General features: G+C 65.3%; 52 protein-coding genes and 2 tRNA genes (2 of these 54 cut by a window edge). 36 read left to right on the top strand and 18 right to left on the bottom strand.

The features are described 5' to 3' along the window. Nucleotides 1–1211, top strand: partial view of an excinuclease ABC subunit UvrB gene (uvrB, locus tag GFY24_RS21235; RefSeq protein ID WP_153806815.1) — the 3' portion only. Its footprint begins 955 nt before the window's first position; the window shows 1211 of its 2166 coding nt (coding positions 956–2166); the start codon falls outside the window, past its left edge; the stop codon is at nt 1209–1211. A gap of 68 nt (nt 1212–1279) precedes the next feature. On the opposite strand, the gene GFY24_RS21230 is transcribed toward uvrB, so the two are convergent. Further along, a complete protein-coding gene (locus GFY24_RS21230) occupies nt 1280–1750 on the bottom strand; it encodes a VOC family protein (protein WP_153806814.1) in 471 nt (156 codons plus the stop codon). A 55-nt stretch (nt 1751–1805) separates the two neighbouring features. Between GFY24_RS21230 and GFY24_RS21225 the strand changes: the two genes are divergently transcribed. The 3 genes from GFY24_RS21225 (at nt 1806) to GFY24_RS21215 (ending at nt 3957) form a co-directional block, all read left to right on the top strand. Beyond that, the gene (locus GFY24_RS21225; protein WP_153806813.1) at nt 1806–2669 is read left to right on the top strand and encodes an AraC family transcriptional regulator; all 864 of its coding nucleotides are present in this window, start codon (nt 1806–1808) and stop codon (nt 2667–2669) included. 93 nt (nt 2670–2762) lie between these two features. Then, nucleotides 2763–3179, top strand: coding sequence for a DoxX family protein (locus GFY24_RS21220; RefSeq protein WP_153806812.1), 417 nt, complete (start codon nt 2763–2765; stop codon nt 3177–3179). Nucleotides 3180–3504: 325 nt separating this feature from the next. Continuing rightward, nucleotides 3505–3957: a universal stress protein gene (locus GFY24_RS21215; RefSeq protein ID WP_153806811.1), complete on the top strand. Its 453-nt coding sequence runs from the start codon at nt 3505–3507 to the stop codon at nt 3955–3957. Between the two features lie 163 nt (nt 3958–4120). On the opposite strand, the gene GFY24_RS21210 is transcribed toward GFY24_RS21215, so the two are convergent. Both GFY24_RS21210 and GFY24_RS21205 read right to left on the bottom strand, forming a co-directional pair. Next, entirely contained in the window at nt 4121–6406 is a 2286-nt protein-coding gene (locus tag GFY24_RS21210) for an ATP-binding domain-containing protein (protein WP_153806953.1), read from the bottom strand. 269 nt (nt 6407–6675) lie between these two features. Beyond that, a complete protein-coding gene (locus GFY24_RS21205; protein ID WP_153806810.1) occupies nt 6676–8010 on the bottom strand; it encodes a diguanylate cyclase domain-containing protein in 1335 nt (444 codons plus the stop codon). A 174-nt stretch (nt 8011–8184) separates the two neighbouring features. On the opposite strand from GFY24_RS21205, the gene GFY24_RS21200 reads away from it, so the two are divergent. Continuing rightward, nucleotides 8185–9381, top strand: a complete 1197-nt coding sequence (locus GFY24_RS21200; protein WP_228566517.1) for a beta-ketoacyl synthase N-terminal-like domain-containing protein — start codon at nt 8185–8187, stop codon at nt 9379–9381. Nucleotides 9382–9385: 4 nt separating this feature from the next. Here the strand turns inward: GFY24_RS21200 and GFY24_RS21195 are convergent, their stop codons facing one another. Further along, the gene (locus tag GFY24_RS21195; protein WP_153806809.1) at nt 9386–11116 is read right to left on the bottom strand and encodes a GAF domain-containing sensor histidine kinase; all 1731 of its coding nucleotides are present in this window, start codon (nt 11114–11116) and stop codon (nt 9386–9388) included. Between the two features lie 302 nt (nt 11117–11418). Between GFY24_RS21195 and GFY24_RS21190 the strand changes: the two genes are divergently transcribed. The 3 genes from GFY24_RS21190 to GFY24_RS21180 all read left to right on the top strand — a co-directional run bounded on the left by GFY24_RS21190 (nt 11419) and on the right by GFY24_RS21180 (nt 16678). Beyond that, nucleotides 11419–12201: a sigma 54 modulation/S30EA ribosomal C-terminal domain-containing protein gene (locus GFY24_RS21190; protein ID WP_194852957.1), complete on the top strand. Its 783-nt coding sequence runs from the start codon at nt 11419–11421 to the stop codon at nt 12199–12201. Between the two features lie 123 nt (nt 12202–12324). Then, complete coding sequence (uvrA, locus tag GFY24_RS21185) at nt 12325–15360, top strand: excinuclease ABC subunit UvrA (RefSeq protein ID WP_309231132.1); 3036 nt, start codon at nt 12325–12327, stop codon at nt 15358–15360. Between the two features lie 244 nt (nt 15361–15604). Then, nucleotides 15605–16678, top strand: a complete 1074-nt coding sequence (locus tag GFY24_RS21180; protein WP_153806807.1) for a metallophosphoesterase — start codon at nt 15605–15607, stop codon at nt 16676–16678. A gap of 114 nt (nt 16679–16792) precedes the next feature. On the opposite strand, the gene GFY24_RS21175 is transcribed toward GFY24_RS21180, so the two are convergent. The 6 genes from GFY24_RS21175 to GFY24_RS21150 all read right to left on the bottom strand — a co-directional run bounded on the left by GFY24_RS21175 (nt 16793) and on the right by GFY24_RS21150 (nt 24038). Continuing rightward, nucleotides 16793–17266 (bottom strand): SDR family NAD(P)-dependent oxidoreductase, encoded by a 474-nt coding sequence (locus GFY24_RS21175; protein WP_153806806.1) that lies wholly within the window; start codon nt 17264–17266, stop codon nt 16793–16795. A gap of 78 nt (nt 17267–17344) precedes the next feature. Next, nucleotides 17345–18199, bottom strand: coding sequence for a helix-turn-helix transcriptional regulator (locus GFY24_RS21170; protein WP_153806805.1), 855 nt, complete (start codon nt 18197–18199; stop codon nt 17345–17347). 29 nt (nt 18200–18228) lie between these two features. Then, on the bottom strand, nt 18229–20169 hold the full coding sequence (locus GFY24_RS21165) for an ATP-binding cassette domain-containing protein (RefSeq protein WP_153806804.1): 1941 nt from the start codon (nt 20167–20169) through the stop codon (nt 18229–18231). A gap of 36 nt (nt 20170–20205) precedes the next feature. Beyond that, a complete protein-coding gene (locus GFY24_RS21160) occupies nt 20206–21408 on the bottom strand; it encodes a type III polyketide synthase (protein ID WP_375336075.1) in 1203 nt (400 codons plus the stop codon). 55 nt (nt 21409–21463) lie between these two features. After that, nucleotides 21464–22927, bottom strand: a complete 1464-nt coding sequence (locus tag GFY24_RS21155; protein ID WP_153806803.1) for a fatty acid desaturase — start codon at nt 22925–22927, stop codon at nt 21464–21466. A 283-nt stretch (nt 22928–23210) separates the two neighbouring features. Further along, a complete protein-coding gene (locus GFY24_RS21150) occupies nt 23211–24038 on the bottom strand; it encodes an LppX_LprAFG lipoprotein (RefSeq protein WP_153806802.1) in 828 nt (275 codons plus the stop codon). A 609-nt stretch (nt 24039–24647) separates the two neighbouring features. Here GFY24_RS21150 and GFY24_RS21145 point away from each other — a divergent pair. Beyond that, a complete protein-coding gene (locus GFY24_RS21145; RefSeq protein WP_309231131.1) occupies nt 24648–25343 on the top strand; it encodes an SGNH/GDSL hydrolase family protein in 696 nt (231 codons plus the stop codon). Nucleotides 25344–25435: 92 nt separating this feature from the next. Here the strand turns inward: GFY24_RS21145 and GFY24_RS21140 are convergent, their stop codons facing one another. After that, nucleotides 25436–25807, bottom strand: coding sequence for a DUF1844 domain-containing protein (locus tag GFY24_RS21140; RefSeq protein ID WP_153806801.1), 372 nt, complete (start codon nt 25805–25807; stop codon nt 25436–25438). Nucleotides 25808–26134: 327 nt separating this feature from the next. Between GFY24_RS21140 and infC the strand changes: the two genes are divergently transcribed. From infC to GFY24_RS21110, 6 genes are all read left to right on the top strand, one after another. Next, complete coding sequence (gene infC / locus GFY24_RS21135; RefSeq protein ID WP_153806950.1) at nt 26135–26842, top strand: translation initiation factor IF-3; 708 nt, start codon at nt 26135–26137, stop codon at nt 26840–26842. A gap of 64 nt (nt 26843–26906) precedes the next feature. After that, complete coding sequence (gene rpmI / locus GFY24_RS21130; protein ID WP_153806800.1) at nt 26907–27101, top strand: 50S ribosomal protein L35; 195 nt, start codon at nt 26907–26909, stop codon at nt 27099–27101. 90 nt (nt 27102–27191) lie between these two features. Next, nucleotides 27192–27572 (top strand): 50S ribosomal protein L20, encoded by a 381-nt coding sequence (gene rplT, locus GFY24_RS21125; RefSeq protein WP_309231130.1) that lies wholly within the window; start codon nt 27192–27194, stop codon nt 27570–27572. 41 nt (nt 27573–27613) lie between these two features. Then, the gene (locus tag GFY24_RS21120; protein ID WP_309231129.1) at nt 27614–28417 is read left to right on the top strand and encodes an RNA methyltransferase; all 804 of its coding nucleotides are present in this window, start codon (nt 27614–27616) and stop codon (nt 28415–28417) included. Nucleotides 28418–28704: 287 nt separating this feature from the next. Further along, nucleotides 28705–30420, top strand: a complete 1716-nt coding sequence (locus GFY24_RS21115) for an amidohydrolase (protein WP_153806799.1) — start codon at nt 28705–28707, stop codon at nt 30418–30420. Between the two features lie 113 nt (nt 30421–30533). Then, nucleotides 30534–30797 carry a hypothetical protein gene (locus GFY24_RS21110; protein ID WP_153806798.1) on the top strand — a complete coding sequence of 88 codons (264 nt, stop codon included), beginning with the start codon at nt 30534–30536 and terminating at the stop codon, nt 30795–30797. A gap of 10 nt (nt 30798–30807) precedes the next feature. On the opposite strand, the gene GFY24_RS21105 is transcribed toward GFY24_RS21110, so the two are convergent. Continuing rightward, the gene (locus tag GFY24_RS21105) at nt 30808–31377 is read right to left on the bottom strand and encodes a TetR/AcrR family transcriptional regulator (protein ID WP_153806797.1); all 570 of its coding nucleotides are present in this window, start codon (nt 31375–31377) and stop codon (nt 30808–30810) included. Between the two features lie 95 nt (nt 31378–31472). On the opposite strand from GFY24_RS21105, the gene GFY24_RS21100 reads away from it, so the two are divergent. Both GFY24_RS21100 and GFY24_RS21095 read left to right on the top strand, forming a co-directional pair. Then, the gene (locus GFY24_RS21100; RefSeq protein ID WP_153806796.1) at nt 31473–32924 is read left to right on the top strand and encodes an MFS transporter; all 1452 of its coding nucleotides are present in this window, start codon (nt 31473–31475) and stop codon (nt 32922–32924) included. Nucleotides 32925–32957: 33 nt separating this feature from the next. Further along, a complete protein-coding gene (locus tag GFY24_RS21095) occupies nt 32958–33488 on the top strand; it encodes a hypothetical protein (RefSeq protein ID WP_153806795.1) in 531 nt (176 codons plus the stop codon). On the opposite strand, the gene GFY24_RS21090 is transcribed toward GFY24_RS21095, so the two are convergent. Beyond that, on the bottom strand, nt 33448–33822 hold the full coding sequence (locus GFY24_RS21090; protein ID WP_153806948.1) for a helix-turn-helix domain-containing protein: 375 nt from the start codon (nt 33820–33822) through the stop codon (nt 33448–33450). The genes GFY24_RS21095 and GFY24_RS21090 overlap by 41 nt on opposite strands. Before the next feature lie 75 nt (nt 33823–33897). Here GFY24_RS21090 and GFY24_RS21085 point away from each other — a divergent pair, with 75 nt between their 5' ends. The 4 genes from GFY24_RS21085 to GFY24_RS21070 all read left to right on the top strand — a co-directional run bounded on the left by GFY24_RS21085 (nt 33898) and on the right by GFY24_RS21070 (nt 39427). Continuing rightward, complete coding sequence (locus tag GFY24_RS21085; RefSeq protein ID WP_153806794.1) at nt 33898–34542, top strand: nitroreductase family protein; 645 nt, start codon at nt 33898–33900, stop codon at nt 34540–34542. 154 nt (nt 34543–34696) lie between these two features. Further along, a complete protein-coding gene (gene pheS, locus GFY24_RS21080) occupies nt 34697–35758 on the top strand; it encodes a phenylalanine--tRNA ligase subunit alpha (protein ID WP_309231128.1) in 1062 nt (353 codons plus the stop codon). Between the two features lie 49 nt (nt 35759–35807). Continuing rightward, on the top strand, nt 35808–38309 hold the full coding sequence (gene pheT / locus GFY24_RS21075) for a phenylalanine--tRNA ligase subunit beta (RefSeq protein ID WP_309231127.1): 2502 nt from the start codon (nt 35808–35810) through the stop codon (nt 38307–38309). A gap of 344 nt (nt 38310–38653) precedes the next feature. Beyond that, on the top strand, nt 38654–39427 hold the full coding sequence (locus GFY24_RS21070) for an alpha/beta hydrolase (protein WP_153806793.1): 774 nt from the start codon (nt 38654–38656) through the stop codon (nt 39425–39427). 3 nt (nt 39428–39430) lie between these two features. Here the strand turns inward: GFY24_RS21070 and rho are convergent, their stop codons facing one another. Then, nucleotides 39431–40576, bottom strand: a complete 1146-nt coding sequence (gene rho, locus GFY24_RS21065; RefSeq protein WP_153806792.1) for a transcription termination factor Rho — start codon at nt 40574–40576, stop codon at nt 39431–39433. Between the two features lie 225 nt (nt 40577–40801). Further along, complete coding sequence (locus GFY24_RS21060) at nt 40802–41419, bottom strand: helix-turn-helix domain-containing protein (protein WP_309231126.1); 618 nt, start codon at nt 41417–41419, stop codon at nt 40802–40804. 98 nt (nt 41420–41517) lie between these two features. On the opposite strand from GFY24_RS21060, the gene GFY24_RS21055 reads away from it, so the two are divergent. The 10 genes from GFY24_RS21055 (at nt 41518) to GFY24_RS21010 (ending at nt 49207) form a co-directional block, all read left to right on the top strand. Continuing rightward, entirely contained in the window at nt 41518–42411 is an 894-nt protein-coding gene (locus GFY24_RS21055; protein WP_153806791.1) for a metal-dependent hydrolase, read from the top strand. 5 nt (nt 42412–42416) lie between these two features. After that, the gene (locus tag GFY24_RS21050) at nt 42417–43451 is read left to right on the top strand and encodes a PDR/VanB family oxidoreductase (protein ID WP_153806790.1); all 1035 of its coding nucleotides are present in this window, start codon (nt 42417–42419) and stop codon (nt 43449–43451) included. A gap of 22 nt (nt 43452–43473) precedes the next feature. Beyond that, complete coding sequence (locus GFY24_RS21045) at nt 43474–44937, top strand: NAD(P)/FAD-dependent oxidoreductase (RefSeq protein WP_153806789.1); 1464 nt, start codon at nt 43474–43476, stop codon at nt 44935–44937. Next, nucleotides 44934–45812, top strand: coding sequence for a short-chain dehydrogenase/reductase (locus GFY24_RS21040; protein WP_153806788.1), 879 nt, complete (start codon nt 44934–44936; stop codon nt 45810–45812). Before GFY24_RS21045 ends, GFY24_RS21040 begins: the two co-directional genes overlap by 4 nt. A gap of 40 nt (nt 45813–45852) precedes the next feature. Then, the gene (locus tag GFY24_RS21035; protein ID WP_153806787.1) at nt 45853–46362 is read left to right on the top strand and encodes a PspA/IM30 family protein; all 510 of its coding nucleotides are present in this window, start codon (nt 45853–45855) and stop codon (nt 46360–46362) included. Nucleotides 46363–46398: 36 nt separating this feature from the next. Continuing rightward, on the top strand, nt 46399–47442 hold the full coding sequence (locus GFY24_RS21030) for a hypothetical protein (protein ID WP_153806786.1): 1044 nt from the start codon (nt 46399–46401) through the stop codon (nt 47440–47442). Nucleotides 47443–47490: 48 nt separating this feature from the next. Further along, nucleotides 47491–47859 (top strand): DUF6188 family protein, encoded by a 369-nt coding sequence (locus tag GFY24_RS21025; RefSeq protein WP_153806785.1) that lies wholly within the window; start codon nt 47491–47493, stop codon nt 47857–47859. Between the two features lie 284 nt (nt 47860–48143). Continuing rightward, a complete protein-coding gene (locus GFY24_RS21020) occupies nt 48144–48863 on the top strand; it encodes a helix-turn-helix domain-containing protein (RefSeq protein ID WP_194852956.1) in 720 nt (239 codons plus the stop codon). 189 nt (nt 48864–49052) lie between these two features. Continuing rightward, nucleotides 49053–49129, top strand: a tRNA-Glu gene (locus GFY24_RS21015). 1 nt (nt 49130) lies between these two features. Further along, a tRNA-Glu gene (locus GFY24_RS21010) sits at nt 49131–49207 on the top strand. A gap of 85 nt (nt 49208–49292) precedes the next feature. Here the strand turns inward: GFY24_RS21010 and GFY24_RS21005 are convergent. After that, nucleotides 49293–49799, bottom strand: coding sequence for a TetR/AcrR family transcriptional regulator (locus tag GFY24_RS21005; protein ID WP_375336074.1), 507 nt, complete (start codon nt 49797–49799; stop codon nt 49293–49295). A 219-nt stretch (nt 49800–50018) separates the two neighbouring features. Between GFY24_RS21005 and GFY24_RS21000 the strand changes: the two genes are divergently transcribed. Beyond that, the gene (locus GFY24_RS21000) at nt 50019–51488 is read left to right on the top strand and encodes a DHA2 family efflux MFS transporter permease subunit (protein WP_153806782.1); all 1470 of its coding nucleotides are present in this window, start codon (nt 50019–50021) and stop codon (nt 51486–51488) included. 19 nt (nt 51489–51507) lie between these two features. Here GFY24_RS21000 and GFY24_RS20995 read toward each other — a convergent pair whose 3' ends face one another. Continuing rightward, nucleotides 51508–52008 carry a nitroreductase/quinone reductase family protein gene (locus GFY24_RS20995; RefSeq protein WP_194852955.1) on the bottom strand — a complete coding sequence of 167 codons (501 nt, stop codon included), beginning with the start codon at nt 52006–52008 and terminating at the stop codon, nt 51508–51510. A 68-nt stretch (nt 52009–52076) separates the two neighbouring features. Beyond that, complete coding sequence (locus GFY24_RS20990; RefSeq protein ID WP_228566535.1) at nt 52077–53534, bottom strand: LCP family protein; 1458 nt, start codon at nt 53532–53534, stop codon at nt 52077–52079. 478 nt (nt 53535–54012) lie between these two features. On the opposite strand from GFY24_RS20990, the gene argC reads away from it, so the two are divergent. The 4 genes in view from argC to GFY24_RS20970 are tightly spaced (each overlapping or abutting the next) and all read left to right on the top strand, a layout consistent with a single transcriptional unit that may run on beyond the window. After that, on the top strand, nt 54013–55071 hold the full coding sequence (gene argC, locus GFY24_RS20985; RefSeq protein ID WP_153806780.1) for an N-acetyl-gamma-glutamyl-phosphate reductase: 1059 nt from the start codon (nt 54013–54015) through the stop codon (nt 55069–55071). Beyond that, nucleotides 55026–56279: a bifunctional glutamate N-acetyltransferase/amino-acid acetyltransferase ArgJ gene (argJ, locus tag GFY24_RS20980; RefSeq protein ID WP_375336078.1), complete on the top strand. Its 1254-nt coding sequence runs from the start codon at nt 55026–55028 to the stop codon at nt 56277–56279. Before argC ends, argJ begins: the two co-directional genes overlap by 46 nt. Continuing rightward, a complete protein-coding gene (argB, locus tag GFY24_RS20975) occupies nt 56276–57196 on the top strand; it encodes an acetylglutamate kinase (protein ID WP_153806779.1) in 921 nt (306 codons plus the stop codon). Before argJ ends, argB begins: the two co-directional genes overlap by 4 nt. After that, nucleotides 57193–57244, top strand: the 5' end (the start) of a protein-coding gene (locus GFY24_RS20970) for an acetylornithine transaminase (protein WP_153806778.1). The gene runs 1151 nt beyond the window's last position; 52 of the gene's 1203 nt are visible here — the first part of the coding sequence; it begins with the start codon at nt 57193–57195; its stop codon lies beyond the right edge, outside the window. The genes argB and GFY24_RS20970 overlap by 4 nt, the downstream gene beginning before the upstream one ends.

Here is a 57244-nt window from a genome sequence, read left to right as displayed (position 1 = left end):
TGGAAATGATTCGGCAGGTCGGCTTCTGCTCGGGTATCGAGAACTATTCGCGTCATATCGACGGCCGTGGCGCGGGCACCGCGCCCGCCACCCTCATCGATTACTTCCCGGATGATTTCCTGCTCGTCATCGACGAATCGCATGTGACCGTGCCGCAGATCGGCAGCATGTACGAGGGCGATATGTCGCGCAAGCGGAATCTGGTGGAGTTCGGCTTCCGGCTGCCGTCCGCCGTGGACAATCGCCCGCTCACCTGGGAGGAGTTCGCCGACCGCATCGGCCAGACGGTGTACCTGTCCGCCACCCCCGGTAAGTATGAATTGGGCCGGACCGGTGGCGAATTCGTCGAACAGGTCATCCGCCCGACCGGCCTGGTGGATCCGCACATAGTGGTGAAGCCGACCAAGGGGCAGATCGACGATCTGGTCGGCGAGATCCGCAAGCGCGCCGAGCGTGATGAGCGCGTACTGGTCACCACGCTCACCAAGAAGATGTCCGAGGATCTCACCGATTATCTTCTGGGCCTTGGTATTCGGGTGCGCTACCTGCACTCGGAGATCGACACCTTGCGCCGCGTGGAGTTGCTGCGCCAGCTGCGCCTGGGCGAGTACGACGTCCTGGTCGGCATCAACCTGCTGCGCGAGGGCCTGGACCTGCCCGAGGTCTCCCTGGTCGCGATTCTCGATGCCGATAAGGAAGGCTTCCTGCGCAGCGGTACCAGTTTGATCCAGACCATCGGCCGCGCGGCCCGCAATGTGTCCGGTGAGGTGCACATGTACGCGGACAAGATCACCGACTCCATGGCGCACGCCATCAGCGAGACCGAGCGCCGCCGCGCCAAACAGGTCGCGTACAACGAAGAGCGCGGTATCGATCCGAAACCGTTGCGCAAGAAGATCAATGACATTCTCGACACGGTGTATCGCGAGGCCGAGGAGACCGAGGTCGAGGTGGGCGGCTCGGGTCGTAATGCCAGCCGCGGCCGCCGCGCCCAGGGCGAACCCGGTCGTGCCGTCAGCGCGGGCGTCTACGAGGGCCGCGATATCAAGTCCATGCCCCGCGCCGAACTGGCGGACCTGGTCAAAGATATGACAGCCCAGATGATGAACGCGGCCCGTGAACTCCAGTTCGAGCTCGCCGGTCGCCTGCGCGATGAGATCGCCGACCTCAAGAAGGAACTACGCGGTATGGACGCCGCCGGATTGCAGTGAGCGCGCGGCATTTTCGTGGTGTGCGGCGCGGCGGGGGAGTCGATTCCCCCGCCGCGGGGGCGGACCGGTCAGCCCTGCTGCGCCATCCACTCGTTGACGCGGCGCTCGGCCTCCTCGCGGGAGACGTCCTCGACCCGGGTCATGCAGACCCAGCGGTAGCCGAAGGGGTCGTAGAGCACGGCGTACCGGTCACCGGTGACGAAGGTGGCCGGGTCGTCGGCGATCCGCGCACCGAGTTCACGGGCGCGGGCGATGACACCGTCCACATCGGGGTTGTAGTGCACGATGCTGGTGTTGAGCGTCTCGCCGTTGGGGGCGACCAGGCCGTTGTCGGGTATCGGCATGCCGATTTGGATGGTGGAGTCGCCGATCAGGAGTTCGGCGTGCGCGGGTTGGCCATCGGGAAGGTCATTGCGGCTCAGTACCTTCGCGCCGAAGACCGTGGAGTAGAAGTCGATGGCCTTATTGCCGTCCGGGACGACCAGGAAGCACGTGATGGAGTGGTAGTTCTCCGGAATGGGATTCACTGCGTTGCTCATGACCACAACTCTGCTCGCCCGGCCGCCATGGATCTTGTAAGAAAGCGACAGCTTCATGACCAGCGATAACCTCCCACAGTTCGGCCGTCGCCCGGTGCCACCGCCGGAGACCGCGAAGGGCATCCTGCGCCCGCGCGAACAACAGGCGGCCAGCAATCACAGTCGGCTGCCGGCGGGGGAGCAGGTCGCCCGCTATGTCGAGTTCTACTGGTCGGTGCACTGGGATCGCCGTGGGCTGCCACCGTATTCAGCGGAGGTACTGGGTTTCCCGGTGGTCAATATGACCTTCGAGAACGAGCCGGGACGGCGCGGCGGCTTCGTCACCGGCGTCTGGACCACCAAGTACGTGCGCGAATTGGCCGGGGTCGGTGAGACATTCGGCGTGAAGTTCCGCTCCGGCGGCTTCGGCGCGTTCACCGGTATGGACGTGGGCGCGCTACGCGATACCGCGCTACCGCTCACCGAGGTGCTGCCCGAAGCGGAGGGGCTGGCCGACAAGGTGCTCTCCACCCCGGATCTGGAGCAGCGCCGAATCCTGGTGGAGGACTTCCTGATCGACGCCATCACCCGCCGCGAGGTCGCCGACGACACCTCCTACCGGCTGGTGCTGGGCATTATCGACGCCATGGAATCCGATCGCGAGCTGACCCGGGTCGACCAGGTCACCGGCCATTTCGATATTCCTATCCGGACCCTGCAGCGGCTGTTCCGCCGCTATGTCGGCGTCAGCCCGAAATGGGTGCTGCGCCGCTTCCGGCTACAGGACGGCGCGCACCTGCTGGCGCAGGGCCGCACCTCCGATCTGGCCGCGCTCGCGCTGGACCTCGGCTACTTCGATCAGGCGCACTTCTCCCGCGAGTTCGCCCGCGAGATCGGCATGCCGCCACTGGAGTACGCACGAACCTCACTGAAGTCCTGAACAGCACGAAGATCGGGAATAAGCCCTGCCCATGGGTAGTTGGTTGCCATGTCACCAACATGGCGATTTCAGCAATCGACTAAGGAGCGGGCCATGGATGTACTGGTGTTGATCGGGCGGATTCTCTTTGCACTGCTGTTTCTGGCCTCGAGCGTCGGGCACCTCACCCAGACCGAGGCAATGGCGCAGTACGCGCAATTCAAAGGTGTTCCGGCGGCGAGACTGTCGGTGCTGGGTTCCGGGGTGCTGCTGGTGCTCGGCGGGCTGAGCGTGCTGCTCGGCGTCTGGGCGGATCTGGGGGCGCTGCTGCTGTTCGTCTTCCTGGTCCCGACCGCGTTCCTCATGCACGCGTTCTGGAAGGAAACCGATCCGCAGACCAAGCAGACCGAGATGGTTTCCTTCAATAAGGATCTATCGCTGGCGGGTGCGGCGCTCATGCTCTTCGCCTTCTTCGCATACGTCGGCTCAGATCTCGGATTGACCCTGACCGGACCGCTTTTCAGCCTCTGAGCAGAGCCGGGCGCGCTATCCCGGCGATATCCGGTTCTGTGACGAAAGTCCCAGGTGCTTGGTGCTTCTGTGACGAAAGTCCCAGGTGCACAGTGTGGTTGGCGATTTCCGGGAAGCATCACAACCGTCCGGGAATTCGCTGGTAGCCGGGGTTCTATCGCACCACGTCACATTATGTGCGTCGTATCCGGCGTGGCGCGTGGATGTGATGTGTTGCGATATCGAAAATTTCCGCCGCTTATGCCGCTATTGTCAGGCGAAGTTGTCGCGGCGGTAACCATGAAAGTGGACGCCCCGACCCCGACCCTTGTACTTGGAGGAGAGAATGACCGCCTACCGGACGATTGTCGTCGGTACCGATGGCTCGGACTCGTCGTATGTGGCCGTGGAGCGGGCCGCCGCTCTGGCCGGCGATGAGGGCGCGACCCTGTACATCGCCTGCGCGTACTACCCGACCGACGACCGCGATGTCGCCGCCGCCGCGGATGTGCTCAAGGACGAGGCCTACCAGGTGCGCGGCTCCGCGCCGACCAGTGAGATCCTGCGCGTCGCCCGTGACAAGGCCGCCGCCGCCGGAGCCGTCAATGTGGTCGAGAAGGCCGTTGTCGGTGAGCCCGTCGAATCCCTGCTCGCCCTGCTCAAGGAGGTCGACGCCGATCTGCTCGTGGTCGGCAACCGCGGCCTCAACACCCTCGCGGGTCGCCTGCTCGGCTCCGTCCCCTCGGACGTAGCCCGCAAGTCCCGCAGCGATGTCTTGATCGTGCATACCGTGCGCTGAAGGTAGGGAGATTTGGGGCAGGCCCCGATACCCCGTGCCAAGAAGTGGCCGTGCCCAGTTGGGCACGGCCACTTTGGTTTTGCGGGCATGACTGCCCAGTTTTGCGAGGTGTGGCGCATTGCCTGTGAGGTAAGACGTGGGGGCGCAGCCCCCACGTCTTACCTCACCCCAACCGGTGCAGGACCGCGGGTAGGTCCTCCGAGTGCGCCACCGTGAGCCGCTGGGTGGAACGGGTCAGCGCCACATACAGGTCGTTCATACCGCGCGGGGATTCGTTCAGGATCCGCTGGGGTTCGACCAGGATGACGGCGTCGAATTCCAGCCCCTTCACCTCGTGCACGGTGAGCACCCGCGCCGAATCCACGTTCAGGTGAGCGAGTTTCGCGGCCAGATCGTGCGGCACGATAACGGCCGTGGTGCCCGGATGCTCCGCCTCGGCGGCGACCAGACGCCCCACCTCATCGGCCAGCTGCCCGGCGGTGACGCGGTGGGCGGCGGGCTGGAATCCGGAGTCGCGCACCGAGCGCGGAATGGCTGCCCCGGGGTCGATTTCGGCGAGTACATCGGCGGCGACCGACATGATCTCGGCGGGCGTGCGGTAGTTGACCGTCAGCTCGGTGAGCTTCCACCGTTTGGCCACATACGGTTCCAGCACCTGCTGCCATGAGGACGCCCCGGCCGGATCGCCGGTCTGCGCCACATCGCCGACGGCGGTGATCCACCGATTCGGGATGCGCCGCATGACCATTCGCCACGCCATCTCCGAAAGTTCCTGCGCCTCATCGACAATGACATGCCCGTAGGTCCAGGTGCGGTCGCCGGCGGCGCGTTCGGCGGTGGTCTGGCTGGTGCGCACCTGCTGGCGTTCGGCGAGCTGGCCGGCGTCGATGAGGTCGTACGCCATGAGCAGCTCGGGATCGAGTTCGTCTTCGAGATCCTGTGGCGCGGAGCCGGTCAGGATATCGAGGGCGTCCTGTGCCTCGGCGAGCTGGGCGCGCCAGCGGCGGCGCGAGCGCTCGCGCTCCTCACTGTCGTCGATGCCGAGCAGTTCGGCGAGCTCGTCCAGCAGCGGTGCGTCGGCATCGCTGAATTCACCACTGTCGGTGCGCTGCAATTGGGCTCGGTCGGCCGCGCTGAGATGTCCTGCGGCACCGGCCAATCGCTTGGGGTCGGCCCACAGCCCGCCGAGTACGTCCTGCGGGGTGAGCAGCGGCCACAGTCCGGCGATGGCGCGCTGGATATCGGCGTCGGCGCGCATTTCATCGCGGATCTCGGTGAGGTCGGTCTGGCTCAACAGGTTTCGCCCGCCGAGCGGATCGGTGCCGATGAGCTCCGCCAGCTGATCGGTGAGTGCGTCCACCACGCCCGCGGCGAAGATGGGCCGGGCCAGGTTGTGTGGCCGCCGAGAGGAGCGGGCCCGCCCGCGCGCCTTGGTGACAATGCGCCGGTCCAGGGTGAGTTCGCGGCCGTCGAAGTGGAGCAGGATCGGATCCTTGGGAATCTCCTGCCATTCCCGCACGGCCTTCTTGAGCACCTCGAGCATATCCAGGGAGCCTTTGAGCTCCCCGGCGCGCAGCGAATCCTCCAGTGTGGCTTGCACTCCCGGATACAGGTTGCCGATGGTGGACAGCAGTACGCCGGTCTCGCCGAGCGAGGGCAGCACCTGTCCGATGTAATCCAAGAACGTCGAGTTCGGCCCGATGATCAGTACACCGGCCTTGTCCAACTGCTGCCGGTACGTGTAGAGCAGGTACGCCGCACGATGCAGTGCGACGGCGGTCTTGCCGGTACCGGGTCCGCCCTGCACCACGAGCACGCTCTTGTGCTCGGAGCGAATGATGGCGTCCTGTTCGCTCTGAATGGTCTCGACAATGTCGTTCATATGCCCGGTGCGGGCGGCGTTCAGTGCCGCCAGCAGCGCACTCTCACTGCCGACGCCGCCGTCGTCGTTGATGACACCGTCGCGCCGGGCGGTCTCCAGGTCGAGGTACTCGTCATTGACCGAGGTGACCTTGCGATTGCGGGTGCGAATATGCCGCCGCCTGGTCACCCCGTCGGGTGCGGCGGTGGTGGCGAGGTAGAACGGGCGGGCCATGGGGGCACGCCAATCCAGCAGCAGCGTCTCGTAATCGGCGGTCTCGTCGAGAATGCCGATACGCCCGATGTACCGCTTCTCGGCCTCGCCGCCGGAGCCGTTGCCATGGGCGGAGCTGCCGTTCCCATTCGCGGAGCTGCCGTTGCCGGACACGCCGTTCAACGCGCTGCCGCCGTCCTCGGCTTCGGGCGCGAGATCGATACGCCCGAAGCACAATCCGTGTTCGGCGGCATCGTATTTGGATAGGTCTTCGGAGTAGAGCTGGGTGAACGATTCGCGTTCACTGCGGGCCTGCGGGGTGCCGCCGGTTTCGAGCAGGACGGTGCGCAGCCGTCGCTGCGCGTATTCGCGCATTCCGTCGAGCCGCTCGTAGAGCAGGGTCAGGTGCTGCTGTTCGCGTTCCAGATCCGCCGCGGTCTTGGCTTCGGAAGTGGACGCGGACACAGAACGCTCCTCGGTGAGGTCGGGCAAAACGGAACTCCTTGTCACCACGCGGTGCCGTACGCGCACTGCGCGCGAACCATCGAGAACAGAGTTATCGAGTCTAGTTCGCCTTTGCGCGCTGTGCCGTATCGGCTGGTCGAACGTGTCGTGCGGGGCGGTGCGCGCGGGATCGGACCGGTTCAGGAGGCGTGCGTGGAGTCGCTTCTGCGGCTCAGCGGGGTGTCCCGGTGCCCGGGCGGTTTGGCCCGGTACATGGCCAGATCGGCATCGTGCAGGACGCCCTCGGGGGTGCGCCCGTCGCCGGGGTGCAGTGGTGTGACGCCGACGGAGGCGTCGACCTGGATGCGATGTCCGCGCGCGACGATCGGTTCGGCCATGGTCTGGCGCAGCCGGGTGATGAGCGTGTCCAGATCCTCGCCGAGGGTGCGGCCGGACAGCAGCACCAGGAATTCGTCGCCGCCGATGCGCCCGACAATGTCGTCCGAGCGCAGTCCGCGCTGCAACCGCTGCGCCACGATCTGCAGCACGGTATCGCCGATGGCATGCCCGAGCGTGTCGTTGATGCTCTTGAATCCATCGAGATCGATGAACAGTACGGTCGATACCGGCAGTTCCTCGCTGGTACCCAGGGCCGCCGCCAGCCGGGACAGCACGAGTGAGCGATTGGCCAGCCCGGTCAGCGGATCATGGGTGGCCTGATACTCCAATTGCCTTCGGCTGGCCCGGAATTCGGTGATGTCGTTGAACGACGACACCGCGGGCGAATTCGGGTCCTCGGGATTGAGCAGGCGACTGTTCGCCGACAGCCAGCGCCGCTGCCCGTCCGGCCGGTCCACACCGAACACGAAGCGCGTCACCGTTTCTCCGGTGGTGAGGGTGCGGATCACCGGATACCAGGACGGCGGCATGGGCTGGGCGTTGGCGTCCAGCAGGCTCAGCGGAATGTCGTAGATACGCGTGCCGACGAGATCTTCCGCGTCGTACCCGAATATGCGCCGGGCCGCCGGATTCGCCGATTCGATGCGCCCCTCCCGATCGATCACCACCACGCCCTCCTCCAGTTGCGACACCACAGTGGTGAAGAACTGTTCGGCGCGCGCCTGTGCGGCTTCGGCCCGGCGCTGTTGGGTGAGGTCGTGCACCACCACCTGGTAGGCGATCCGGTCGTGCCAGGCGGTGAGCACCGATACCGTCTCGGCTTCGACGGTGCTGCCGTCGCGGCGCACAAGCACCAATTCGGCGGGCTCGGAAGCGGTTCCGGCGATGGTGAGTCTGCGAATGCGCTCCAGCATGGCGGGCACATCGCGCGCCACGACGAAATCGGTGACCGGCGCTCCGACGACTTCGTCGATCTGCCGCGCGCCGAGCAGTCGCAGCATGGCCGGATTGGCGTACACGATCGTCCCGCGTTCGTGGACCACAACTCCGTCGGGGCTGTGCTCCACCAGCGTGCGGTACCGCTGTGCCAGCTGTTCGGCATCGGCCGGGGTATTTGCCCGATCTTTACCGTCCATCTCGAGCACCCCCTGATCGTCGTTGAAACACGTCGCTGGAGCACGGCATTAAAGTGTGAGCGGCACGGTTTGCTGGAAACCACACCGAACCTATTGGAGCACTCACAGTCCCGCACAGCATCGGCCTGCTGGTGGTGATCATTACAGCCAAAAGCTCTGGGAAGGAACGATGCAATGCCTGGCACCAACCCCATCCCGAACACTGCGGCACCGCACCAAGATCATATGACCATTGCCGGAATCGGTGCTGTCACCGGGTACGGCTGGGGTCGAGAAGCCCTCTGGGAGGGTTTGCTGAGCGGTAAGCCCGCAGCCCGGCTACATCCAGGGTACGGCCCCGAACGCGATAGGCACGGATGGGTTGCCCGCGTGCCGGACGGCGGCGACCCCGGTATCGGGCCGAGCCGCTATATCCGCGCGGTACAGGAATCGGTGCGCGAGGCCGTCGCCGACGCCACCGCGCGCGGCTGGCGGCCCGGTCGCACGGTGGGTCTGCTGCACGCCATCGTGCTGGGCAATGTGTACGAGTGGCGGGACTTCTATGTCGAGGATCACGGGCATCGGCGCGCCCGGGACTATCTACGACTACTGCCCTCGACACCGATCTCGAATCTGATGGGGGAGTTCGGTTTCCACGGCCCGGCCATGAATGTGACGGCGGCGTGCTCCTCGGCCAATGCCGGGTTGATCACCGCGCAACTGTGGCTGGCACAGGGTTTCGCCGATGATGTGGTGGTGGTCGCCACCGATCTGTCCGGCACGCCCGACATGGTGGACCAATTCGAGGCGATGGGGGCGGCGGTCACCGATGTCGAACCGCTGGTCGGGTGCCGCCCTTTTCAGCAGGGCAGTCGCGGATTCGGTTGGGGTGAGGCGTCTACCGCGTTCGTGGTGACCCGCCGGGCCGATCGGCCCTATGCGGCGGTGCTGGGCGGGGCCATGACCAATGACGCCTATCACGTGATCTCGGTGGACCCCTCGCACGAGCAGATCTTCGAATGTGTGCGGCGCGCGCTCGCCGGCGCGGATGTGCGGCCCGAGGAGGTGGCGTACCTGAATTCGCACGGTTCGGGCACCGCGCAATGCGATGACGCCGAAACCGCGCTGCTGGCGGATCTTTTCGAGAATCGGCTGCTGGTCTGCGCGACCAAGCCGCTGACCGGGCACTGTCAGGCGGCCTCGGCGGGCGTCGAAGTCGCCGCGGTGGCAATGGGCTACGAGCGCGGGCTGGTGGTGTCCGCGCCGATCGTCGCGCCTGCGCGTGCCCGCCTGGTGGATGGTGTGATTCCCGGCGGTGACGGGATCACCGTCAAGACCGCACTCGGTATGGGCGGCAACAACTCCGCACTGGTGCTCGGACCGGTCTTCTGAGCGCTCAATGCAGTGGGACCGACCAGTGCAGTTTGGTGCCGGTCTGGTCGCCCGCGCTGTCGCGCTGTGGGTAGACGGCCAATCGCCCACCGGATTGTTCGGCGCGGTGCGCGAGATTGGTGAGCCCGCTGGGCGTGATGCCGTCGGGTATGCCGCAGCCATTGTCGGCGACCACGATGGTGAGATCGTCCGCCACCCCGATATCGATGGTGACGGTATCCGCCCCGGAATGCCGGACCGCATTGCTGACCGCCTCGCGCACAACGGCTTCCGCGTGATCGGCGAGAGCGGGCTCGACCACCGACAGCGGTCCGGTGACATGCATGAGCGCGCGGATCTCGGTGGCGGTGGTCTGCTGTTTGATCGCGCGTTCCAGGCGCTGGCGCAGTCGGGTGCTGTGCCCGTTGCCGCCGTGCAGGTCGAAGATGGAGGTGCGGATCTCCTCGACCACATCCTGCAGATCGTTGATGGTGTCGGTAAGTCGTTGCGCCACTTCGGGAACCCGTGCGCGCGGCACCGTGCCCTGCAGTGCCAGCCCGATGGCGAAGAGCCGCTGAATCACATGATCGTGCAGGTCCCGGGCGATGCGGTCACGGTCGGTGAGAATGTCGAGTTCGCGCATGCGCCGCTGCGCCACGGCCAATTGCATTGCGAGCGCGGCCTGATCGGTGAAGGCCGCGATGAGCTCCACCAATTCGTCGGTGTACGGCGCGGATTCGGCCGAGCGCAGCGTAATCAGCACGCCCAGAGTGGAATCCGGGGTGTGCAGCGGCAGCACCAGCGCCGGGCCGATGACGGCGATGCGCCCGCTCAGATGCACCCGCCGGGAATTCTCGAAGCGCAATGGCGTGCGGGTGGCGAGCACCTCGCCGATGGCGGTGCCGACGGTGTCCACGGTCGTGCCCACCGGATTGTCGCCGGGCCCGGACCATTGCGAGATCACCAATTCGGTGACCTCCTCCGGCAGCGTGTCCGGATCGGCCACCACCGCGAGCAGCGCCTGGTGGGAGGCGGTGAGTTCGCGCGCGTGTTCCACCACGTGCGCAAGCACTTCGGCGGGATCGGTATCGGCCAGGAATTCGGTGGCGATATCGCGGGTGGCCTCGATCCAGGCCTGCCGGGTGCGCGCGGATTCGTACAGGCGGGCGTTGTCTACGGCGATACCGGCCGCGGCGGCGAGCGCCTGCATGAGCACCTCGTCGTCCTCGGTGAAGGGATGCCCGCCGGATTTCTCGGCCAGATACAGGTTTCCGAACATTTCCCCGCGAATGCGCACGGGTACACCGAGGAAGGTGTTCATGCGTGGATGGTGGGCGGGAAACCCGGCGGAGTCGGGATGGTGCGTAAGGTCGTCCAGCCGAACGGGTTCGGCCTGCCCGACCACCAGCCCCAGCACGCCATTGCCCTCGGGTGGCGCGCCGATGCGGACCCGGGTCGGCTCGTCGATGCCGTGCGAGATGAACTGGGTCAGCTGCTGATCGTGTCCGCGCACCGCGAGTGCCCCGTAGCGGGCATCGACCAGACTGGTGGCCGCGCGCACGATGGTGCGCAGGGTTTGATCCAGATCGAGCCCGGAGGTGACCGCGAGCATGGCCTCGACCAACCCGTCGATGCGATCGCGGGCGTCGATGATCTGCTCGACCCGGTCCTTGACCTCGGTCAGTAGTTCTCGCAATCGCAGTTGCGACAGCGTGTCACGTACGGAGTAGGGACCGGCGCGATGGGCGTCGTACATGGTGGTCCTGGCTGTCCGGCGGATGCGCACACGGCACCCGAAACGATACTCGCGGGGTAGTTGCCGAAACGTTGTTGTTGCGGATGCACTTGCAGCGCAGCCGAATTCATCCCATGCAACCATCCGCCAACTTTTTAACGGAAGAATTTCCAAAAAATAGCCCGGATTGGGACCTTATCCCCTGTTCGCCGCGCGGCGTGGCGTGTTGTCATAGGAGCGGGTTGCCGGGTCGGAATCGGGAAAGTGGGTCGGCTATGGGCGGGTTCGATGTGTGGTCGAGTGGAACCGATGAGGATTTCGTGGTGACCACACGCGGACCGGTGCCGGCCGCCGAGGTGACCCGCGTGGTGCGTGGATTGGGCAGAATCATGCGCCGCCACGGGGTGGAAGGGCCGGTGCGGGCACGTCTGCACTGGCCCGACTCCGACGATGAGAACACCATCGCGCAAATATCGATCCGGACGCTGGGGAAGGCGTTCCGGGTACAGGTCGCCGGGCCGGGACGCTTCGCGACCACCTTCGCATTGGAACGCCTCGACCTGCGGCTTGGCTGTCCACCGGAGGAAGCGTCCCGGCCCTGGCCCGACCCGGCACGGCCGCCCCTGGCCGTGGTCACCGGTCCGCGTCCGATCGTGCGGCGCAAGGACTGTCGATTACAGGTGGCCACGGCCGGGGCGGCCGCGCTGACTCTCGATGCGATGGATTACGACGCGCACCTATATATCGACGCCGAGACCGGGGCCGATGCGGTGGTGTGCTGGAGCGGGCCACTCGGCGCGCGGCCGCTGCGTCAACATCGGGACAGTGTTCCGGCTCTGCTGGAGGACGAAGCCGCCGCGCGACTATGCCTGGGCGGGGTGTCGTATCTGTTCTTCACCGATCCGGACACCCGCCGGGGCCGGCTGGTCTACCGCCGATTCGACGGTGACCTGGCCTTGGTGACCGCCGCGGGCTCGGAGGATCGGTCCCGCGATCGCGGTTTGGCTCCGCGAGCCATCTCGGTGCCTTGTGTGCGCCGGACCATCCCGGAACAATCGAGCCCACAGCCGTCGTTGTGCTTCACGGACCGTCTCGTCCCGGAGTGACGTAGCGCGCAATTTACATCGTGTGACCAGCGTTTCAGCATGCGTGACCGAACTTGTCGGTGGGCACGCCTAGCATGGCGTCGGGGGTTTGTCTTTGATGCCGAAACGTTGGAAGGATGGCCGGTGGCGGATCGCCTGACGGTGCGAGGAGCGCGGGAACACAATCTCAAGGGGGTCGATCTCGACCTACCCCGCGACAGTCTCATCGTGTTCACCGGGTTGTCCGGGTCCGGTAAGTCGTCGCTGGCGTTCGACACCATCTTCGCCGAGGGACAGCGCCGGTATGTGGAGTCGCTGTCGGCCTACGCGCGACAATTCCTCGGGCAGATGGACAAGCCCGATGTGGACTTCATCGAGGGGCTCTCGCCCGCGGTATCGATCGATCAGAAGTCGACCAACCGCAATCCGCGGTCGACCGTCGGCACCATTACCGAGGTCTACGACTATCTGCGCCTGCTGTTCGCGCGCGCGGGCACACCGCACTGCCCGACCTGTGGTCATCTCATCGAGAAGCAGTCGCCGCAGCAGATCGTGGATCAGGTGCTCGCCATGCAGGAGGGCATCAAGTTCCAGGTGCTCGCACCCGTGGTGCGTACCCGCAAGGGCGAATTCGTCGACCTCTTCGAGTCTTTGAACGGGCAGGGCTACTCGCGGGTGCGGGTCGACGGCGTGGTGTATCCGCTGACCGAGCCGCCGAAGCTGAAGAAGCAGGAGAAGCACGATGTCGAGGTGGTCGTCGACCGTCTCGCCGTGAAGCCGACTTCCAAACAGCGCCTGACGGATTCGATCGAGACGGCGCTGCGCCTGGCCGACGGCATTGTGGTGCTCGACTTCGTCGATCGTGATGAGCACGCGCACGATCGGGAGCGGCGTTTCTCCGAGCGGCTGGCCTGCCCGAACGGGCACCCCCTCGATATCGAGGATCTCGAGCCGCGTTCGTTCTCGTTCAACTCGCCCTATGGCGCCTGCCCGGACTGCACCGGGCTCGGTATTCGCAAGGAGGTCGATCCGGATCTCGTTGTGCCGGATACCGAATTGAGCCTGGGGGAGGGTGCGATCGCGCCGTGGTCGCGCGGGCAGACCGCCGAATACTTCACCCGCCTGCTCTCCGGTCTGGCCGAGGCCATGGGGTTCTCCATGGACACCGCCTGGCAGGATCTGCCGCCCAAGGCGCGAAAGGCCGTGCTGGAGGGCAGTTCCGAGCAGGTACACGTTTCCTATACCAACCGGTATGGCCGGAAGCGTTCGTACTACGCCGATTTCGAAGGCGTCATGCCGTTCCTGCAGCGGCGCATGGACAACACCGAATCCGAATCGGCCAAGGAGTACTACGACGGGTATATGCGGGATATCCCGTGCCCGGTCTGCAATGGTGCGCGCCTGCGGCCGGAGATCCTGGCGGTCACGCTGCGAGCGGGCAAGCAGGACAGGTCGATTGCCGATATTTCGGACCTGTCCATCGGCGACGCGGCGGACTTCCTGAACTCGCTCACCCTCGATGAACGACAGGCCGCGATCGCCGCGCAGGTGGTCAAGGAGATTCAGGCGCGGCTGGGCTTCCTGCTCGATGTCGGCCTGCAGTACCTGACGCTCTCGCGCGCGGCGGCCACGCTCTCCGGCGGTGAGGCGCAGCGTATTCGGCTGGCGACGCAGATCGGTTCCGGCCTGGTCGGCGTGTTGTACGTGCTGGACGAGCCGTCCATCGGCCTGCATCAGCGCGATAACCGGCGGTTGATCGAAACCCTCACGCGGCTCAAGAAACTCGGCAATACGCTGATCGTGGTCGAGCACGATGAGGACACCATTCACGCCTCGGACTGGGTGGTCGATATCGGTCCGCTCGCCGGTGAGCACGGTGGTGAAGTGGTGTACTCCGGGCCGTACCCGGGGCTGCTGACCGATAAGCGATCCCTCACCGGCGCATACCTTTCCGGCCGCGAAAGCATCGAGATCCCGCTGGTGCGCCGGCCCGCGGACAAGAAGAAGCAGCTCACCGTGGTCGGCGCGGTCGAGCACAATCTTCAGAACATCGATGTGAGCTTCCCACTGGGCATTCTCACCTCGATCACCGGTGTCTCGGGCTCGGGTAAGTCGACGCTGGTCAATGACATTCTGGCCACCGTGCTCGCCAATAAACTCAATGGCGCACGCCAGGTTCCGGGCCGCCACACCCGCGTCAACGGTCTCGATCACCTGGACAAGCTGGTCCAGGTCGACCAGTCGCCCATCGGCCGCACCCCGCGCTCGAATGCCGCCACCTACACCGGCGTCTTCGACAAGATCCGCACCCTGTTCGCCGCCACCACCGAGGCCAAGGTCCGCGGCTACCAGCCCGGCCGCTTCTCCTTCAATGTGAAGGGCGGCCGCTGCGAAGCCTGTTCCGGCGACGGCACTTTGAAGATCGAAATGAACTTCCTGCCGGACGTCTACGTCCCCTGCGAGGTCTGCCACGGCGCGCGCTACAACCGCGAAACCCTGGAAGTCCACTACAAGGGCAAGACGATTGCCGAAGTGCTGGATATGCCGATCGAGGAGGCCGCCGAATTCTTCGAACCGGTCACCTCGATCCACCGCTACCTCGCGACCCTGGTGGATGTCGGCCTCGGCTACGTCCGCCTCGGCCAGCCCGCACCGACACTCTCCGGTGGTGAGGCACAACGCGTGAAACTCGCTGCGGAACTCCAGAAGCGTTCCACCGGCCGCACCATCTACATCCTCGACGAGCCCACCACGGGCCTGCACTTCGAAGACATCCGCAAACTGCTCAAGGTCATCAACGGCCTCGTCGACAAGGGCAACTCGGTCATCGTCATCGAACACAACCTGGACGTCATCAAAACCTCCGACTGGGTCATCGATATGGGCCCCGAAGGTGGCTCCGGCGGAGGCATGGTCATCGCCGAGGGCACCCCGGAAGATATTGCGGCCGTGGCGGACAGCTACACGGGCCAGTTCCTCCAGGGCGTCCTCGAGGCACAACCCCCAACCCCCGCCAAGGCCGTTGCCGCCAAGAAGGCCCCGGCCAAGAAGGCCGCCGCGAAGTCGACCGCGAGCAATGGTGCTTCCGCCAAGAAGACCACGGCAGCCGAGAAGAAGCCCGCCGACGCCGCGGCGAAGAAGGCGGCGGCAGCCCGTCGCAAGGCCGCCGCCCTGCGCTGACACCTACCGCAGCAGTCGAAGGCCCCCGCCAATCCCGGTGGGGGTCTTCGACTTTCCCGTCTCGTCGGGCAGACCGGGCCGTCGTTATGGCATGAGCACAAATGGGGTGCTGAATTCTGTGGTGGCATGCCGAGTCGCGGTGCACCCGAGTCCACTACACTCCTCGCGCTGGTCCTTCGACCAGTTATTGGCGGTTGACGCGAACACATCGGAGTTACACACCACAATGAACCAGGAAAATTCCATGGCTCGCGGACCGCAACTCGGTCGGCGTGAACTGATGGCGGGTGCGGCCGGTGTGCTGGCGGGCGTCACGCTACTCGGGCTGAGTCCGGCACAGGCCGTGCCGGTCGCGGCCGGAGTCACCAAGTTCGACGTGCCGACCGGCGGTAATCTGCGGATTCTGGTGACCGGTGACGCCGGCTCGGGGACCTCGACGCAATGGGCGGTCGCCAATGCCGCGCGGGAATTCCATGCCCGCGAACCCTTTTCGCTGGCCTTGGGGCTGGGCGACAATATCTACGAGTCCGGTCCGAACGACGATCATGATGTGCAGTTCGCGTCCAAGTTCGAATTGCCCAATGCCGGAATGGATTTCCGCTGGGTCATGGTGCTGGGCAATCACGACAACACCCTGTCCAAGCCGGGTGACGGCGGCTGGCTCGAGCGCGGCAACTTCGAGGTCGGCTATCACGCGAATTCGGCGCACTGGTGGATGCCGAGCCGCTACTACTCGCAGCGGGTTCCCGAGCAGAACCCTCTGGTCGAATTCTTCGTGCTCGATCTCTGCCCGCTGGCAGCCCACTCCCCGTCCGATTCGTACTTCGCGCCCGACGGTCAATTCATGAACGAGCAGGCGGCCTGGCTCGATCGAGCACTCACCGAGTCGACCGCACAGTGGAAGTTCGTCTGCACCCATCATCCGTACCTGAGCAATGGTCCGCACGGTAATGCGGGCCGCTACGACGGCCTACCCGATCCGGTCGGCGGTACCCACGTCAAACAATTCTTCGAAGACCATGTGCTGGGCCGAGTCCCGTTCCTGCTCTCCGGCCATGACCACACCCTGCAGGTGCTCGAACCGACCGCCGCGACCAAGGGCACCCGCCAGATTGTCTCCGGCGCGGCCTGTAAGACCTCCAGCGCGGACAAGAAAGCGCAGCGCGGCGGCGAGAACACCGCAGCGCTGTTCGAGACCTTGAACGAATTGGGTTTCATGGCCTTGGACCTCACCCCCGACACCGTGAATCTGCGTGTGGTGACGGTGGATCCGGCGACCGGTGTGGGCTCCCAGGTCTTCGACCGGCGACTCGCCTGAGCTGTCCGACCGAACGACCGGTGGGGCCAATGACTTCGGCGAGGATCAGTCGTGCAGGTCGAACTGCGATTTCACATCCGGTATGCCGGGTATCGCCACGGTGAGAAGGCCCGTTCAGATGGTGGCGACCAGGCCACCGTCGATCACCAGATCTTGGCCGTTGATATACGACGCCTCGGAGGAGCCGAGGAAGGCGACCGCGGCCGTGATGTCGTCCGCGGTGCCGAGGCGGTCGGCGGGGACGGACGCGATGATCCCGGGATAGGCCGTGGCGGGGATGTTCTCGTGCAGCATGGGCGTTTCGATATAGCCGGGGCTCACCGAGTTGACGCGGATGCGGCGGGTGTCGAGGTCGGCGCGGACCGCGATATCGCCGGGCACCGCCAGGATGCGTTCGGCGGCAGTGCCCGCTGAAGCGGCATGGCCGAGTTCGGCCGCGGCGGTGTCGAGCCGGTTCTTGTCGCGGCCGGTGATGATGACGGTCGCGCCCTCGGCCAGCAGCCGGTGTGCGGTGGCCAGGCCCATGCCGCTGGTGCCGCCGGTGATGAGGGCGATCTTGTTCTGGAATCGGAAGGTGTTCTGCGTCATGGGTTTCAGCATCGCGAGTGTGCGTGCGGGCAACCAGTGCGCAGTCAACCCGGGTCTGTCACCACCAGGCCGGCTCCGCTATCCGGCGATTCGCGCAGCGGGGCACAATAATCCTTCGAGCCGTGCGCGCGTCGACGTGCCGGGCTGGGGGTTGTACAGGTCGAGATACCAGCCCGGCTGGTCGATGACGGCCAGCGTGGTGGTGTCGAAGAACAGCTCACCGGCGTCGGGATGGCTCACGGCCTTCACCGCCTGGGTGGGGGAGGCGACCTCATGTCTGGCCCAGAGCTCCGCGAATTCCGTACTCGCGGAGCTGAGTTCGGTTACCAGCCGATCGAATTCCGGATCGCCCGCCAGCTGGGCACCTTCGGCGCGGAAGGCGGCCACGACCGCCGGTGCGACCCGCGCCCATTGCACGTGTATCCCCCGGTAGCGGGCATTGGTGAAGAAGGAGATCAGGCAATTGCGGTCGGCTTCGTCGTATCCGAAGACCGCCCGGGTCGCGTCATTGACGGCGAGGATGTTCCAGTATCGATCGCGCAGCAGTGCCGGGCATGGTGACCAGGCGTCGAGCAGGCGGTGCAGCTCGGGCGTGACGTCCGCGGCCTGAACACGTTGCGCCGGAGGCGGATTCAGTCCGGCGAGGACGAACAGGTGGGCGCGCTCGGGCTGGCTCAGCTGGAGCGCGCGGCCTATCGCGTCGAGTACCTCGGCGGAGACGTTGATAGCGCGGCCCTGTTCGAGCCAGGTGTACCAGGAGACGCCGACACCGGCGAGCAGTGCGACCTCCTCGCGGCGTAGACCGGGAGTACGTCGCTTGCCCGCCGGTGGTAGTCCGACGTCGCCGGGCGTCAATCGCGCCCGGCGGGTCCTTAGGAAGTCTCGGAGTTGTTCCCGCCGTTGCTGCTTCGTTGCCGGTGCTTCGCTGACCATGCTTCGAGGCCACAACGACGGGTCGGGTATTACTCCGTGCCGGGTGCGAATCCGGCGATCGCTTCGGCCTCGGTGAGCTTGCCGAAGTCGAGTTTGACGAGTTGGTCGGCGAGGTGGAAGTAGCGGTCGTCGTGGGTGATGACGATGACCGTTTTGCCGCGGCCCTTCAGTTCGGCGAGGATCTCGGTGTAGAAGACGTCGCGGAATTTGGGTTCCTGGTCGGCGGCCCACTCGTCGAAGAGGTAGATCGAGCGGTCTTCCAGCAGGGCGGTCAAGAGCGCCAGGCGCTTTCGCTGACCCTGTGAGAGGTCGATGGTCGAGAGTTTGCCGTCCTTGACGGTCACCTTGTGCGCGATCTGCAGCTCTTCGAGGTAGTGCTGGACTTCGGTGTCGATGCCGGGGCGATCGAAGCCGAGGTAGTCCTCGAAGAGATGGAAATCGGTGAAGATGGCCGAGGTGTTCTGCCGGTACCACTCGATATTCTCGTGGTTGATCAGTTCGTCATTGAGCTTCACGGTGCCCGAGCGTGGCACGTACAGGCCGGTGATCAGCTTGGCGAGGGTGGACTTGCCGCTGCCGTTACCGCCGACGATGAAGGTGATCTGACCGGGCTCGAAGGTGAGATCGATCGGTCCCAAACGGAATCCGTCGCCTTCACCCGCTTCGCCCGGCATGGCGCTCATCGGCACCGGCCGGGTGTCGCGGCCATGATCGACCCAGCGGTGCCCGTTCACATCCGGTCCGGTGGGATGTCCACCGCGGTGCGGCGGCGGACCGCCGGGACGATGCGCGCCCGCGCCACCGGGAGGACCACCGGGGGGAGCGGGATGTCCGCCGCGAGCGCCCGGATGTGCCGGTGCGCCTTCGGGTTTCGCGCCCTTGGGCTGTCCGCCCGGATGCGGTCCGGTCCCGGGCGGCTGCCCGCCGGGGCCTTCGTCGAGCGGTGACGGCGCCTCGAACCGGTAGTGGTAGCTGACGTCGGTCAACTCCAGCCGCGCCTCGGTGGCCGCGGGCCGATCGCTGTAGGGCAGCTGATCCTCATTGTGCATGGTCTCCATGGAGAGGTTCATGCCGCGAATCTTGTCGAGCGCCACATCACCTCGGAGCAGATCCGGAATGCGATGCATGAAGTTCTGCATGGGCATGGCCAGGAAGGTGGTGACCAGCACGTAGCCGACCATCACATCCTGGTGCACGCCAAGGGATTTGGCGACGACGAACAGGATCAGCGCCATGGTGGCGAGCTGTAGTCCCTGTCCGAGCCCCTGGCCGATGGAGAACCGCGATCCGGCCTCCACATTCTGATCCCGCAGCGCCTGCGCCGATCCGAGTAGATGCCGTTCCATGAAGTCGCGTCGCCGCCCGCGATGCAGCTTGAGCTCCTTGATGCCCAGCGTCACCGCTTGGAAGGCGCGCAGCAGCGCGTCATCGTTCTCCCGCGCCTCGCGGTACAGCACTCGCACCCGCTTGAGGAACAGTTCGACGGAAGAGATTCCGATAATGGTGCCCAGCAGCGTGATCGCGAAGATCGGCCCGGACAACATCACCAGGAAGATGAAGCAGCCGATGATGGTCGCCACATCGACGGCGATACTCGGAATCGCGGTGACCGCCTGTGACAGCGATCGAACGTCCTCGGTGAGCGTGGCCATGAGCCGGTGCATGCCGAGGCGTTCCAGATGCTCCAGCGGAGCCGAGACGATGCCCGAGCTGAGCTCCGCGCGGAGCCGGTAGATGGCGTCCTGCGCCAGTCGCACCAGCAGTACCTGGGAGAGCACGCCACTCACCAGGATCACCAGGCCGGTGAGTGCGAAGCTCACGACGGTGACCTGTGGATGCGGTTCGGGCGATACGACACCGCGGATCAGTGTCACCAGGTAGGTGTTGGCGGCGCCGCAGATCAGACCGGCGGCGATGACGGCCACGATCCGCATCCACGAGATGGAGATGAGGAATCTGATGAGTTGCATGGCTTGCTCTCTGAAAGATGCTGTGCGCGAATACTTTTAGCGGACGATGTCGAAGACGATGCCTTCGAGCGTCACACCCGGCGCGAAGGAGAACGCGACGCCGGTGGAGAGGGGCTCGGGCGAATCCGCCTGTCGCGCCATCTCTTCCAGCACGAAGATCAGCGAGACGCTCAGCATATTGCCGTAGCGTGCCAGTACGTCCCAGCTCAGCGCCGGTGCGTCCGGTGCGATGCCCAGCGAGGCCGCGGACTGCTCGATGATCTTGGGTCCACCCGGGTGGATGGCCCACAGGTCGATATCGGACTTGTCGAGTCCGTTGCGGTGCAACACTTCCGAGACGACCGGGTCGACGCCGCGCAGAATGTACTGCGGCAGGTTCTCGGAGAGTTCGCAGGTGATGCCGTTGTCGTTGACGCCCAGCACGATGCCGTCCTCGGCATCGTCGAACAGGTAGCTGAAGCTGTCCCGGATGACGATCTTGCCGGCCTCGAGCTGCTGATGCGGCTGGCCCGCGCCGATCACGACGGCGCCGCAGCCGTCGCCGAACAGGCTGTGCGTAATGACATCATTGATATCGTCGTCGAAAACCGCGTTCACCGAACTGATTTCGATGCAGATGAGCATGGCCTTCTTGTCCGGGTGCGCCCGGACGTAGTCCACCGCGGTCCGCATGCCGTTCATGGCGGCGGCGCAACCCATGAAGTTGACGACCACCCGGCTCACGGCGGGGGACAGGCCGAGCTGCTTGACCACGGCCACATCCACACCGGGCGCGATGAATCCGGTGCTGGTCACGAAGATCAGCTGCCCGATCTGCGCGGCTGGATCGTCGAGTCCGGCGATCGCGCGCCGGGCCACATCGACCGCCAGCGGTGCGGCGTGCTCGTAGAACAGATTCATGCGTTCGCGAATGGTGGCCGGCTTGGAACTGAATGGCAGGAATGCCTCGTCCAGCGGGTCGACGGCCAGGTGGCGGGTGTCGATCCGGGTCTTCTGGTAGATCCGCGGAATACGCGCCTGCTGGGCCGGATCGGCGAATCGCCCGGCGACCCGCAGCGCCGCCTCGGCCTGATCGACGACCTGCAGCGGGGATCCCGTCGCAATGCTCTCGATAACGCCGATGGTGGTCGGCGGGGCCGGCGGCAGTGCCGTCTCGACCAGACCGTACCCGTGCCGGCCACCCGCGTACGGAGTGGTCTTTACAGGCGCGGCGCCCCCCTCGTTGAATGTGATAGTCACGAAATTACTCCCCTTCTTTCAGTGAAAATATTGCCCGGCGGTGCATGAAATCGGTTCAGACAGTTCCGATTCCGGTGAAGCCCTGGGCGGTGTAGACCACGCAGGTCTTCAGGGCCGACGGCGCGAAATGCTCGCGGAAGAACCCCCAGTTCTGTTCCTTCGCGTCGTCCGAGGCAGCGAGCAGATAGGTCCGGATCTGCTTCGGGAAACGATCGGTGAAGAAACTCTTGGCCGGCAGCCATTCGATCCCGAATTCGGCTGCCTCCTCCCGCAAGACGTCTTCGGTGGCGATATTGGCGAAACCGCTGCGCTGGTAAGGCAATACGTGGTGCACGCGGTGCGAGCTGAGCCCGGCCGACAGGAAGCAGTCCACGTAGCGGTTGCCGACCACCTTCAGGTCATAGGCTTGTTCGATCTGGTTGATACCCCAGTCCTCGGTATTGGTCTCGATCTCCTCGACCTCTTCCTCGAAGTCGTGGCTGGCCACCACCAGGAAGGTGCTGATCCACAGTGAGATCACGAATTGCAGTGCCCAGGCCCAGAAGTCGCCTGCGACAATGAACGCGATCAACTCGCCGAGCAGCAGGAACCGCACGCCGAACGACCCGATGAAGTGCGGCAGCGCACCGCCCCAGGTGCCGTACATATCCTTGATCCCGACCTTGCGGGTCAGGCGGCAGACATCGAGCAGTCGAATGGTCATACCGGTGACGGTGTGCCCGAACTTGTGAATGGTGTGGATCGGCACCCGGTAGAGCCGGGGGATCCGCGTCATCATGGTGAAGACGTTCTTCTTGATGTCGACTTCACTCTGGGTGTGCGGGTGGTGCAGCAGCGCGTGCCCGTCCGCGGTGACGAAAGCCAGTGCGACATAATTGAAGTCGAAGGCATTCGTGTAGATCTTGTTCATGCCCTTCTGGGCGCGGTGGATGGCGTAGTGCCCGAAACCCGCCAGCGAACTGCGCAGCAGCACCATGGCGATCACGAACACCGGCAGCGGCATCCAGCTGCGCTCGAACAGGCGCAAACCCTGTACCGCGAAGTACGAAATCGCAAGCAGCGCAACGACGATATTGAAGGCCCGGTCCATCCGCTTGATGCGGGCGGCCAGTTCGGGCTCCTTGAGCCGCTTCTTGACCCGATGCAGCAGGTCGTCCTTATTGTCGAAGCGGTACTTGGGGGTGTCGCGCCAGCTGTCGAAACCCTCGGTGAAAAGGAAGTCCGGCGCGTTGGCCTTGGGATGGATATCCTCCGGCAGGGCATCGCGATTGAGCGCGTAGCGCTCGATCAGCTTGCCGATTCCCTCCGGATTCTTGTGGTACGAACCGATAATCGAGGTGATGTCACGATTTTTTGTTCGCCCGATGAAGAACTCGCCGCCCGGATGCTTGGAAATCCAGTCGCTGAGGTCGTAGGCTTTGCCGTTGTAAACCCACACGTTCGAGATCGGAGGTGGGCCGTCCGGCGGAGGTTGACGGAGTTCCCGCTCCTCGATTTCTGGGCGGTCGTCGGTCGTCATCTCATTCCTCCATGTCTGATCGGCTGCTGCTCGGCCGATCAGGTTCATCGCTGCCCCGGAAAGCCATACGCACACACCGCCTTTGAGCGTTGTGTAGATATCGTCTGTGGTGGGGCTTGCATTTCACTGAAAAACTTCTTAAGCGATACATCCGCCACGAGCGAGTCGAGACGTTACTCGAGCCTCGCCCGAACGCAACCGGTCCGGGATCGCGGACGGCAGTCGTTGCCGCCGTTCGCTTTCCCGGACCGGGGTGGAACTCGGTTGCCGAGCTGTGCCGGACTTAACCCGCGGGCTTGACGACGTTCACGGACTTGCCCCAACCCGAGAGGGTCAGGTTCACATTGCCGGAATCCTTGGTGACGATGGCGCGCACCAGGTTCGGGCCGGTACCCGGCGAGGCGGCACTGGACGGCAGCGGCGCGGCCGAGGTGGTCGGCGGGGCGACATCGGCGATCCACAGGGTGATGGGCAGTACGCCGCCGGCCTGGCCGATGCGCGGTACGACCGGGTCGATGACCGCGGTGTCGATGGTGCCGGTGACCTTGACGGTATTGACGCCGTTGATGGTCTCGCGGGACTCCACCTTCGGGTTCTTGACCTCGGCGATCACATGCGCCAAACCCTTGTCCTTGTCCAGGATTACGCCCGGATCGTAGACCTTCTCGGCCGGTCCGACGGGCGCGTACTTGGTGCCGTCACCGGCGTACAGGGTCTTGTCGACGACCAGGAACTTGGTCTCGGTCCAGGTGGGATCGCCCTCCTTGACGCGGACCTTGGCCTCGCCGACGGCCTGACCGCTGCCCTGCGGCTGGTTGGTGATGTCGGCCTTGACGTAATCGACCGGCAGGTTCTCGATACCGGTGACCTTGAGGTCCAGGTGCACCGACTGCAGGGTCTGGGTGGTGCGCGAGCTCTCCGCGATCAGCTGGCCGCCGTCGGGCAGTGGACCGGTGGCCGGGGCGGCCGCGGAGGTGCTGGAGGAGCCGGAATCGGAAGAGGAGCAACCGGTTACGAGTGCGCCGAACAGGGCAGCCGCCGCGACCATGGCCGGGACGAGTGCCCGGCGTCGCCGGTGCACGGAGAGTTCTTGCGGAATCGAGTCAATCATGTACAACCCCCGAAGAGTTCGAGATCCGTGACGGACAGCTGCCGCTGTCCGCGTCGTAGTATGCAGCCTTCACTTACGCAGCGCTTGGTCGGGCGCTACTCCGGCATCCAACCAGCACCACGTCCGTGACGCCAAGGGTTTCCCCGTCGGTAATCGCGAAAGACCTTCCAGGCGATAACATTTCACTGCGGAACAATTTGTGGGCAATCGAACGGCTATCGGTCGGTAGGTGATCTCATTCCGCGGAATCCATCGCGATCCGAGTCGCTTCAATGCGCAACGCGACCCTCTCGGCGGCGCGCAACTGTCGAGCGAATGATTCAGTAAATTTCCAGCACCGCATCGCGAAATCGGCTGGGGTCTTGCCGTACTCGCCGGTCGGTGCGTAATCTGCGCCACAGTCATAAACTGAGACCGGCACGTACCACTTTCATTCAGCAGGGGCGACAACGATGACGAAAACCCTCCGAAACAGCTGGCGCACAGGAATATTCGCTGCGATACCGGTCGCATTGGCGGTCATAGCTCCGGCCTCGCCCGTAGTAGCCGCTCCCTCTGATGGCGGGGCGGAGTACGTGGCACTCGGCGACTCCGGGGCGGCAACCACCGGTGCGCAGGCGATCGATCTCGGCGCACCCGATGCAATGCCTGCGCTCCACCGCGAACACACCGAAGCTGGTGGCCGCGAGTCTGGGTGTGCGCCTTGACGATCGGACCTGCAGCTCGGCCAAGATCCCGCACCTGACCACCTCTCAGGGCGCTGGTATCGCGCCGCAGTTGGACGGGCTCGGGCCGAACACCAAACTGGTGACCGTTCATATCGGCGCGAATGACGCCGATATGACCAAGTACATTCTGACCTGTCACCTGGCCGGTGCGAAGCCGTGTGCCGATCCTGCCTGGGGCAGCGCGATCGACGGCATCGCGGCCGCGTACTCCACTGCGCTGCACCAGATCTCGGTCCTCGCACCGAACGCGAAGGTCTATGTCGACGGCTGGCCCACCTATGTGAGCGAGGGCGGCTGCGCCGATCTGGCCGGCCTGCGCCCCGCCGATGCCATCCACATCCAGATCGCCTTCGACAGACTCAGTGCCGTTGTCGCGCGCGAAGCCGTCGCGGCCGGGGCCGTCTATATAGACACCCGGCCGGAGTCGATCGGCCACGATATGTGCGCCCCGGTGGGCACCCGCTGGTTCGAACCGCTGCTGGCGACCCAAACCCTGCTCCCGTACCACCCGACCCTGGAAGGTATGCGCGGCGTCGCCGACATCATCGTGCGATCGATCCGCGCGACACAGGGCTGATCCGCGCGGCACAACGCTCGAGGCAAACGAATTCGGCCCGGCCCGACCATGAATGGTCGAGCCGGGCCGAAAAGGTATAGGGGAGTAGCGGGTCAGTACACCGGTCCGGTGTACTTCTCGCCCGGCCCCGCGCCCGGGGCATCCGGATGCGCGGACGCCTCGCGGAACGCGCGCTGCAGCGACTGCAGTCCATCGCGGATCGGTCCGGCATGCGGGCCGAGGTACTCCACCGATGCGGTGACCAGACCCGCGAGCGCGGTGATCACCCGGCGCGCCTCGTCCAGATCCAGATGCGGGCTGGCGGATGGATCGTCCTCGCCCAGGCCGAGCTTCTCGGCGGCCGAACTCATCAGCATGACGGCCGCGCGGCTGATAACCTCGACCGCCGGGATTTCGGCCAGCTCGCGCACGACCTCACCGTCGATGAGAGCCGACTCCTGTTCGTTTACTGACGCGTCGCTCATGCCCTAGATCTTGGCATCGACCGGGTTGGCGCTGGTCGAGGGGGCGGCCGATTCGGTCCTGCGGCGCGGGGCTGTTAGACTCTTCTGCGACGACCGCCCCAGGCTGATCCCTGTGTTCAGCCCAAGGCATCAAGTGGAGCCCGACTCCCACCGTCAGCCGGTCTCAGAACCTGGCGAACGGTTCCGGTCGCCCATCCTTTACCGGATGGGTATCTGTATGGGTCAGTCCTGTACAGGTGCGATGCGAGTTGCTCGCGTCGTAGATCGGTCGACTCGGGCCCCGTGTTGGAGAAATACCAACCCGGGGCTTTCGTGTTGAAATTGGGGTTGCAGTTATTGCTTGCGGTCGTTGACGAACCGCTTGACCTAGGAGGCCCCATCAGCACTGAGACTCGCATCAACGATCGCATCCGCGTACCCGAGGTCCGCCTCATTGGACCGGGTGGTGAGCAGGTCGGGATCGTGCGTGTTGAAGATGCATTACGCGTCGCCATGGAGGCCGACCTCGACCTGGTCGAGGTCGCACCGGACGCGCGTCCGCCGGTATGCAAGATCATGGACTACGGCAAGTTCAAGTACGAGACCGCGCAGAAGGCGCGTGAATCTCGGAAGAACCAGGTCCAGACCGTGATCAAGGAGCAGAAGCTCCGCCCGAAGATCGACGACCACGACTACGAGACCAAGAAGCGCAACGTTGTTCGCTTCCTCGAAGCCGGCTCGAAGGTCAAAGTCACGATCATGTTCCGCGGTCGTGAGCAGTCGCGTCCGGAACTCGGGTTCCGGCTCTTGCAGCGACTGGCCTCCGACGTCGCCGATCTCGGGTTCGTCGAAACTTCGGCCAAGCAGGACGGCCGGAACATGACCATGGTCCTCGCACCCCACAAGGGCGCGAAGACGCGGGTGAAGGCGCAGAACGAAGCGAGCTCGACTCCGCAGCGCAGCAGTGCGCCCGCGGCAGCGGCTCCGGCCGAGGCGCCGGCCACCGAGGTTGCGGCAGCTCCGGCTGAAGCACCGGCGGCCACCCCGCAGCAGTAATAACGATCAGGCTCCGGGGGCGCGCTTCGGCGCGCCCCCGGGACGAGACAGATTAGAGGAATCCATGCCGAAGATGAAGAAGCACAGCGGTGCCTCGAAGCGATTCAAGGTGACCGGCAGCGGCAAGCTGATGCGTGAGCAGGCCAACCGTCGCCACCTGCTCGAGCACAAGTCGTCGCGCCGGACTCGCCGTCTGGAAGGCACGGAGGCCGTCGCCAAGGTGGACGTTCCCCGCATCAAGAAGCTGCTCGGTCTCTAAGACCTTCGCGGCAACTCGCGTTCTCGAACGCCAACCCCGACCCACTCCGGGCGCGACCGCGCGCCCGCCGAATCGATCAAGGACTGACAAGTGGCACGCGTCAAAAGGGCTGTCAACGCTCAGAAGAAGCGCCGTTCCGTACTCGAGGCCTCCAAGGGCTACCGCGGCCAGCGCTCGCGGCTGTACCGCAAGGCCAAGGAGCAGCAGCTCCACTCGCTCGCCTACGCCTACCGGGACCGTAAGGCGCGCAAGGGTGACTTCCGCAAGCTGTGGATCGCTCGTATCAACGCCGCCGCGCGTCTGAACGACATCACCTACAACCGCTTCGTCCAGGGCCTCAAGCTCGCGGGCGTCGAGGTGGACCGCAAGATCCTGGCCGAGCTCGCCGTCTCCGACGCCGATGCCTTCGCCGGCCTCGTGGCCATCGCCAAGGCCGCTCTCCCGGCCGACGTCAACGCCCCGGCCGCTTAAGCCCCGGCTGCGTGACAACACAGCAGAATTCGGAACGACCCGTGGAAGCGCTCTCCGAGCGCAATCCGCGGGTCGTTTCCGCTGTCAAGCTGCACCGGGCCCCGGTGCGGCGCAAGAGTCGGCTGTTCCTGGCCGAGGGCGCGAATTCGGTTGCGGCGGCGCTTGATACCGGCCGTGTCGAGGAGCTGTTCTTCTCCCTCAAAGCCGCCTCGCGTGAGCATGAACTGGTCGCCGGTGCCGCCGCCATGGGCGTGCGCACCACACTGGTGAGCGAACGTGCCGCGGAAGCGCTGGGGGAGACCGTAACTCCGCCCGGACTGGTCGCGGTATGCCGCCAGGTCGATGTGCCACTGACCGAAATCCTCGCTGCCACACCGACTCTCCTCGCAATCCCGGTCGGCATGTCCGACCCCGGCAACGCGGGCACCCTGATCCGTGTCGCCGACGCGGTAGGCGCGAATGGTGTAGTCCTGGCAGGTGATTCGGTCGACCCGCACAATGGCAAATGCGTACGGTCCAGTGCCGGAAGCGTTTTCCACCTGCCGATCGCCCGCGAACGCGATACCGATACGGTGCTGTCCGCACTCGAATCGGCGGGCATCACCCTCCTGGCCACCACCGCCAAGGGCGAAGTCGACCTCGACGAGGCCGACGACATCCTCCGCGGCCCGGTCGCCTGGCTCTTCGGCAACGAGGCCCACGGCCTGGACCGCGCCGTAGCCGACCGCGCCACCCATCGCATCCGCATCCCCATCCACGGCCGCGCCGAAAGCCTGAATCTCGCTGCCGCAGCATCGATCTGCCTCTACGCGAGCGCACGCGTCCAACACGCCCCGCGTAGCTAGCTTCTGGTGTCGGCACACACCCTGAACCGCCCACTCTGTGATGACGGGACAGCCTGTTTCGGGATGGGACAACCCTTATACGGGCTGTTCGATCCCTAGATGTGCTGTCCCGTTCCTCTAGGTGTGCTGTCTCTGGCAGGGTTGTCCGCTTCGGGGTGATCTTTGTTGGTCGTTCGGGCCTCGCTTTGGTGGGGGGCGAAGGACAATGGGGGAGTTCTCATTCGTCGGTATCGCTGCTGGGGTCGGCTGTGGGCGGCCTCTTCGGCGATCGTTGAAAGAGGTTCACCATGACCGATTCCGATACCTCGGCTCTGTTCAAGGCTGATCGCATTTTCTTCAATGGTCCCATTGTGACCATGGCCGATGGGGAGGCTGCGCCGCCCGGGGCGGTGGCTATACGCGGCGAAAAGATCGTGTTCGTAGGCGATCTCGTCGAGGCGGAGACGAAATGGAAGGGTCTGCTTACTCGCATGCAGGATTTGCGGGGTGCCGCGTTGCTGCCGGGATTCATTGACGCGCACGGTCATATGGGTGGTGTGGGGCTGCAGGGGCTGCTGGCCAATCTGCTTGCGGAACCGGACGGAAAGGTGGGATCGGTCGATGATGTGGTTCGCACGCTGTCCGAGTGGGGGGAGACGGAGGTCGGTCGGCGGTCGCAGTGGATTGTCGGTATGGGCTATGACGATTCGCTTATCGGCGGTCACCCGACCCAGGAGCAATTGAACGCCGTCTCCATCGAACGGCCGGTGCTGGCCGTGCACCAGTCCGCACATTTGGGTGCGGTCAATGACAAGGGGATGGAGCTGCTCGGATATGCGGCGGCGAAGCGGAATCCCTTGGAGGAGACGGAGTTCGATCCGGCCTTCGATATGGCGATCAAGGGGATAGCGCAGAGTGATCAGGCCGGTCTCTATGTGGTGGGACGCAAGGAGTACAGCCGGTTCGGATTCACCACCGCACAGGACGGTGGCGCGAAACGCGATCTGCTGGACACACTTCGGGTCCTGCAGAACACCACCGGTTGGAAGATCGATCTCGCGGTGTACCTCAAAGCCTCTGAATTGCGGTCCGATGAGGACTGGGATCGGCTCGATGTCTCGAACGAGTACTACCGGGGTATGCGGCTGGCGGGGGTGAAGCTGGTGCTGGACGGTTCACCACAGGGGCGGACCGCGTGGCTCGGTGAACCCTATTTCGAGCAGCCTGTGCCCGGCCATGAGGACGAGGAAGGTTATCGGGGCTACCGCATTCTGAGCGACGAAGCCGCGAATGATCAGGTGTACCAGGCATTCCGGCGCGATATCCAGGTCATCGCGCACGTCAATGGGGACGCCGCCATCGAACAGTTCATCAAAGCGGTCGAGGCGGCGTGTGCGCGGCTGGGAGAGTCGAATGCCGTACATCGGCGGCCGGTCGCGATTCACGCACAGACCGCCACCCGATCGCAGATCGAAGCCTTCGCGCGGCTGGGCATCATTCCGTCGTTCTTTACGATGCATACGTTCTACTGGGGCGACTGGTATCGGAGCACCGTGCTGGGTGGCGAACGCGCGGAGAACATTTCGCCCACCGGCTGGGCGCTGGAACAGGGATTGCGCTACACCGCGCATCACGATGCCCCGGTGGCGCTGGCCAATTCGATCGCGATTCTGTCCAGTCAGGTCACCCGTAAGCCCCGGTTCGGTGAGGAGCCGCTCGGCCCACTGCAGCGGGTGACCGTGTTGGACGCGCTCAAATCGCTGACCATCAATGCCGCGTACCAGTACTTCGAGGAAGACATCAAGGGCAGTATCGAGACAGGTAAGCAGGCCGATCTCGTTGTGCTGAATGTGAATCCGCTCGAATTGGCCGAGCCGGAGCATCTCAAGTCATGGGAGGACGTGCGGGTGTTGGAGACCATTCGACGCGGCCGGACACGTTTCGACGACCGAGGCGCGGAGCATGACGAGGATGATCCGGAGGTGGCGCCGGACCTCGGGCCTTTGGTCCAGCATCGCTGCTGATCGGTACGGCAGGGGCGATCGGCAGCTCGATCGGCGTGTACTACGGGCTCACGGGCCTCAGTTGTGCCTGGCTGCACCGCGATCAATTCGCTTCCAGCCCAAAGACTCTGGTCATGAAGGGCATCCTGCCCGCACTGGGCGGCTTCGCCCTGCTGTTCGCGGCGGCGTGGACCGCGGTGACCTCCTGGTTCAGCGCCATCTTCGTCCTGGGTGTCGGTTCCCTGCTGATCGGTATTCCGATCTACCTGGTGCCGGCACGCCTGATGCCGCCGTTCTTCCGCGGTGAGGTGCTGGCGCGGCAGCTGCCCGAGCCGACCGAGCGGATCATCGAGGCGGATGCGCCCGAGCACGAGGCGGGCGCGGCAACTCGCGGCTGAGGGGCGCGGCTCAGCTGAACTCGGGGTCGATACAGGTGAGAATCTCTGTGGCCCAGGGTGTTTCGACGGCGTCCGGGCCGACGACCTGCATTGCGGCCATATCGGTGAGCAGCATGCCGGTGGCGACGAAGGTCCCGGCCTCGGCCGCCGACGCACCGGTGAGATCACGCACCAGCTGGTAGATCTCGCCGAAGCGGGCGCGCATGATCGGGCCGATCGCCGGATCGCCGCTGGCGGCGAAGCCGTGCAGGAGTACGCGCGGTAGATCGCGTTCGGTGAGCAGCACCTTGTACGCGTCGCCGAGATCCTCGAGTGCCTGCTCGATGTCCGCACCGGCTGGAATCTGTTCGGCGGCGGTCCGGAAGAGCTCCTCGATGCGATCGCAGACCTGTTTCAGGGCGGCCAGGAACAGCTGTTGTTTGGTGCCGAAGAGTCGGATCACGTACGGCTGCGAGACGCCAGCGCGGCGCGCGATCTCATCGGTTTTCGTTGCGGCGTAACCGGATTCGGCGAAGGCGGTAATGGCGGCCGCGAGTACCTGCTCGCCGCGCTCGCTCGCGGTCATGCGTGTCCTCGTCATGGCTGTCTGCCTCCTCGTGATCCAGTGCGTCATTGACATGTTATCAGTCAATGCATACTCTTTAGTTATCAGTCGATAACAACTAGGGACCGGACATGACTGAACTACTTGACAACCCCACCTCGCAGCCGGTTTCCGGCCCGCGTACGCCCCCGCTGTGGGCCGTACTGGCCGCCGTCGGCATCCCCATGTTCATGGTGACCCTCGACAATCTGGTCGTCACCAACGCACTGCCGGTGATTCGCACCGAGTTGAATGCCTCGCTCAGCGATCTGCAGTGGTTCATCAACGCCTACACGCTGTCCTTCGCCTCCATGCTGCTCACCGCCTCGGCGCTGGGCGATCGGCTGGGGCGGCGGCGACTGTTCCTCATCGGTATCGCCGTCTTCACCGCCGCCTCGGCGGCCTGCGCCATGGCGAGCGAGCCGTGGATGCTCATTCTGTTCCGTGCGATTCAGGGTTTCGGCGGGGCCGCGGTCATGCCGCTCTCGCTCACCCTGCTCTCGGCGCATGTTCCGGAGAAGATGCGCAGTGCCGCCATCGGAATCTGGGGCGGCATAACGGGTCTCGGCGTGGCGCTCGGCCCGGTGGTCGGCGGCGCGGTCGTGGACGGGCTGAGCTGGCAGTGGATCTTCTGGCTCAATGTCCCCGTCGGTATTCTCGCGGTGCCATTCGTGGCCCGGGTGCTCAGCGAATCCTTCGGCGGCGCACGGCGTTTGGATGTCGTGGGGCTGCTGCTCTCGGCGGGTGGTGTGCTCGCGGTGGTCTGGGGCGTGGTGCACGGCTCCGGCGACGGTTGGACCTCGACCCCGGTGCTGAGCGGATTGCTCGGCGGCGCGACACTTCTCGCCGCGTTCATCGGCTGGGAGCTGCGGGTCACCGATCCCATGCTGCCGTTGCGACTGTTCCGCTCGCGCGGATTCAGCGCCATCAATACCGTCAACTTCGCCTTCTCGCTCGGCGTCTTCGGTTCGATCTTCCTGCTGTCGCAGTACTTCCAGGTGGTGCAGGGCTATACGCCGCTGGAGTCGGGCATTCGCACCATGCCGTGGACCATGGCGCCGATGGTGGTGGCCCCGCTCGCCGGGCTCATTGTCGACAGGGTCGGGCCCCGCGTACTGGTGGTGATCGGTCAGATCTTGCTGGCGTCGGCGCTGGGCTGGATGGCGCTGATCGCCGATGTCAGCACCTCGTACGGTTCGTTCGTGCTGCCCTTCATCCTCGGTGGCGTCGGAATGGGCTTGACCTTCGCTCCGGCATCGACGGTGGTCATGGCCAGTGCCTCCGCCGAAGACCAGGGCATGGCGTCCGGCACCAGCAGCACCGTGCGTGAGGTCGGCGTCGCCATGGGCGTCGCGGTACTCGCCTCGGTCTTCGCCTCCCACGGCGGCTACGGCACCCCGCAGACCTATGTCGACGGGCTGGCTCCCGCGGTGGCGGTCGGTGCGGCGATTGTCGCGGTCGGCGCGCTGATTGCCACCCTGATCCCAGGCCGCAAGGCCATCGCGGACGAAACATCCAGTCGCGCGGTCGAATTCGCGCACTGATCGCTCCTTCGATCGAACACTCGGAGTCACATCATGTTCGAGACCCTGCTCCTGCTCCTCGTCCCGACCCTGCTGTTCCGACTGCTCGGCGCGCTCGGCGTCACTCGCTTCGCCACCTGGCGGGTGGCCGCCGCGCACGGCCTGGCCTTCATGCTCTTCCTCACCGGCAGTTCACATTTCGCGCCGGACAGCGTCACCCTCATGCCCACCCATTCGGACTCGCTGCATATGCTCCCGTCCTGGATGCCCTTCCCGGACTTCATGATCTACCTGACCGGTGCGCTGGAGTGGCTGGGCGCGCTCGGCCTGATCATCACCGCCACTCGAACCTGGGCCGGTATCAGCCTGGCCGTGCTGTTCGTGGTTATGCTGCCCGCGAATATCTATGCGGCCCTGAACAATATCGAGTTCAACGGCGAACCTCCCACCCCGCTCTGGTTCCGCGTCCCCGAACAATTGGTCTACATCGGCGTAGCCCTCTTCGCGGCCTTCGGCACCGTCGCCGTCCGCCGTGCCCGTTCCCTCATTCGGTGCGAAGCGCCCGTGCGCGCTCGACTTCATTGATATGCCGCTCGGTCCAGTCTCGCAGTGCCGCAATGGGTTCGGCGAGACTGTGGCCGAGTTCGGTGAGTTCGTAATCGACCCGCGGTGGGATGGTGGGATGCACTGTGCGGGTGAGGAATCCGTCGGTCTCCAGGCTGCGCAGGGTCTGCGTGAGCATCTTCTGGGAGACGCCGCCGATGCGGCGGGACAGCTCGGTATAGCGCATCGTGCCCTCCTGGCGCAGGGCGTCCACGATCAGGATCGTCCACTTGCCCGCGATGTGGTCCAGCACCTGGCGGGTGGGGCATTTGGCGGAGTAGACGTCGGCGGGCAGACCGGAGGATTCGACGAGCATTGTCACCTGAGGGAGAGTAGCGCACTAATTAGTGCCTACTTCACACGGGAGAGCCACTCTCCAATAGTTAGTGACATGAACACGATCTCAGTTGCCCAAGCCATTCGCACCCGCCGCACCGTCCGGCACTACCTCCCCGACCTGGTCGCCCCCGCCGATCTCGATGCCCTCCTCGAACTCGCCATGGAGGCCCCGACCAGCTGGAATCTGCAGGACCGCAGCATCGTCGTGATCACCGATCACGCGGGCCGCGAGGGCCTGGCGTGGGCCACCGGCGGGCAGCCGCAACCGCAGGAGGCCCCCGTCATGCTGGTGTTCATCGCGGAAACCCAAGCGTGGCAAGAGGATCGGGCCGATGTGTACGAGCAGGCCCGTCGCAATGGCGCGTGGAGCGAGGAGTTCATCACCGGTTTCGCCGCGGCGTCCCAGGAATTCCAGCAGAGCCTGGCCGATCGCGGCCTGCTGCGCGAGTACGCGGTCAAGGACGCCATGATCGCCGCGAGCTTCGTCATGCTGGCCGCCACCGAACTCGGTTTGGCCACCTCGCCCATGAACGGCTGGGATGAGGACAAGGTGAAGAAGGTGATCGGCATCGAGGATCGCCCCGACCTGTCGATCGCGCTGCTCATGTCCATCGGCTATGCGGCCGAGGCGCGCCTGCACCCGGGTCGCCGGAGCGTAGAGCACACGGTTTTCCGCGAGACCTACCCCGCCGCGTGAGCCGCGAAGGTGGCGCGCACCACGCCGGCGCGGTGCGCGCTGCCTGCGGAAAAACCATGTGAACCGGGCTGAGTACAAGGCTTACGATTCGACCAGCAAGAATGGGGGAGGCAATCCGCCCGACCCGCACCAGCCAGGGGAGAGACGAAGCATCGTGGCCGACGATATCGACCGTGCCGAGCAGTCCGCGGCACTGACCGAGGAATCCCTCGCAGCCGCCGCCGAAGCCGCTGAGAAGGCGTTCGCCGCTGCCGCCGATCTGGACGCCCTGGCGAGCGCGAAAACCGAGTACATGGGCGGTAAGTCGCCGATCGCTCTCGCGCAGCGTTCCCTGGGCGCACTGCCCAAGGAGGAGAAGTCCGAGGCCGGTAAGCGCGTGAATGTCGCTCGCCAGCGTGTGACCGCGGCCTTCGAGGCGCGCAATGCCGTACTGCTCGCCGAGCGTGACGCGGCGGTCCTGGTGGCCGAGGCCATCGATGTGACTCAGCCCGCGCGCCGCACCGGGGTCGGCGCTCGCCATCCCATCAGCGCGCTCTCCGACCGGGTCGGCGATGTCTTCGTCGCCATGGGCTGGGAGATCGCCGAGGGTCCTGAGGTCGAGACCGAGCACTTCAATTTCGACGCCCTGAACTTCCTGCCGGATCATCCGGCACGCACTATGCAGGACACCTTCCATATCGCGCCGGAGGGTTCGCGGCAGGTGCTGCGTACGCACACCTCACCGGTTCAGGTGCGCTCCATGCTCTCTCGTGAGCTGCCCATCTATGTGGTGTGCCCTGGGCGCACGTTCCGCACCGATGAGCTCGATGCCACCCACACCCCGGTGTTCTCGCAGGTGGAGGGTCTGGCCATCGATAAGGGCCTGACCATGGCGCACCTCAAGGGCACCCTGGATCACTTCGCGCGCGCGCTGTTCGGTCCGAACACCACCACGCGGATGCGGCCCAGCTTCTTCCCCTTCACCGAACCGTCGGCCGAGGTCGATGTGTGGTTCGAGGACAAGAAGGGCGGGCCGGGCTGGGTCGAGTGGGGCGGCTGCGGCATGGTCAATCCGAAGGTGCTCATTGCCAGCGGAATCGACCCCGAGGTGTACAGCGGTTTCGCCTTCGGTATGGGTCTGGAGCGGACTCTGCAGTTCCGCAACGGCCTGCCCGATATGCGCGACATCGTCGAGGGCGACGTGCGTTTCACGCTGCCCTTCGGCATCCAAGCCTGACCCGACCCCCGCTGAGCCCAATCCACTAATCGAGGAAGCGAAACGTCAAGTGCGAGTAGCGCAGTCCTGGCTGACGGAAATCCTGCAGCGCACCACTCCCGGGTGGTCGGTGACGCCGGAGGAGCTCGACGCGGGGTTCGTCCGGGTCGGCCTGGAGGTCGAAGAGGTCGATCAGCTCCAGCGGGTGGGCGGTGACATCGAGCACCCCCTCGTTGTCGGCCGCGTCGCCGAGATCACCGAGCTGACCGAATTCAAGAAGCCGATCCGGTTCTGCAAGGTCGAGATCGGGCAGCCCGAACTGCAGGAGATCGTCTGCGGCGCACGGAATTTCGCCGTCGGCGATCTCGTGGTCGTGGTGCTGCCGGGTGGTGAGCTGCCCGGCGGCTTCCAGATCGCCTCGCGAAAGACGTACGGGCACACCTCCAATGGCATGATCTGCTCGGTCGCCGAACTCGCGATCGGCAAGGATCACAACGGGATTCTGGTGCTGGAGCCCGGCACCGCCGAACCCGGCACGGACGCCAATGAGCTGCTCGGACTTGACGATACGGTCATCGAGCTGGCCATCACCCCGGACCGCGGGTACGCGTTCTCTGCGCGCGGTCTGGCGCGTGAGCTGGCATGCGGCTTCGACCTGGAGTACCAGGATCCGGCCATGCGGCTGCTGCCCGATGCCGACGCCGAGGCGTGGCCGGTGCGGCTCGAACCCGAATCCCTGTGCACGCGTTTCGCGGTGCGCCGGGTCACCGGGGTCGACCCGAAGGCCATGAGCCCGTGGTGGTTGCAGCGGCGACTGCTGCTCTCGGGCGTGCGCCCGATCTCCCCGGCGGTCGATGTCACCAATTACGTGATGCTCGAGCTGGGTCAGCCACTGCACGCGTTCGATGCCGCCAAGGTGTCGGGTGGGATCGTGGTTCGCCGCGCGAACAAGGGCGAGACGCTGCGCACCCTCGATGAGGTGGAGCGCACCCTCGACGCGGAAGATGTTGTGATCGCCGATGATTCCGGCGTCATCTCCCTCGCGGGCATCATGGGCGGCGCGAGCACCGAGGTCGGTGGCGAATCCACCGATATCATTCTCGAGGCCGCCACCTGGAACCCGATCGCCGTGGCCCGCACCGCGCGCCGGCACAAGCTGGGCTCCGAGGCCAGCCGTCGCTTCGAGCGCATTGTCGATCCCGAGGTGAACCTGGCCGCACTGGATCGCGCCGCCACGCTGCTCGCCCAAATCGCCGGTGGCACAGTCGAATCCGTGCTCACCGATGTGCGCGTGCCGGTTCCGGCCGCCGCGCCCATCGTGATGAATATCGATCTGGCCGATCGCATCGCGGGTGTGCATTACGCGCCCGGCACATCGACTCGCCGCCTGCAGCAGGTCGGCTGCCTGGTCGAGGTCGGAGTCAGCGATGCCGGCCACGGACAGCTGATCGTCACGCCGCCGAGCTGGCGGCCCGACCTCACCCAGCCCGCCGACCTGGTGGAAGAGGTGCTGCGCCTGGAGGGTCTGGACAAGATCCCGTCCGTGCTGCCCACCGCTCCGGCCGGTCGCGGTCTGACCGCCGAGCAGAAGCGCCGCCGCGCGGTCAGCAAGGCCCTCGCGTTCGAGGGTTGCGTCGAGGTGCCGCCGCCGGTGTTCATGTCCCGTGAGGTCTTCGACATCTGGGGTCTGGACGCCGACGATCCGCGCCGCAACACCATGCGCGTGCTCAACCCCCTCGATGCCGACCGTCCCGAGCTGGCCTCCACGCTGCTGCCCGGACTGCTGGAAGTGGCCGCCCGCAATATCTCTCGCGGCGAACGCGACCTCGCCATCTACGGCATCGCCCAGGTGGTGCGCCGCACCGAGCAGACCGCTCCGGTCGGCCCGCTGCCGGTGGACCGTCGCCCCACCCAGGACGAGATCGATGTCCTGCTCCGCTCGCTGCCCGACCAGCCGGTGCACATCTCGGCCGTGCTGACCGGTAAGCGCGAACCGCGCGGACCGTGGGGACAGGGTCGCGCGGTCGAAGCCGCCGACGCCTTCGCATTGGTCGACGTGATCGCCGAGGCCGCCGGTGTGGTCATCGAACGCCGCGCCGTGGCCTACCTGCCGTGGCATCCGGGTCGCTGCGCCGAACTGCTCGTCGACGGCGAGGTGGTCGGCCACGCGGGTGAGCTGCACCCGGCCGTGCTCGAGCGCTCCAGCCTGCCCCCGCGCGCCTGCGCGCTGGTAGTCAACCTGGACGCCCTGCCACTGCGCGAAAACCGCCACGCCCCAGTGGTTTCCGCCTTCCCGGCGGTGCTCCAGGACGTGTCGGTCAGCGTCGACAAGGCCGTCCCGTCGGCTTCGGTGGAATCCGCATTGCGCACCGGCGCAGGCGAACTCCTCGAAAAGATCTCCCTCTTCGACGTGTACGAAGGCGCACAGGCCGGCGAGGGCCGCAAGTCCCTCACCTACGCATTGCGTTTCCGCGCGACCGACCGCACCCTCACCGAAGACGAGGCCAGCGCGGCCCGCGACTCGGCGGTGGCGGCGGCGGCAGATGCTGTGGGAGCGGTACTGCGCGGCTGATGTCCAACGAGATAGCTGGCGCGTTAGCTATCTACTTTCCCAGCATGCTGGGAAAGACTGACGTAGCATGAGTGAATCACCTTGGTGATGGCTGAGAGGATGGAGCGCCGGGCTACGGCGCCCCACCCGGATGGACTACCTAACCCAACTAATCAGTCGGATCAGGCACAGGACCCCGGCGACTGCGGCAGTGGCCAATGCAATCCATGCCCAGTTGTTCGGGGTCTCCTGCTTTTTCAGGGAATGTTTCCCCATTTCCATCACCATACTGGCTGGCAGGATTGCTGCGGGTTGCTTTGGCGGGGTGGGTTTTTCAATACCTTGCGGTCGGGTAAGAAGGGTGTATGCGGCATCCGGCGGAGACGATTCTCAATGCGCTGACCTATGTTCCGGGGGATCGGCGGATCTATGCGACGCCGGAGCACTTCGGGGTGGGGTTCGAGGATCTGTCCTTGCGGACCGCGGATGGGGAGACCGTCAATGCGTGGTTCGTGCGGGCGGTGGGGAAACCATTGGGGCACATACTGTTCGCGCACGGGAATGGCGGGAATATCGGGGATCGGTCGCCGGTGCTGGCCTTGCTCGCGGCGTCCGGGTTCGATGTGCTGATCTTCGATTACCGGGGGTACGGAAGCAGTAGCGGACGCCCCAGCGAGCGAGGGACTTACCTGGATGCGCGAGCGGCCCGGGAAGCCTTGCTCGCGCAGTCCGATATCGATCCGAAACAGGTTGTGTACCTTGGGAAATCGCTTGGCGGCGGGGTGATGCTGGAGTTGGCGAATGCGTTCCCGCCCGCCGCGCTGATCCTGATGTCGACCTTTACCGGGCTGCGGGATGCGGCGAAGGTGGTATATCCGTTGCTGCCGAAGGTGTTCGTGCCCAACGCTTATCCGAGTTCGAAGCGGATTCGGGGGCTGCGGTGTCCGGTGCTGATCATGCACGGGGATACCGATGAGTTGCTGCCGGTGCGAATGGGGCGCGAATTGTTCGCGGCGGCTCCGGAGCCCAAGGAATTGGTGATCTATCCGGGCGGTGCGCATAACGACATTGTGCTGATTCCGGGCTGGGCGAATACCGTGGCGGACTGGGTCGCGAAGGTAATCCCGAGCACGCGATAGTGCTTATGTGCGAGCGATATTGAGCAGGAATTCGGCATTGCTGCCGGTCTTGCGCAGGCCGTCCAGGAAGAGATCGAGCGAGCGCTGATCATCGAGTTCGGCCAGCGTGTGGCGGAGTTTGCTGACGGCGGTGTGCTCGGCCGGAGTGTGCAGCAGATCGTCGCGACGCGTGCTGGAGCGGGCGATATCGACCGCGGGGTGAACGTGGCGGCTCGCCAGATTGCGATCGAGTTTGAGTTCGGCATTGCCGGTGCCCTTGTACTCCTCGAAGATCACCGTGTCCGCGAGTGAACCGGTCTCGACCAGGGCGGTCGCGATAATGGTGAGCGAACCGCCGTGCTCGATATTGCGGGCCGAGCCGAGGAACTTCTTGGGCGGCAGCAGCGCGGTGGAATCCACACCGCCGGAAAGGATTCGGCCGGAGGCGGGCCCGGAGGTGTTGTAGGCGCGGGCCAGTCGGGTGAGCGAATCGAGCAGCACCACCACATCGCGGCCCTCTTCGACGAGCCGTTGTGCGCGTTCGATGGCGAGCTCCGCGAGCGCGGTCTGCTCGGCGGGGGAGTGGTCGAAGGTGGCGGCAATGACCTCGCCGGGGACACCGCGGGTGAATTCGGTGACCTCTTCCGGGCGTTCGCCGATCAGCACCAGCATGAGGTGCGCCTCCGGGTGATTGGCGGCGATCCCGTGTGCGATCGCTTGCAGCACAGAGGTTTTGCCCGCTTTCGGTGGTGCGACGATGAGGGCGCGCTGCCCCTTGCCGATCGGCATGATCAGGTCGGTGACCCGGGTGGTGAGCTTGTTCGCCGCGGTCTCGAGGCGCAGTCGCTCATCGGGATGGATGGGGGTGAGGTCGGCGAATCGCGGGCGGGCCTTGGCCTCGCCGGCGGGTCGTCCGTTCACCGAATCGACTCGAATGAGCGGAGCGAGCTTGCCGCCCTTGGCATTCGGTTGTGCCAGCCCGGCGATGGCATCGCCGCGGCGCAGTCCGTGCTCGCGAATCAGGCTGTTCGGGACATGGATGTCTCCCGGACCGGGCAGATATCCGTGGTGCCGGAGTACCGCCGTATGCCCGTTGATATCGAGTATTCCCGTTGCGGGAGAGAGTGTTTCGATGACCTCGAGGCCGAGGTCGGGATTGATGGTGGTCATGATGGTTCTCCTGAGGAAGATGTGGTGAACCGAGTTCGCCTATACGACAGCGTTGGAGCTGGATCGACAGCCGTCAGGCTGGATTCGAACTCGGGAGAGAAGAAATCTGGAGGGAGGGACTGCCGTCGACCTGCATCCTCGAGATTGCGACGCCACCACCGTACGCCCCGTTGGAAATCCGCGCAAGGGCAGGAGTCGAACGGGGTCCGCCACCGGGGCGAATGCTCAGGCGGGCAGACCGGTCACGATCGGCAGTAGGTAGGTGCGCGCGAATTCCCTGAGCTGCGAATCGGTCTCGAGTTCGAGGGTCGCGTGCGGTAGCAGAATCAGCGAATGCACTATGCGGCAGGCGATTTCGGCGCGTGCGGTGAGATCGCTTGCGGGAGCGAGCAATTCGCGTTCGACAGCGCGTTCCATGGCGTGCGTGGTGGCGGCCACCGCCATGGTGAAGATATCCGCCCCGTCCACGGTGAGCTTCATGACCACCCGCTCGGGCTCGACCATCAGCATGCGTTCGGCAACCGGGTGCGCGCGCCAGCGGTTCAAAACCGTCATGAACATTTCGGTGATGAGGTCGCCGATATTCCCGTGCCGCTCCGGAATGAGCGCCAGCTCGGCGAGCACGAGGGCCACCTCGCGGCTGAAGACCGCGGTCACCAGATTGTCGCGTGAGCCGACTCGGCGGTAGACGGTCACCCGGTCGACGCCCGCTTCCCGGGCCACGTCCTCGATGGTCGTCTTCTTGACCCCGACCCGCTGAAACTGGAGCAGGGCCGCGTCGAGAATCCGGGTATTGTCATCGGCCGTGGCACGGCTGGACGGGGCTTTCGACGCGGTTGGCACGGCTCAACGCTAGCAAACCCGACCACTTGTGCAACATTCGCACATATTTTGTTGCGTGCAACATTGCCATAGAATTTGTTGCACTGTACCGTCGGGTCATGGTTGAGCAGGACGGCGCAAAGACGCGCCAGTACCGTGAACAAGCCCATGCCATCGCCGCCCGCGATGTGCGTTTCGACTTCGAATCCGTTCCGCTGCACTATATTCCGGGTGAGGTGCTGGCCACCCACATTGTGAATGTGATGCACCTGGTGCTGCCCGAGGGGGAACGCGCCATGGCCCGGGCACTCGCCGAGGCGCTGCCGTATATCGACGACGAACGACTCCGCGAGGAGGTCACCGGCTTCGTCGGTCAGGAGTCCATGCACGCGAGCAGCCACGAGGGCGCGCGCGATCATCTGCGCGCCATCGGCCTCGAAGTGGACCACTATGTAACTGCCATCGCCCGGCTGGTGGACCGCGTTCTCGGCGATCACGGCCTCACCGGGCGGGCCCGCGAGGAGTGGCTCAAGGAGCGGCTCGGTCTGTTCGCGGGTATGGAGCACTACACGGCCGTGCTCGGCGAATGGCTCCTGGAGGCGGACATTCTCGAGACCAAAGGCATGCACCCGACCATGCTGGACCTGGTGCGCTGGCATGGCGCGGAGGAGGTGGAGCACCGCAGCGTCGTCTACGACGCCTACATGCATGTCGACGGCGGCTACGCCCGCAAGGCCCGCACCGCCATCCTCGCCGCCGCGACCCTGCTCCCGCTGTTCATCATCTCGACGGGCTACCTCTATCGCAAAGACCCCAGCCCGGATAAAGGCCGCTTCTGGGGCCTGCAATTCATCAACGCCACCCGGCGTGGCGTAATCCCGAGTTGGACAGTCTTCTTCAGTGAACTGCCGCGATATCTGCGTCCCGGATTCCATCCCTCCCAGCTGGGTCCGATGGATACGGCCCTGCGCTATCTCGCGCACTCACCCGCCGCACGGGCGGCGAACGGATGACGACAATGACTGATACGACCGGTCCAGCCGCGGGGCTGCGACTGCTCGGCGGCGTAATGGACGCATACCTGAAGGTCTTCGTCAGCGGTCCGGCGGCCCCGCTGTTGTCGCGGCCGAATCCGGTGCGGCGCAGTGGGTTCGACATCGATGTCGGCATCGGGACGCGCACTCGCGAGGCCGATGATGTGGTCAGCTTGACGCTGCGCCGGGCGGGCGGCGGTTCCTTGCCCGAGTGGCGGCCGGGGGCACATGTGGATGTGTTCCTGCCTTCCGGACTGCGGCGGCAATACTCGCTGTGCGGTGATCCGGCGGATCGGGATCGGTATCGGATCGCGGTGCGGCGGATTCCCGGGGGCAGTGCCTCGGCCGAGCTGCACGATGCGCTGCGGGTAGGGGATCGGCTGCGAATTCGCGGGCCGCGCAATGCCTTCACGCTCGTGGACGCGCCGTCGTACCTGTTCGTGGCGGGTGGGATCGGGATTACGCCGATTCTGCCCATGGCGCGGGCGGCGGGTGCGCGGGGGCGGCTCGTCTATGCGGGCCGTTCGCGTTCGACCATGCCGTTCCTCGATGAAATCCCCAGCGCGAGAATCCTTCCCGATGACGAATGCGGTACGCCGGATATGGCGGCGCTACTCGATACCGCCGAACCCGGTGCGGCCGTGTATGTCTGTGGTCCGCCGCCGATGCTGGCGGCCGCGCAGCGGTGCATGTTCGAGTCGAATCCGACCGGATCGCTGCATACGGAACGGTTTTCGGCGCGGCCGGTCGTGGATGGGCGGGAGTTCGGTATCACGCTCGCGCGTACCGGAACCACCCTGCGGGTCGGTGCCGAGGAGACGGCACTCGCGGCCGTGCGTCGTGCGCTGCCGAATGTCGCCTACTCCTGTCAGCAGGGGTTCTGTGGCTTCTGCGAGGTGGGTGTGCTGGCCGGCGCCGTCGATCATCGTGATCGGCTGCTCACCGAATCCGCACGGGCGCAACGCATATTGCTCTGTGTCTCGCGCGCGGCGGGCGATCAGCTCGTGCTCGACCTGTGATCTCGAAGGGAATTCAGCGGTAATGACCACACTGGTCGAACACACGCCCATCGCCATTGTCGGCGCGGGTTTCGGCGGTATCGGATTGGCGATCAAACTGCGGGAGGCCGGATTCGAGGACCTCGTGATTCTCGAGCGCGCGGACGATCTGGGCGGTACCTGGCAGGCCAATACCTATCCGGGTGCCGCGTGCGATGTGCCCTCGCACCTGTACAGCTTCTCGTTCGCGCCGAATCCGAACTGGTCCAGGACCTATGGACGGCAGTGGGAGATCCTGGAGTACCTGCGCGGTGTGGCCGTCGAGCATGATGTGCTGCGGTTCATGCGTTTCGGCGTGGAGCTCCTGGATGCGCGCTGGGACGAGGGTGAATCGCGCTGGCGGATCGAGACGAGCGCGGGACCGCTCACCGCGGATTTCCTGATCTCCGCGACCGGCGTCTTCGCCGAGGCGAAGTATCCGGACCTGCGGGGCCTGAATACGTTCGAGGGCAAGACCTTCCACTCCCTGCACTGGGACCATGATCACGATCTGACCGGTGAGCGGGTCGCGGTCATCGGCACCGGAGCCTCCGCGGTGCAGTTCGTGCCGGAGATCCAGCCTATGGTGGGCAAACTGCTGTTGTTCCAGCGTTCGGCCCCCTGGATCGTCCCGCGCATGGACCGGAACACCTGGGACCTGGAACGGTATCTGCTGGACCGTATACCGTTGGCGCAGAGCCTCATTCGCGGCGGCTTCTACTCCGCGATCGAGGCGTTCGGGCTCATCTCGCTGGTCGACAAGCGCTTCCGGCACCCGTATGAGGCGCTCGCGCGCTGGCAGCTGCGGCGGCAGGTCCGCGATCCCGCGCTGCGGGCCAAACTCCTGCCCGACTATGTCATCGGCTGTAAGCGCGCTATCTTCTCCGACGCCTACCTGCCGGCCCTCGATCAACCCAATGCGGAGGTGATCACCGAAGCCATCGCGGAGGTGCGCCCGCACTCCATTGTGCTGCGTGACGGTACCGAGCATGCCGTGGACACCATTGTCTTCGGTACCGGATTCACCTCCATACCAACGGCTTACGACCGCTACATCGGCTCGGACGGCCGCAGCCTGGCCCGGCTGTACGACAAGGAGCCGCAGAGCTATCTGGGTGTCGCGGTCGCCGGCTTCCCCAATTTCTTCTGCACCCTCGGCCCGTTCGGGGCGGCCGGGAACCAGTCGGCTATCTTCATGATCGAATCGCAGATCGCCTATATCGTCGATGCGTTGACCATATTGCGCCGCAACCGAGCTCGCCGAGTACAGGTGCGCCCGCGCGCCCAGCAGGCCTTCCTCGCCGAGATGGGCTACCGCAGTACGAACACCGTCTGGCTCACCGGGGGTTGCCGGAGCTACTACACCACCGCCGACGGACGCAATGCCGGGCTCTATCCGAACTGGAGTTTCGAATATCGCCGTCGCACAGCGAAATTCGATGTCGAGAACTATGAGGTGACGCGATGATGCGACTGCTGGCCCTGCTGTCCTCGGAAGAGGGCGGCCATCGGGTCGCCGGGCAGACCGTACTGATCACCGGGGCCGGGCAGGGTATCGGCCACGAGCTCGCGGTACTGCTGCACGAACGCGGTGCGCGGGTGGCGCTGGTCGATATCGACGGTCATGCCGTCGCCGCCATCGCGCATCGTCTCGGCGATCGCGCACTGGCCGTCACCGCGGATGTCGCGGATCGAGAAGCCATGCGGCAGGCCGTGATTCGCACCGTCGCGCACTTCGGTGGCCTGGATGTGGTGGTGGCGAACGCGGGTGTGGTGCCGCGCCCGGCGACCCTGCGCATGATGGAAGAGGCCGATTTCGATCGCGTCATCGATATCAATCTGACCGGTGTGTTCAATACCGTGCGCCCGGCATTGGACCATATCGTCACCGCCCGTGGGCATGTCGTGGTGATCTCCTCGTGCGCCGCGTTCGCGCCGGGCATGGCGGGCGCGCCGTACATGATCAGCAAGGCGGGTGTGGAGCAGCTCGGCCGCGCCCTGCGCGTGGAGCTGGCACCGTTCGGCGCGACCGCGGGCATCGCCTACTTCGGCATAGTGGATACGGATATGACCCGCGCGACCCTGGATCGCGATGATCTCGGCCGTGACCTCGATGATCTACTGCCCTGGCCGCTCAATGTCCGTATTACGGCCGCCCGGGCCGCCGAGGTGATCGCAAACGGTATCGAGCGCCGTTCGGCCCGCACCGTCGCACCGCTGGGCTGGGAGCCGTATGCGCTGTTCCGCGGCCTGGTGAATGTGGTGCTGGATCGCACGCTGGCCGCGGACCCCCGGGTGCACGATCTCGTGCGCCGGGCCGAACAGCGCCGGGTGCGCTCGTAGCCGATACCGGTCGCCCGGGCCCGTGCGTAGCCTGGTCACCATGAGCGATGCCAAGGATTTCGGATCGGAATTGGCGGGGCTGTCGGACGCCGAGTTGGCGGCCGTGGTGGCGACGGCCACGCAGGGACGCGCGGGGCTGGCCGCATTGCACGCGGTGGCCGCGTCGGTGGCGGCCACCATCGGTCATACGTCGAACGTGATCGATGTGACTCCGGACACGGAAGAGGAGGCGTTCTCGCCGCCGGTATCTGTCCCGGACACATACGGGCAGGTCGCGGGCGGTCCGGTCGTCACTGGTGTACCGGTACCTCCGACGGGTATCCCGGTCGCGCCGGGCATAGGCGGGTATACCGGCTCCGGTGTCCCTACTTTCGAGTCAGTTCGCGATAAGGTCGAGCAGCGCTACGGCACCGCACAGGGGATGGGCGAGCTCGATCGGCAGACACCAGTGGGTCGTAGCGTCGAGGAACAGTGGGACGCGCGGGAGAAAGCCGCGCGGGAACGCCTGGAACAGATTCGAAAATCGGTGCACGGCAACGATTCCGACTGAACTCGGCGATCCCCTCTTGATGATGGGTGGAACCCTATGACCGAGCCGCGCGAAATCGCCGAACGGCTACTCGACCTGCAAGTCGACTTCGTACTCGCCGAGGTGACCGGCGATCGATTCGCCGAGGTCATCGGCCGCGATGTGGAGGCGGTGATCGGCGTCGCCGACACCATTATCTTCCGCGATGTGGTCGAGATCGATCAGGCCAAGGAAACCGTCGCCAATGTGATCAACCTGATCGGCGGTAGCCCGGTACTGGGCGAAATGGTCGGCACGCTGGCCAATTCGCTCTACACCGATATCGCCACCAATAACGACTACACCCTCGGTGACGTGGTGGAGCGCGAGCCGGTGGAGCAGTTGCTGGAGAAGATCTTCGGCATGCACCAGGCGCAGGAGCGAATCCTGGAGCGGCTCACCGAGAGTCCGCTCATCGCCACCGTCGCCGCGAAGTTCGTCGACAAGCTGATCGACGACTTCATGGAGAGCAATCGCCAGATGGCGAACAAGATCCCGGGCGTGGGCTCGCTGGTCTCCTTCGGCACCTCCGCCGCCAAGCAGGCCCGCAAGGCCGCCGAGAAGGCCACCGGCGACGGCACCTTCCTCGGCGAAATGGCCGGTAAGGGAGCGCAATTCGCGCTCAAGCGGACCAATAACGCCATTCGCGAAATGCTGCGCGACGCCCCGGTGCACGACGCCGCCATGGAGTTCTGGGATCTGCACGCGGGTGAGCCGGTCAGCGGATTGCGCGAATACCTTTCGCAGCAGGATCTCTACGATCTCGCGCTGATTGTCTACCGCATCGCGCTCACCACGCGCGAGAAGGAGTACTTCGGCGTCCTGGTCGATCAGGGTGTCGAGGTGTTCTTCGAGAAGTACGGCGATCACACCCTGGCGGCGCTGCTGCCCGAGCTCGGTCTCTCGGGCGAGGATATCGGCAATGAGCTGCTGCGCTACGGCCCGGCCGTGGTCGAGGCCGCCAAGCGTAATGGTGTGCTGGCCAAGCTGATTCGCGAGCGACTGGAGCCGTTCTTCCTCTCCGACGAGGTCATCGCCGTGCTGGCGGAGGCCACCAAGTAGCCGATCGGCGCCCGGGTTCGCCTGGGCACCAACAATACCGGAGGCGCAATGAGACTACCGATCACCGGTGAGCGCCTCACGGTGTTGTCACCAGGGCCCTATGTGATCCTGCTGGGCGCCGGTGTGTACGAGATTCATATCGAGGGTGAGCTGGTGGTGCATCGCGCGATCGGCTCGACCTCGCACCGGCTCGCGGGGGAGTCTGGGCCGGAGGATCTGTCCTCCGCGGTGGACGGCGTAATCGTCTCCGCCACAGTCGAATCCAACGGCGAGCTGCGTATCGACCTGGACTCCGGACATCGCATAGTCGTCGAGCCCGACCAGTACTTCGAGGCTTGGCATGTGACCGATCCGGGCCGCTACCTGGTGGCGTGTATGCCGGGCGGCGAATTGGCCGTGTGGCCGAAGGACGCCTGAGGATATTGCACGGCGGTCGGTGCCGATCCGGCCCGCCGTGCCGAATGCCCCGCGGCACGGTTCGCCGGTCCATCGTCGGCATCGATGGGTCCTGGCGTCCGTGCCGTCCCCTCCCGGCATCCCGCGTGTGCCGCACTGCGTTGGACGGCCCTGCGAGCATCGCGGGTGGCCGGGTGACCGGTCAAGGCGAAGCCCTGTCCCAATTTGTCCCACTTGGTGGATTTGCATAAGTTCGGTGCGGGCTGAATGAAGGAGTGCGGGCGTGGACGAGGCACAGTCGGCGATTGCGGGCTACCTGCGAACCCGGCGGGAGTCGGCGGGAGTCGGCGGGGCTGACCCGAGCCGAATTGGCCAGGCGAGCTGGGGTCTCCGAGGCGCTCATCCAGAAGGTGGAGCAGGGGACTCGGCAGGCCACCCCGACCGCGCTGGGGGCACTGTTCCAGACCCTCGAGGTGCCGGTGCAGTACATCGGCCATGTCACCAGCGTGCTACTGCCCGAACTCGCCGGACTGGTGACCGAGGGCGGCTATCCGGAGCGGCTCGAACTCGACTTCCTGAACAGCCTGCCCTATCCGGCGGGCTATCAAACCATGCCCGCCATGGACCTGCTCGCCGCGAATGACGCCTACCGCAAGGCTTTTCCGGGCCTGGACCCCGGAACCAATATCATCGCCTGGATGCTGCTGGATCCCATCGCGCGTTATGTGATGCGCGACTGGGAACGCGAGGCGCACATGATGGTGTACATGTTCCGGCACGCCTCCCCCGGTGTCACCGCGCCCGAGCGCATCGAGGAGATCACCCGACTCTGCTCGAAATCCCCCGACTGGCAACGCTTCTGGGATACCGAGATTCCGCCGAACGACATCCACCGCCGCCCCACCCAGTTCCTTTCCCCCGAGACCGGCGACTGGATCACCATGCAGATGCAGGTCTTCCGCTGCGAAATGCCGCACCGCCCGTGGTACATGTACACCCTCACCCCGGTTCCGGACGAGATTTAATCCGCTATCGCCCTGCGGCACAGCCTGTTAGCGTTGATCTCAGCAACGGCGAAAGGAATGGCGATGACCGGCAACACCACCCCCGAACGCTATTCCTCGGAGTCTTTAGAACGCTGAAAAGCGCTTCGGCTCACCCGTATTCACGCCGTCCGATTCACCCGAACAGCCGCACGCATTTCGCGAAATCACGGCGCAGTCGCTCTGCTGGTCATGGGCAGCCTGACCTTCACTCAGGACCTCCGTCGGTTCGATTCCGACCTGCGTCACGGCCTCGTGCTCCGTTGGTTCGGGCACCCTGGTTCTCAGCCAGGACTACGCGGGTTCGATTCCCGCCGGGGTCACCACCTCTGCTTTCGCATCCGAAACCGCTGCCGTGCAACGAATTTCGCCGACGTACGGTGGGTGGCGTCGTTCTCGATGCGGGAAGTGTCAGGGTATGGCTGCCAGTGGTTCCCATGCGGACATGGCGGCGGTGACGATGGCCTCCAAGTCGGTGCGGGTGGCACCGTCGCGGGCCTGTATCGACATGCCCTGCTGGACCGTGGTGTAGAACGCGGCCATGGTGTCGACAGTCGCCGTACCCGGAAGGTCACCCTCGTCGACCGCGCGTCGCAGCCGGGCCGCGATCGCGGCTTGCATACCTTGACGAAGGTCGGCGAGGAATGCTTGGACGTCTGGACCAATCCCGGTCCGAGCGGCCGTCACGACCATGCATCCGGGCGGATACGCGGGATCGGCGTAGAAGTCGGCGCTCATCGACAGCATTCCGTGCACTGCCTCGCGGGCGACGGGTGCCTGGTCGAGCGCGAGGCGCGCCGGATTGCCCGCGATCGAATCGTAAAGTGCCACAGCCGCACGGAAGAGTTGTTCCTTGGAGCCGAAGCAGGCGTAGATGCTGGGCGATGCGATCCCCATCGCGGTCGTGAGGTCTGTCATCGACGTCCCCTCATACCCGTTGCTCCAGAACGCAACCATCGCCTGTCGTAGCACGGCGTCGCGGTCGAAGCCGCGGGGGCGGCCACGCTCTCCCATCTCTACCTGCCTTCTGTGTTCCGCCAATTCTGTGTTGTCCGTTAAAGATATCTCTTGACGCGGCGTTCGGGGCACTGCTACCTATTTCTGTGTCGATCAACATAAAAATAGGGGGATGGGTACATGGCAATCGAACGGAACCCTTGGAGGGCGCTGGGCGCGCTGTGCGTGGGCTACTTCATGATCCTGTTGGACATGACCATCGTCGCGGTGGCGAATCCCGCGATCATGAGCGGCCTGAATACCGGTGTGCCCCAGGTGATCTGGGTAACGAGCGCTTATCTGCTCACCTTCGCGGTGCCGCTGCTGATCACCGGCCGCCTCGGCGACCGGTTCGGGCCGAAATACCTGTATCTGGTGGGACTTTCGGTGTTCACGCTGGCGTCGTTGTGGTGCGGCCTGGCCGGCAGCATCGGCTCGCTGATCGCCGCACGAGCCGTGCAGGGTCTCGGCGCGGCATTGATTGCGCCGCAGACGATGGCGGTGATCGGCCGAATCTTCCCGTGGGACAAGCGGGGTGCGGCAATGGGGGTGTGGGGCGGAGTCGCGGGCATCGCCACGCTGGTGGGGCCGATCTTCGGCGGTCTGCTCATCGACAACGGCGGATGGCAATGGATTTTCTATGTCAACGTGCCGATCGGCTTGATCGCGATTGTGTTGGGCGCGTGGCTGATTCCGGTGCTGCCGACGAACGGCCATCGCTTCGACATCCCCGGGATGATTGTCGTCGCGATCGGAATGTCTGCATTGGTGTTCGGCCTCCAGGAGGGCAACACCTACCACTGGGCGGGCTGGGTGTGGGGCTTGATTTCAGGCGGTCTCGCCATCCTGGCGTTGTTCCTGGTGTACCAGGGCCGCACGAAGATCGAACCGCTGGTACCGCTGGGCCTGTTCCGGAATCGCAATTTCTCGCTCGGCAATCTGGCCACCGGTGCGCTGGGCGCGGCGATGACGGCGCAGATGGTGCCGTCGTACTTCTACCTGCAGGCGGTGCGCGACCTGTCACCGACCAAGGCGGCGTTGGTGTTCGCCCCGATGGCGGTGGTCTCCGCCATTTTGTCGCCCGTGGTCGGCAAGCTCTCGGACAGGGTGCCGCCGCGCTATCTGCTGACCTTCGGGTTCGCCCTGTTCACTCTGGCGGTGTTGTGGTTCATCGGTCTGGCCACCCCGCACGGGTCGATCGCGCTGATGTGTGTGATGTCGGTGCTCTGCGGAATCGGCAGCTCCTGCATTTGGGCACCGCTCCCGGCGACGGCGCTGCGGGGCCTGCCGTTGCGGCAGATGGGGGCGGCCTCGGGTATCTACAACACCACCCGCCAGGTCGGCTCGGTGCTCGGTAGCGCGGGCATCGGCGCGCTCCTGACCGCCCGCATGGCGGCGCATTCGCTGCCCGTCTCGGCCGGCGAAGGCCACCTCCCCGAACCCTTCAAGACGCCCTACGCCTCGGCCCTGACCGACTCGCTGTACCTCACGGTGATCCTGCTGGCGGTCTGTGCGGTCACCGCGGCGTTCTTCACCTCGACCACAACGGTCGGCACCGCGTCGTCACCGGCAGGGCGAAAGGCACAGGAAGACTTGGCCGTTCAGCAATAGCTGGTCCGCATCGGGTAGATCATTTCGCGGTGGCCCGGCTCAGTACGGCCATGGGAAATTTGCGGGGGCTCAGCGCGCGGTAGGTGTCGAAGTCGGGGTAGGCGGCTGCCAGTGTGCGCCAGTGCTTTTCGTATTCTTCGTCGTCGGCGACGATGCGGACGTCGACCGGCCAGGTGTCGGGTCCTACCCGGACTTCGGCGGTGGGTCGGGCGGCGAGGTTGTGCCACCAGTTGGGGGTGCCCGGATGGCCGCCGTTGGAGCCGCAGACCAGCAGGTCGTCGCCGTCGCGGATGAGCATGAGCATGACGGGGCGGGGCTCGCCGGATTTGCGGCCGGTGACGATGAGCTGGAAGACCGGTTTGCCCTGCAGCATATTGCCGCGGGTGCCGCCCGAGGCGGTGTAGACGCGGCTGTTGCGGCGGGCGAAGGCGCGCGCGGCGAAGCCCAGATAGATGCTGGAGTAGTGGTTGAAGCGGCCGCTCAGGGTGAGGTTGCCGGTATCGGAGCTCTTGCCTGCCATCTGTTTTCCCATGCTCAGCGCGTTGTGTCGCGGCTCACTTTACATGCTGTCCAGCGAGTGGCCGGGGGTCAGTTCACGCAGGGGATGCTGCCGCCGATGGTGGTGGTCACCGGCTTGCCATTGTCGGGGGTGTCGGAGGTGGACGCGGCCGCCTTGGAGGTGGTCGTCGTGGTTGTGGTGCTGCTCGCGGCGGTGGGGTCGAGGGTTTCCGGAATCTCGAAATCGGTGCCCAGCACCAGCTTTATCTGCCCGGCACCGAGCGTGGTCGATGCGGCGGGTGTGACACTGCCGCCCAGCAGGTCGGCGAGGGACTGCGCGTCGACGTCGGCTCCCGCACCGTAGTAGAGCACGGTCGAGGTGCCGTCGGAGTAGGTGGCATTACCGACATTGCCCTGCGTGAATCCCTTGTCGCTCAGCGTCTTCGACACCTTCGCGGCCATTCCGGGCGTGCCGGTCGCATTCACCACATCCACGGTGGAGGTGGGTGTGGTGCGCGGTGCGGCGGCGACGGTCGGCTGTTCCACCCCGAACGCGCTGCGCACCTCCTTCTTGATGGCGGCCGGATCGATAATGTTCACGTCCTGGCCGTCGACCATGTCGTAGCGCAGTACCGGCAGCGTCCGGAACTCCACCGATGGCGAGTTGGCGCGTCCGAGCGTGGTGATGAAGTCGGTGAGGCTCCAGCCGTCCGAGAGCACCACATCGCGGTGCGCCACATCCATCAGCGCCTTCATCTTGCCGAGATTGGTAATGGTGCCGGAGTCCTTGAGCTGCTTGGAAACCGAGGTCAGGAAGGCCTGCTGCCGATGCGTGCGATCGAGGTCGCCGTTCTCCAGTCCATGCCGCTGCCGCACGAACGACAGCGCGTTGGCTGCGTCGAGATGCTGTGGCCCAGCGGGGAATACGGCTCCGGAGAAGTAACTGTCGTCGACCGCGTGATTGAGGCAGACATCGACGCCGCCGAGCGCGTCGGCCAGATGATAGAACCCGACGAGTGATACCTCGGCGAACCGGTTGATCGGCACCCCGGTGAGCGATTTGACCGCCTGCACGATGGAGGCGCGCCCGGCCTCGCGACCCTGGCGCTCCAGCTCGTTCTTATCGGTCATGCCCTGCGCCTTGAGCTTCTCCTCGGCGTAGAACTTCTTGAGCCCGTACGCCTCTTTGATCTTGATGTGGTCGTAGCCGGGAATCCCGCTGGCGGGCACATAGTCGTCGCGCGGAATCGAGAAGGCGACGATCTTCTTCAGATCCTTCGGAATGTGCACCAGGATCAGCGAATTGGCGTTGTAGCCGCCTTCGGACCCGTCGCCGGCGTGCAGCTGATCGAGAATATCCTTGGAAAGATCGTTGCCATTGAGGTCTTTTCGGGTATCCAGGCCGATGAGCAGGATATTGATATCGCCGCCGAGTGACCGGTCCTCCTCGGAGATGACACCGGTCTTCTGGAATCCGTTGTCCAGACTCGTCTCTCCGTACCAGAAGGCACCGGTGACGCCGATCACGCTGACGGCGGCCATGGACATCAGCCCGCGGCCGGCGTACCGCAGGCGATTGGAATCGGCGGAGCGGCGGTGCGAAGTCGGCCCCGCTCGCCGGGTACGGCGCGGCTCGGGCGAAGGCGTCTGCGCTACTCCGTGCGTTCCGCCGGAGCGGAAGACGGGCAGCTGCTCGGTGTCGTCGTCGTACATGGCTCTGTCGAGTGTGCCGGAGCCCTCACGTCTTGTCACAACGTGCGGCTCCGGCCTCAGCGGCGTCTCAGTTTTCGGCAATGGCGAATGCGTCGATCTCGACGAGCATTTCGGCGTGCGGCAGGCCGGCCGATATGACGGTCGAGCGGACGCTGCACGCCTGGACCGTGTTGGCGACGATTCCGTCGGTGGTGAGTTTCGTGGGTCGCCGCTGTGCTGTTCGACCTGGTCGCGTAGTGTTCCGACCCCTTCGCGCGCAGGGCCCGCCGGACCCCGCTCTGAATGAGCTTGCACAGTCGTGCATAATCATCACATGGCGGAGACCTCTGGTGGGCCCATGGTGCGGGTCGCGGTAGCTGGTGCGAGCGGGTACGCGGGCGGCGAAGTCCTGCGTCTGCTGCTGGGGCATCCGGCCTATCGAAGCGGGCGCCTCGAGATCGGGGCGCTGACCGCCGGATCCAATGCCGGAAGCCTGCTCGGCGAACTCCAGCCGCATCTGCTGCCCCTAGCGGACCGGGTGCTCGGGCCGACCACCCTGGACGAGCTGGCCGGACATGATGTGGTGTTCCTGGGCCTGCCGCATGGTCAGTCCGCGGCCATTGCCCAGGCGCTGCCCGAATCGACCGTCATCATCGACTGCGGGGCCGATTTCCGGCTCACCGACGGCGCGGCCTGGGAGAAGTACTACGGCACGCCCCATGCGGGCAGCTGGCCGTACGGTCTGCCCGAGCTGCCAGGGCAGCGGGAGAAACTGCGCGGGGCGACCCGGATCGCGGTGCCCGGCTGCTATCCGACGGTGTCGAGTCTCGCGCTGGCCCCGGCCATCGCGGCGGGAATCATCGAACCGAATGTGAATGTGGTTGCCGTGAGCGGCGCCTCGGGCGCGGGACGCAAGCTCGACGTGGGTCTGCTCGGCTCCGAGGTGATGGGTTCACTGCGGGCGTACAGCATCGCGGGCGCACACCGGCACACGCCCGAGATCGCCCAAAACCTGAAGGCCGCAGGCGGAGTCGATGTCGCGGTGTCCTTTACGCCCGTGCTGGCACCCCTGCCGCGTGGCATTCTCGCCACCTGCACCGCCCCGACGCGCGTGGATGCCGCCACGGCCCGCGCCGTCTACGAAAAAGCCTATGCCGATGAGCCTTTCGTGCACCTGCTGCCCGAAGGCGTACTGCCGCAGACCGGTTCGGTGCTGGGCTCCAATGCCGTCACCCTGCAGGTGGCCGTGGATACCGACGCCGGACTGCTGATTGTGATCGGCGCGATCGACAACCTTGCCAAGGGCACCGCCGGCGCGGCGGTGCAATCCATGAATCTGGCTCTCGGATTCGACGAGACCGCAGGACTTTCCACCGTAGGAGTGGCACCGTGACTTCATCCATCGACGGCAAGCTGGTCCGGACCCAGGGCATCACCGCGCCACTGGGCTTCCGCGCGGCCGGTATCACCGCGGGCATCAAGGTCAGCGGAAAGCCGGATCTGGCACTGGTTTTCAGTGAGGGGCCGGAGTATTCGGCGGCCGGGGTATTCACTCGCAACAAGGTGAAGGCCGCACCGGTGCTGTGGTCACAGCAGGTATTGAAGACCGGGCGACTGCGCGCGGTCATCCTGAATTCCGGTGGGGCCAATGCCTGTACGGGTCCGGGCGGATTCCAGGACACGCACACCACCGCGGAAGAGCTCGCGAAGGCGCTGAGCAACTGGGGCACCGAGACCGGGGCGGGCGAGATCGCGGTCTGCTCAACGGGTTTGATCGGCGACCGGCTGCCCATGGACAAGCTGCTGCCCGCCGTCACCGAGATCGTGCATGAGATGGGTGGCGGGCTGTCGGGTGGAGCCGAGGCCGCGCGGGCCATTATGACCACCGACACGGTGCCGAAAGAGGTTGCGTACCACCACAAGAACAAGTGGAACGTGGGCGGTATGGGCAAGGGTGCGGGCATGCTCGCACCGTCCCTGGCCACCATGCTGATCGTGCTCACCACCGATGCCGTGGCGACCCCGGCGCAGTTGGATGAGGCGCTGCGCAAGGCGACCGGGCTCACCTTCGACCGCCTCGATGTGGACGGCTCCTGCTCCACCAATGACACCGTGCTGCTGCTCGCCAATGGCGCGAGTGGTGTCGCACCCAGCCAGGATGAGCTCGATGCCGCCGTCTTCGCGGTCTGCGACGATCTGGCCGAACAGCTCATGGCCGATGCCGAAGGCGTCACCAAGCGGGTGCATATCACCGTGCGCGGCGCGGTCAGCGAGGACGAAGCCTTGATCGGCGCACGGGCTTTGGCGCGGGACAGCCTGGTCAAGACCGCGTTCTTCGGGTCGGATCCGAACTGGGGTCGCGTGCTCGCGAGCATCGGCATCGCGCCGATCGAGTTGGAGCAGGACAAGATTTCGGTGTCCTTCAATGGGCATCCGGTGTGTGTGAACGGTATGGGCGCGCCCGGGGCGCGCGATGTCGATCTGTCCGGCGCGGATATTCAGGTGCTCGTCGATCTCGGCCTGGGCGAAGGTGAAGCCACTATTCGCACCACCGACCTTTCGCACGGATACGTCGAAGAGAATTCGGCCTACAGCTCATGAGCTCGGTGCGGGAACAGCTTTCGGCCCTGGACAAGGCGCATGTGCTCGCCGACGCACTGCCGTGGCTGCAGAAATTCCGGGACAAGATCGTGGTCGTCAAATACGGCGGCAACGCCATGATCGACGACGAACTCAAGCAGGCGTTCGCCGCCGATATGGCATTCCTGCGGACCGTGGGCGTGCATCCTGTCGTCGTGCACGGCGGCGGGCCGCAGATCAGCGCCATGCTGAAAAAGCTTGGTCTGCAAGGGGAATTCCGTGGCGGCTTCCGTGTCACCACCCCCGAGGTGATGGATGTCGTGCGCATGGTGCTCTTCGGTCAGGTCGGCCGCGAGCTCGTCGGTTTGATCAACGCGCACGGCCCGTACGCGGTCGGCATCTCCGGTGAGGACGCGCGGCTGTTCACCGCCACCCGGCGCACCGTGACCGTCGATGGCACCGCCACCGATATCGGCCTGGTCGGCGATGTCACCGAGGTGAATCCCGACGCGGTACTGGATCTCATTGCGGCAGGGCGGATTCCGGTGGTCTCCACCATCGCGCCCGATGCCGACGGTGTGGTGCACAACATCAATGCCGATACCGCCGCCGCCGCGCTCGCACAGGGCATCGGCGCGGAGAAGCTCGTCATCCTCACCGATGTCGAGGGCCTGTACACGAATTGGCCGGACCGGTCCTCGCTGACCAGTCGCATCGACAGCGATGAACTGGCCAAGTTGCTGCCCAGCCTGGATGCGGGCATGGTCCCCAAAATGGAAGCCTGCTTGCGCGCCGTCGAAGGCGGTGTCCCGACCGCGCACGTCATCGATGGCCGGGTACCGCATTCGGTGCTGCTGGAGCTGTTCACCGGGGAGGGTATCGGCACCATGGTGACCCCCGCCCCGGGCAGCGAGAGTTCGAACGGAGTGGAGTCATGAGCACAGCCGACCTGCAGCAGCGGTGGAGTTCCGCGCTGATGAACAATT

The organism is Nocardia sp. SYP-A9097, from assembly GCF_009649815.1.
GTDB lineage: Bacteria > Actinomycetota > Actinomycetes > Mycobacteriales > Mycobacteriaceae > Nocardia.
This window is presented reverse-complemented; position numbering and strand designations above follow the sequence as displayed.

Excerpts from the sequence above, each read along its gene's own strand:
- GFY24_RS21230 (WP_153806814.1), bottom strand. The coding sequence starts at position 1,750 with ATGAGCAACGCAGTGAATCCCATTCCGGAGAACTACCACTCCATCACG.
- GFY24_RS21225 (WP_153806813.1), top strand. The coding sequence starts at position 1,806 with ATGACCAGCGATAACCTCCCACAGTTCGGCCGTCGCCCGGTGCCACCG.
- GFY24_RS21220 (WP_153806812.1), top strand. The coding sequence starts at position 2,763 with ATGGATGTACTGGTGTTGATCGGGCGGATTCTCTTTGCACTGCTGTTT.
- GFY24_RS21215 (WP_153806811.1), top strand. The coding sequence starts at position 3,505 with ATGACCGCCTACCGGACGATTGTCGTCGGTACCGATGGCTCGGACTCG.
- GFY24_RS21210 (WP_153806953.1), bottom strand. The coding sequence starts at position 6,406 with ATGCGCGAATACGCGCAGCGACGGCTGCGCACCGTCCTGCTCGAAACC.
- GFY24_RS21205 (WP_153806810.1), bottom strand. The coding sequence starts at position 8,010 with ATGGACGGTAAAGATCGGGCAAATACCCCGGCCGATGCCGAACAGCTG.
- GFY24_RS21200 (WP_228566517.1), top strand. The coding sequence starts at position 8,185 with ATGCCTGGCACCAACCCCATCCCGAACACTGCGGCACCGCACCAAGAT.
- GFY24_RS21195 (WP_153806809.1), bottom strand. The coding sequence starts at position 11,116 with ATGTACGACGCCCATCGCGCCGGTCCCTACTCCGTACGTGACACGCTG.
- GFY24_RS21180 (WP_153806807.1), top strand. The coding sequence starts at position 15,605 with ATGGCTCGCGGACCGCAACTCGGTCGGCGTGAACTGATGGCGGGTGCG.
- GFY24_RS21175 (WP_153806806.1), bottom strand. The coding sequence starts at position 17,266 with ATGACGCAGAACACCTTCCGATTCCAGAACAAGATCGCCCTCATCACC.
- GFY24_RS21170 (WP_153806805.1), bottom strand. The coding sequence starts at position 18,199 with ATGGTCAGCGAAGCACCGGCAACGAAGCAGCAACGGCGGGAACAACTC.
- GFY24_RS21165 (WP_153806804.1), bottom strand. The coding sequence starts at position 20,169 with ATGCAACTCATCAGATTCCTCATCTCCATCTCGTGGATGCGGATCGTG.
- GFY24_RS21155 (WP_153806803.1), bottom strand. The coding sequence starts at position 22,927 with ATGACGACCGACGACCGCCCAGAAATCGAGGAGCGGGAACTCCGTCAA.
- GFY24_RS21150 (WP_153806802.1), bottom strand. The coding sequence starts at position 24,038 with ATGATTGACTCGATTCCGCAAGAACTCTCCGTGCACCGGCGACGCCGG.
- GFY24_RS21140 (WP_153806801.1), bottom strand. The coding sequence starts at position 25,807 with ATGAGCGACGCGTCAGTAAACGAACAGGAGTCGGCTCTCATCGACGGT.
- rpmI (WP_153806800.1), top strand. The coding sequence starts at position 26,907 with ATGCCGAAGATGAAGAAGCACAGCGGTGCCTCGAAGCGATTCAAGGTG.
- GFY24_RS21115 (WP_153806799.1), top strand. The coding sequence starts at position 28,705 with ATGACCGATTCCGATACCTCGGCTCTGTTCAAGGCTGATCGCATTTTC.
- GFY24_RS21110 (WP_153806798.1), top strand. The coding sequence starts at position 30,534 with ATGAAGGGCATCCTGCCCGCACTGGGCGGCTTCGCCCTGCTGTTCGCG.
- GFY24_RS21105 (WP_153806797.1), bottom strand. The coding sequence starts at position 31,377 with ATGACGAGGACACGCATGACCGCGAGCGAGCGCGGCGAGCAGGTACTC.
- GFY24_RS21100 (WP_153806796.1), top strand. The coding sequence starts at position 31,473 with ATGACTGAACTACTTGACAACCCCACCTCGCAGCCGGTTTCCGGCCCG.
- GFY24_RS21095 (WP_153806795.1), top strand. The coding sequence starts at position 32,958 with ATGTTCGAGACCCTGCTCCTGCTCCTCGTCCCGACCCTGCTGTTCCGA.
- GFY24_RS21090 (WP_153806948.1), bottom strand. The coding sequence starts at position 33,822 with ATGCTCGTCGAATCCTCCGGTCTGCCCGCCGACGTCTACTCCGCCAAA.
- GFY24_RS21085 (WP_153806794.1), top strand. The coding sequence starts at position 33,898 with ATGAACACGATCTCAGTTGCCCAAGCCATTCGCACCCGCCGCACCGTC.
- GFY24_RS21070 (WP_153806793.1), top strand. The coding sequence starts at position 38,654 with ATGCGGCATCCGGCGGAGACGATTCTCAATGCGCTGACCTATGTTCCG.
- rho (WP_153806792.1), bottom strand. The coding sequence starts at position 40,576 with ATGACCACCATCAATCCCGACCTCGGCCTCGAGGTCATCGAAACACTC.
- GFY24_RS21055 (WP_153806791.1), top strand. The coding sequence starts at position 41,518 with ATGGTTGAGCAGGACGGCGCAAAGACGCGCCAGTACCGTGAACAAGCC.
- GFY24_RS21050 (WP_153806790.1), top strand. The coding sequence starts at position 42,417 with ATGACTGATACGACCGGTCCAGCCGCGGGGCTGCGACTGCTCGGCGGC.
- GFY24_RS21045 (WP_153806789.1), top strand. The coding sequence starts at position 43,474 with ATGACCACACTGGTCGAACACACGCCCATCGCCATTGTCGGCGCGGGT.
- GFY24_RS21040 (WP_153806788.1), top strand. The coding sequence starts at position 44,934 with ATGATGCGACTGCTGGCCCTGCTGTCCTCGGAAGAGGGCGGCCATCGG.
- GFY24_RS21035 (WP_153806787.1), top strand. The coding sequence starts at position 45,853 with ATGAGCGATGCCAAGGATTTCGGATCGGAATTGGCGGGGCTGTCGGAC.
- GFY24_RS21030 (WP_153806786.1), top strand. The coding sequence starts at position 46,399 with ATGACCGAGCCGCGCGAAATCGCCGAACGGCTACTCGACCTGCAAGTC.
- GFY24_RS21025 (WP_153806785.1), top strand. The coding sequence starts at position 47,491 with ATGAGACTACCGATCACCGGTGAGCGCCTCACGGTGTTGTCACCAGGG.
- GFY24_RS21005 (WP_375336074.1), bottom strand. The coding sequence starts at position 49,799 with ATGACAGACCTCACGACCGCGATGGGGATCGCATCGCCCAGCATCTAC.
- GFY24_RS21000 (WP_153806782.1), top strand. The coding sequence starts at position 50,019 with ATGGCAATCGAACGGAACCCTTGGAGGGCGCTGGGCGCGCTGTGCGTG.
- GFY24_RS20995 (WP_194852955.1), bottom strand. The coding sequence starts at position 52,008 with ATGGCAGGCAAGAGCTCCGATACCGGCAACCTCACCCTGAGCGGCCGC.
- GFY24_RS20990 (WP_228566535.1), bottom strand. The coding sequence starts at position 53,534 with ATGTCCATGGCCGCCGTCAGCGTGATCGGCGTCACCGGTGCCTTCTGG.
- argC (WP_153806780.1), top strand. The coding sequence starts at position 54,013 with ATGGCGGAGACCTCTGGTGGGCCCATGGTGCGGGTCGCGGTAGCTGGT.
- argB (WP_153806779.1), top strand. The coding sequence starts at position 56,276 with ATGAGCTCGGTGCGGGAACAGCTTTCGGCCCTGGACAAGGCGCATGTG.